Here is a 54419-nt window from a genome sequence, read left to right as displayed (position 1 = left end):
TCCAGGCAGAGCACAACATCCTGATGCACCCGTTCCACCAGCTGGGCGTGGCTGGCGTGTTTGGGGGTGCGCTGTTTAGTGCCATGCACGGGTCGCTGGTGACCTCGAGCCTGATTCGGGAGACCTCGGAAGAGGAGTCTCAGAACCTGGGGTACAAGTTTGGGCAAGAGGAAGAGACCTACAACATTGTGGCGGCGCACGGGTATTTTGGCCGGTTGATTTTCCAGTATGCGTCGTTCAACAACAGCCGGAGCCTGCACTTTTTCCTGGCGGCTTGGCCGGTGATTGGGATTTGGTTTACGGCTTTGGGCATCAGCATCATGGCGTTCAACCTGAACGGGTTCAACTTCAACCAGTCGATTGTGGACAGCAACGGTCGAGTGGTTGGGACGTGGGCTGATGTGCTGAACCGTGCCAACCTGGGGATGGAAGTGATGCACGAGCGGAATGCGCACAACTTCCCGCTGGATTTGGCGGCGGTGGAGGTAGCGCCTGCGGTGCGTGGCTGATGGCCTGACCTGACGCTTCAACAGCATTGGTGGATCCCCCAGCTTGGTCTGGGGGATTTTTTTGTTCTCTTTGCTGGGGTGATCTTTCCCAGAGCTTTTCTAGAGTTAAATTGGGGCCATTGCCTCTGTGACTTAGGGATATGGCAATCATTTCTTCTCGGGATACAGGCCAGAACGCTGAGGGCCCCAAGCGGCGGCAGCAAAAGTCTTCAGCCTGGAGAAAAGAAGGCAGAGAGTTGAGCTTTGCTGGGGAAAGGGGAGCGGATCCCTCTGCCCTGTTGCAGCCGCAAGCCCACCCTGGCGAAGCCCAGGAAGAATCCCTGCGCCCGCGCACCCTAGCGGAATATATTGGCCAGACGGAACTTAAAGAAGTGCTCTCCATTGCCATTGCGGCGGCCCGCGCTCGCCAAGAGCCTCTGGATCACCTGCTGTTCTACGGCCCGCCTGGTCTAGGCAAAACCACGGTGGCAGCAGTGCTGGCGGCAGAAATGGGATCCCAGTTCTACATGACCACCGCGCCGGCTTTGGAGAGCCCCCGCGACATTGCCGGGTATTTGGTGCGCTTGAAGCGGGGGGATGTGTTGTTTATTGACGAGATCCACCGCCTGCCCAAGGTTACAGAAGAATTGCTCTATCCGGCGATGGAGGATTTTCGTCTTGATATCACCATTGGCAAAGGTCGCTCTGCTCGCATCACCTCTCTGCCCTTGGAACGCTTTACCCTCATCGGGGCCACAACCCGCATTGGCGCCCTCACTTCTCCGCTGCGGGATCGCTTTGGCCACGTGCAACGGCTGCGCTTTTACGAGCCTCACGAGCTGGTGCAGATCGTGCTGCGCACGGCTCGCCTCTTAAATGTCTCCACCGATCCAGAAGGGGCTGCAGAGATCGCCCGCCGTTCTCGGGGCACGCCCCGCATTGCCAACCGCCTGTTCAAGCGGGTGCGAGATTACGCCCAGGTGCGAGGGGATGGCCACATTAGCCAAGAAGTGGCAGCAGCCGCTCTGGAGCTGTTCCAGGTGGATCCCATGGGTTTGGATTGGATCGATCGCAAGCTGCTGACGGTGCTGGTGGAGCAGTTCGGTGGAGGGCCAGTGGGCTTGGAGACGATGGCCGCGGTGACGGGTGAGGATCCCCAAACCATTGAAGAAGTGTATGAGCCTTATCTGCTGCAGATCGGCTACTTGCAGCGTACACCCCGTGGCCGAGTGGTCACTCCCGCTGCGCTACGGCATTTGGGCTATGAAGCCCAATCCCCCCTGCCTTTGTGGAGCTAACTCGTCTCTCCCCTCACCCCCGACCCCTCTCTCACAAGAAAGAGAGCAGTTGAGAGCCCCATCTAGCTACGGTCATTGCCCACAGGGCTGAAGCTGGGCACCACCAGCTCGCGGTTTTGCTTGGTAAGGCGACCGTACAGCTCCTGCGTGTTGGGGAAGTTGGCCGCCGGCAAGGTGGGGAAGCGGCGATAGGGCACCGTGTCCTCGCCGAAGAGATCCCGATATTCCTGGGTGTTCAGCAGGGCGCGCACAAAGGCTTTCACCCCCTGGGTGGCCAAGATCTGGTTGTACTTGCGGATCTCCTGCTGGTTGAGGGGCGCACGGCCCAGAAAGTGCTTGGTGCCCAGCTCGATCACCTTGGTGTTGGGATAGGGGGCATAGAACTCGGAGCGGTACAGCTCGGAACACCCCAGCGCCTCGATGAACTCCTTGACGGTGATCTCGCCGTTGCGCAGCTTGGACTCGGCAGAGCTGAGCTCGGCGCTGATGTTGTAGATGTCCATATCCCGCTCGAAGACCTGCCGGTAGGCGGCGCGGATGAGGTTGTTGACTTCCGCTTTGTTGGCCAGGCTGGTGAGCTTGAAGACAGGGATCTCTTGGCGTACCTTGGGCACCCCCTGCTGGGCCCGCCGCTGGATTTCCAGCTCGCCGGAAGGCATATCCCGAGGCTGACCCAACTTGACAAAGAGAGGGATGTCGTCGTCGGTGCGAATGGGCTTGGTCACTGCCATGTCGGTGGAGCCGGGGCGCATCCGCCGCAGCGCCAGGCCGCCGGGGGTGAGGTAGCGCTCATAGGGCACGATATCTTCCCCGAAGACCTGCTGGTACTCCTCGCTGTCGAGGATGGCGTCCACGACGGCGTAGAACCCTTGCTTGGAGGCGATGTCAAATAGGCGGTTCATCTCCTGGCGCCCGTAGGTGGGTCGGCCCAGTAGCTTGCGGTGGATAAACTCGATGGCTTTGCAGACATACAAGCTGGACCAGTACTTGTTGCGGAAGAGATCCGACTTGGCCAGTTGGCGAATAAACTCTTTGACAGGAATTTCCCCCGACTCCAGCTTGATCTCCCAACGGGTTAGCCGTTGGCCTTCGTAGGGCATGTAACCGTACACCTGCTGGTAGCAGGCGCGGATCACCGCCTGGGTGGATCCCTCGCTGCCGACAATGCCGGCCCGCACCCCCAGCCGTCGGCTGCGATCGCCGGGAGTCTGGGTGAGCTTGAAAACCTTCGGGCCAAGGCTGCCGGGATCCCCTGCTGCTCTGGGATTGGTGCGCTCGTTGGTGAGGGCAAAGCCGCGCCGGATGAGGATGCGCTTGACATCTTTGTTGAAGGGAGCAGGGCGGGCGCTGAGGGAACGGGTTTCCTTGGGGAAGATGGCCCCAAATTGGATCTCCAGCGGGTCATTGCCGGAGCCATAGGCATGCTGATCCGGCAGGGGCCGGTTGTAGCGGGCAAAGAGGGTAATGAACTGGGGCACCTTGCGGCGGGGGGCAGCGTAGTTGTAGAGGTCGAATTTGGCCCCCCAGTTGGCGCTGGTTTGCGCTTCTACCCCCAGCTTGCGCAGGTAGGGTACCGTCTCTTCGCCGAAGTAGTCTCCGTACTCGCGGCTATCCACCAGCGCGTCCACCAGGCCAGCCAGACCCTTGCTGGAGATGATGGAGAAGTAGGTCTGCACTTCCTCGCGGGTTTCGGGAGCCCGCCCCAGGAAGTGGCGGAAGGCCAGCTCCACGACGCGGCTGTTGATGTAAGGCTCGTAGAACTGCTTGCGATACAGCTCCGATTTGCCCAGGCGGCGAATGAACTCCTTCATGGAGATCTCGCCGTTTTTCACCTTCGACTCCAGGTCGGAAAGCTTGAGGCCGTAGGCGCGGCGGATATCCCGCTCAAACACCTGTCGATAGGCGGCCTTGATGACTTCTTCTTTCTCGGCGTTGGACAGCCCCGGCTTCATGGCAAAAACGGGAACTTTTTCGGCAGCCAAGTTGTAGATCTGGGGTAGCTGCAGCCCTTGCAGAGGGATCCCGTCGGCGGTGCTGGCATTGCGCTGCCGCAGCTTGTCGGAAGGGGCGGGGGCGATGAACTCGCTCAGCAAGACATCGAAATATTGGTTGATGATGGCAACTGCTTCGGCATCTTTGCGGAAGTAGCCAGCCGCCGCCCGTTTCATCTCTTGAATGGCGACAATGGTGGCCTCGGCGGAGCAGGCATTTTCGATGATCTCCCGCAGGCCGCGCGTGTTGACGGCGATGATACTGGGATCCCCGGCCACCAGGGCGTAGGTAACGTAGCGCAAAAACCAGCTCAGATCCCGCAGCGATTTGCGCATGTTGGCAGCCCCGTAGCGGGAGATGTTGATGGGGCGGAAGTTGGGGGGAATCTCCACGCCGCTGGCGCTGAAGATGTTGCGGATGGCCTCGATGAATCCGCCGGTGGATTCCACATAGAAGGCAGTGCCCAGCTTGAAGGCTTCCTTCTCATCTTGAGTAACTTCGGGCCGCTCCAGATAGGCCATGGGCGAGCCCCCCGTGAAGATGCGGTTGGCGGCGCGACTGACGATGATTTCGGAGTTGGCTGCAATCACCTGGGCAATGTCCAGCCGTTTCAGGCCGCTGGAGAAAAAATCCTCGAGGCGATCCAACTCGGTGCGTCCCAGATAGCGATCCTGCTGTTCCGCTTGGGAGATGGTCGATACAGGCACGGTTTGGTACAGACGGGGGCTGGAAACGACTGCGCCAGCGGATACGTTGATACCCATCGATCTCTTAAACTCCGTTTTGATCGAAAAAACTGCCGACAAAGGCCGAGGACAGTGCCATCGAAGGGGATGAAGAGGCTGACCCGCGACCGGACAAGTATCCCTCTTTGAGCTGAGAAGGATCGCTGTCCGATCCCTGAATGGGAGGCCAAGCCTAGAATACTAGGGGCATGGGCCCAGAGGGGGAGGATTGTTGCAGTTTGTAACACTGTTTCTCATCCACAAAGACATGGCTCCCAACCCAGCTCTACCCCCCCATCTGTTGTCTTCTGCTTTTCTCCTTGAGGATTGGGAGCAGGGGCATTACGAGCACGTCATTCAGGTCTTGCAGCAGCGGCTCGAGCAGGGATCCCTGTCTCCAGAGCTGTATTGGGATCTGGGATCTGCCTATCTCCTGCTGGGTCGGGAACTGGAGGGGCAGCTTGCGTGGCAAGAGGGCTTGGCAATGCTGCATGCAGAGGGCGTGGCCGAATCCGAGGCCGCTTACCACCTGCTGAGGGGCTTGCAGGCTTTGGCGGAAAGGCTGTGGGAGAAGGGCCATTGGCCGCAGGCAGCAGCTCTGTATCGGCAGCTTCTGGAGGTGGGGGATGGGCTTTCTGGGCTGGAGCCGTCTTCTGGCCAGGCTTTGGCTGCCCACCGCATTGGCCTGACCCAAGAGCGGAGCCGGCTGTGGAGCTCGGCAGCGGAGTGGTTTGAGCGGGCTTGCCAACGGGATCCGGCGGCAGCAGAGAGTTTTTGGCGCTGGGGCTTGGCCCTGATGAAGCTGGGCCGTTTGCGAGAGGCGATTTCCCCTCTGCAGGAGGCTGCGCGGCTGCGCCCTGAGTGGGGGGATCCCTGGGTACAGATGGGCCTGGCGTGGCTGGATCTGCAGGATCCAGTTCAGGCTGTGGGGTGTTTCCAGGCGGCTGAGGCGCGGGGCACCGGGACAGCGCAGCTCTACAGCTACTGGGCGGAAGCGGAAGTGCGGTTGGCTCACCCTGAGGCGGCTTGGGAGAAGGTTTGCCGAGCGGTGGCAGCGGAACGGAATTGGGTGCAGGCGTGGTGCGAGGGCAGCGGCGGAGAAAGCCCTCTGCGGTCTGGACTGGAGCAGGCATGCAGAGGGGAGGGCCCCGATTGCCTGCTGTACTCGGCTTGGCGGCAGCGTTGGGCTCCAGAAGGCGTTGCCCCTCCAGCAGACTCCTTTTCCCAGAGCACTCCCCCTACAACTGACTTCTGGCCAGTGCCAACCCAAGGCTACCTCACCACCCGACAGTGGCATCAGGCCACGGGCGAAGGGGACTACCAACTGCTGGATCCAGGGGGGGTTCTCTGTCTAAAAGCGCCCCCTGCCGCTGATCCCGACATTTTGCAAAAGTTGCGCCCGCAGCGCATCCCCTTGGCAGAGACCTTTGTCGCCCAGATCCCCCGAGGATCCGTCCACGTGGGCCACTATCCCCGCCACCTCTACGCCAGCTTTGCCAGCGGGGTGCTCACCCGCCGGGGAGAATTGCTCGCCGATCTATCCCTGAGCTTGCCGCCGCCGGAGTTCCTCGACTGGGACTACAGGCCAGATCACCTGCGACACCACCCCCTGCTGGGCTTGCCCCATCTCCCCCCACCGATCCCACTGGATGGCCCCGTTGCCCTTTTGCCCTTGGGGGCAGTTAATTACTTTCACTGGATGGTGGATATTCTGCCGGCCCTCGATATCTTGCAGCGGTCGGGCGCCCTGGAAAAGGACATCCCCATCTTGATCCACGGGTATCAAAGAAAGCCCTTTCAGGTGCAGAGCTTGGCTGCTTTGGGGATCCCAGCCGAGCGCATCCTCAGCTTTGAGCAGTTGGGGGGATCCCATCTGCAAGCCCAAAACCTGATCGTGCCCTCAGCAGGCGCTCCGGTGGGGTGCTTGACGCCTAGGGGATTGGAGGTGCTGCGGCAACTGGCCCAGCCGAGTTTCTCCATCGACCCCCTGCAGCCGCGGCGGATTTACATCAGCCGTCGGTCTGCCCGCTGGCGGCGGGTGATCAACGAAGCGGAGGTGCTGGCCTGCTTGCGCTCCTGGGGATTTGCACCGGTGCAAATGGAAACCCTTTCTCTTCAAGAGCAAATAGCCCTAATGCAAGGGGCAGAGGCGGTGATCGGGATCCACGGGGCGGGCCTGACCAACCTCGCCTTTTGTCCACCCGGCACCACCGTCATCGAGATCTTGCCCAGCAATGCAGTGCTTCCCTATTTTTGGAGTATTGCTCAGGTGGCAGGGTTAAGGTATTTCCCCTTGGTGGCGCCTGTTTGCGATCCGGCTTTGGTGGCTCTTCTTTCCAGCCCCGATTTGGATCGAGAAGATGCCTGGGTTCGGATCCCGGACTTGCTGAATGTGCTGGAACAGACAGGGATCAAGGGATGATGGGATCGGAGGGACTCGAACCCTCACGTTCTTGAGGAACAACGGATTTTAAGTCCGTAGCGTCTACCATTCCGCCACGATCCCAATCTGTCGGCAATAGCCGTACTACTCTACCAAACTGCTTGCCTTGGGGGGGCAAGTCTTTAAGTTGGTTCACCCAGCCCTGCAGTGGAGGGTATGAAGTAGGGGATTGCTGCCCCTGCTGATGGGATCCCTGCTGTGCCCGCTGGCTTGAAGCTCCTACAACTTCTCTTTCAAAAAAACGTTGGCCACCCAGATCCCCACCACCGCCAAGGCGGCCATCCCATAAAAGGTATAGCTATAGCTGCCCAGCCTATCGCGAATTTGCCCCGCGATCATCGTTCCCACCAAGGCCCCAACTCCATAGGCGGTAAACACAATGCCGTAGTTCTGGGCGTAGCGTTCGGGATCAAACAAGCGCAGGGTCAGGGCGGGAGCCATGGCCAGCCACCCCCCCAGGCAAAACCAAAGCAAGGAAAAAGTTACCCAGTAGGCCAGAAGGGATCCCTGGGGAGGCAGGAGCATCAGCCCACAGGCCAGCAGGATCAGCCCATAGGAGCCCGTAGTGACCTGATGGGGATGTAATCGATCGGCCAACCAGCCAAACAGAGGACGGCTGAGCCCGTTGAAAATGGCGAAGAGAGCCACGCTGTTGGCAGCCGCAGGGGGATCCAGGCCGATCAGCTCTTCCCCCACAGGACCAGAAATCCCAATGGCGCTTAAACCAACCAGGGTGCCGATGGCGTAGCAGATCCACAGGCCATAGAAGGAGGGGTTTCTCAGCAGAGGGAGAGAGCGCCGAGAAGTCAACGGAGAGCGATCTGGGCCATTCGTGGATTTTCTTGGAAAAGGTGAGGAAGGGATCCAATCGGGAGGAGGAAATCTCAGTTGGGTTGCGATCCCCAGGATCACTGCCGCGAAGAGGATCCCCAAAATCAGCAGCGTAGGTCGAACCCCCAGCGCCTCGATCAAGCGGTTGGCTAGAGGAGCGGTAAGCAGGGGGGATAGGCCAAAGCCGATAATGGTGGACCCCACCGCCAATCCCTTGCGATCCGGGAACCAACGGGCTGCCACGGCCATTGGCACTCCATAGGCTATTCCCACACCGCTGCCGGCAATGACTCCATAGCAGAGGGCAATCCACCCAATGGAGGGGGCGAAGCTGGCCAGCCCATAGCCCAGGCCCACCAAGCTGCCCCCCAGAGCCAGTACTCGGCGGGATCCCCAGCGGGGGATGACAAACCCTGTGATGGGCATGAGGGTAGCGTAGAACACGAGGGCAATCGTGTAGGGCAGCAGGCTCTCACTGGCCCCAATCCCCAGCTCTGTTTCCAGGGGCTTGCGGAAAATGCTCCAGGAATAGACGGTTCCCAGGCAAAGAAGAACCAGGAGCCCCAGGAGGATAAAAAGCCATCTCCCTCCATAGGCTGGTTGTCTATACAAAGTAATGGGGGATCCAACCCTTTTCATGGGTATTTGGAGCTTGTTAGAGCTGAGTTCAACCCATTCTCTCAGCCCTTTCGGGGATGAGCCGATAGGAATAGAATTGCTTGAATTGTTCAGCCAACCGTTGGCTAGAGGCGTTTGGCCTCTACCGTCTTGGGCAGAGACAAAGGCTCCGGCAGCTCCGGGATGGACAATTCCCAACCGTTGCTCAAGGTGAAAATGGTTTCCCCGGCCTCTGAACGGGTGGCCACAACCGATTCTTCCAGATCTTTTTTGGGAACGTAGACCATCAAATGCCCGTAGGCACTTTCGTGCAGGATGACTTTCATAGCCCTTTCTCCACAAGTTCCAGCTCTTGGGCACGGCACCCCACCACCAAGCCTTTGGCCAAGCAGTGGACGGCATAGACGTAAAACCGTTGTAGAAAGGTGCCAATGGAAATCACGTAACCTTCGTCGCCCGGAACGGCCAAGATTTTCCCCACCGGCTGGCCGAAGAAGGTGCCATCGTTGCGGATGACCTTACGGATGCGGACTTTGTCGCCCAGCTCAAATTGGGGAGGGCGATCCAGCTCCAGTTCGTCGCTCATGGGGTACCTCCTGTGATTTCTGCCAGCACCTGACAAAGCTCTTGGCGGGTTAGGCTGCGGCCTACTTGGCGCGCCCGTCGAGACACGGCTGCCAAAATGGCCTGAGATTTGGAAGTTTCCTTTCCGGACAAGCGGTTAGACAACATCGGGATGGCTCTCCTCTGGGATGGGTTCTGGAGTGTGTTGCGCCCATTGCGTCAGCGTTGCGCGGCAATAACGGGCCAGTTCCGCCGGTGGGATCGGATGCTTGCAGTGGGTGACGTGCTGCCGCACCTGTTCCAGGAGCTTTTCCAGTTGGCCAGGTGGGATCTGCTCGACAGGGATCCCGTGTTCCTTGAGGATTTGCAGCAGCAAATGCCGGCCGGAGTGTTTGCCCAACACCAGCCGCCGCTGGCCGCCCACGGCTTCTGGTGGGAAAGGCTCATAGGTCTGGGGATCCCGCAGCACCCCTGCAGCGTGAATGCCCGACTCGTGGGCAAAGGCGTTGTCGCCAACGATGGCCTTCCAGGGGGGGAGGGGAGCACCGCTGGCCCGCGCCACCTGTTGAGACAGCTCCCGCAAACGGCGGGTATCCACCCCAACATCGATCCCCAAGGTGCAGCGCAGAGCCATCACCACCTCTTCCAGGGGGGCGTTGCCGGCTCGTTCCCCCAGGCCGTTGACGGTGGTGTTTACCGACTGAGCGCCGGCGCGGATTCCGGCCAAGGCATTGGCAGTGGCCATGCCCAGGTCGTCGTGGGTATGCATCTCCACAGGGATATCGATGGCCCGCACCAGACGGCGAATCTGCTTGTAGGTGCTAAAAGGATCCAAAACGCCCACCGTATCGCAGTAGCGGAAGCGCCGACAGCCCCAGCTCTGGGCCATTTGGGCCAGCTCGATCACCTGCTCCAGGGAGGTGCGGCTGGCATCTTCTGCCCCCACCGAGACCCACAGCCCTTGCTCCAAGGCCATCTCCACGCATTGGCGCAACTGTCGCAGCAGCCGAGGGCGATCCCCTTGGAACTTGGCAGCGATTTGCCGATCCGAGACCGGCACGGAGATGTGGATCCGCTTGAGGCCGCAACGAATAGAGGCGAGGATATCGCTGGGCACAGCCCGGTTCCAGCCCAGCAGCTGAGCCCGCAGCCCCAGGCTGAGCATGGCGCGAATGGCTTCCGTTTCCACGGCGCCCATGGCCGGGATCCCCACCTCAATTTCGGGTACGCCAATGGCATCCAAGAGGGCGGCAATGGAGATCTTCTCGGGGATTTGGAAGGCTACCCCTGCTGCTTGCTCCCCATCGCGCAGGGTGGTGTCGTTGATGGTAACAGAGGAATTCATGGGATCCATCCTCCAAGACCTACGGCCCGCCTAGGCAATCGGTAACCGTCGATGGTGCTCCGCACCGCTAGCGGGACCCCGGTTGCGTCAGGGCAATCATGTCCAGGGTAGAAAGCTCAACCAAGTTGCCGCAGAATTCATCAGATTCCTGTAAGGCTTGGCTGTTCCTCTTAGCGGGGTGGAGTCTTTGGAGCAGGGGATCCTTGACAAAGTCCGACAAAGTCCGGCCTTTGGGATCCCGCTGCTCTGGCCATCAACGAATTAAGTCGAAGGAGATGTCGGTTTTGCCGGGGATGATGCTGCGCCGATCGGCCTCATCCAGAATGGTGTTGACCAGCCAGTTAAGGAGGTTGAGCGCCCCCACATAGCCATAGGTGGGATAGCGATGCAGATGGTGGCGGTCGAAGATGGGGTAGCCGATGCGCACCAAAGGCGTGCCCGTATCCCGCCATAGGTATTTGCCGTAGGAATTGCCGATCAGCAGATCCACCGGCTCGGTGAACATCAGAGAGCGCAGATGCCAGAGATCCTTGCCCCCCCAGACGGTTGCCCCCTGCCCATAGGGGCTAGAGGCCAGCAGTGCCCGCGCCTCGGCTTCGAACTCCTCGTTGCTGTTGGTCACCACCACATGCACCGGCTCGGCCCCCAGCTCCAGCAATACGCTCAGCAAGCCCATCACCAGATCCGGATCCCCATACAGGGCTACCCGCTTGCCGTGGATCCACGCTTGGGAGTCGGTGAAAGCATCCACCGCCCGGCCCCGCTCGATCTCCAGCTCGGGGGGAATGGGCTTGCCGGTTAGCTGAGATAGCTGCATCAAAAACTCATCCGTGCCCCGAATACCCACTGGCCGCGCCGTCAGGGTGGGCCGACCCGAGGCCTCTGCTAGAAACTCCAGGGTCTTGGGCGTGGTGTAGCGCTGGAAGGAAAAAGTAGCCTCGGCGTTGAGGCATTGGGCAGCCGCCTCCAAAGGGGTTCCTCCGGGATACATGTGGAAAGTGCCGTCGTTGGGCGAATCCAAATAGTCGGAGTTGTCCGCCAGCAGGGTCAGCGGGATCCCAAATAAGCCGAAGATGCGCTTGATCTCCCGCAAGTTGCCCACGTAGGTATCGAAGCCAGGGATGACGTTGATGTAGCCATTGCTACCCGTGCGGCCCACCGGCTCGGTGAGGGTGCTGAGAATGGCCTTGAGCATGTTGTCATAGCCGGTGATGTGGGATCCCACAAAGCTTGGCGTGTGGGCATAGGGCACCGGGAAGTTGTGGGGAATAACTCCCTCATTTCTGGCCGTGGTGATGAAGGCTCCCAGGTCATCCCCGATCACCTCCGCCATGCAGGTGGTGCACACGGCGATCATCTTGGGCTTGTAGAGGGCGTAGGCATTTTCCAGTCCCTCGATTAGGTTTTTGAGGCCGCCAAACACCGCCGCATCTTCCGTCATCGAGGTGGAGACCGCCGAAAAGGGCTCCTTAAAGTGGCGGGTGAGATGGGTGCGAAAATAGGCCACACACCCCTGGGATCCATGGACAAAGGGCAGAGTTCCCTCAAAGCCGACAGCGGCGAAGATGGCCCCTAAGGGCTGGCAAGCCTTGGCAGGGTTTATCGTCAAAGCTTCCCGCTGAAAGTTTTTCTCCCGGTATTCCCAAGATTTTGTCCATTCGGCCACCCGGGCCACTTCTTCCGGGGAAGGGAGATCTTCAAAGGTTTGCTTGCACTGCAGAAGCGCCTGATATTCCGGATCTTGAAACAGGCGGGCGTGATCTTTGATGTCTTGGATATCTTGCGGCATGGTCGGTCTCCTAATGAGGGGCAGGGGAAGGAAGGGCCGTTGGCGTCTGGGATCCCGGCGGCAAGCTAAGACTTCCAGGGGGCTTTGACCAGATCCCAGGTGGGGCTATTCAAGGCCAGATCCATATCGCGGGCGAACACGGCAAAGCCGTCGTAGCCGTGGTAGGGGCCGGAGTAGTCCCAAGAGTGCATCTGGCGGAAGGGCAAAGCCATCTTTTGAAAGACGTACTTCTCCTTGATGCCGGAGGCGATGAGATCTGGCTTCAACCTCTTGGCAAATTCTTCAAACTCGTAGCCGGACACGTCATCGTAGATGAGGGTGCCATCGTCGATGTACTGGGTGGTGCGCTTGTAGTCGTCGCCGTGGCCGAATTCGTAGCCGGTGGCAATCACCTCCATGCCCAGCTCCCGGAAGGCCGGGATGACGTGGCGGGGCCGCAGTCCGCCCACCATCAGCATCACCCGCTTGCCCTCCAGGCGGGGACGGTACTTGGCAATGATGGCCTCGCTCTGGGGCTTGTACTTGGCGATCACCTGCTCTGCCTTGGCCTGGATGGTCTCGTCAAACCGCTGGGCGATGGCCCGCAGGGATTTGGCAATTTGGGTGGGGCCAAAGAAGTTGAACTCCAGCCAGGGGATCCCGTAGGCTTCCTCCATGTGGCGGCAGATGTAGTTCATGGAGCGGTAGCAGTGGATGAGATTCAGCTTCACCCGAGGGGCAAGCAGCATCTCGTTCCAGGTGCCATCGCCGGAAAACTGGGTCACTACCCGCAGGCCCATCTCCTCCAGCAAAATCCGGGAAGACCAAGCGTCGCCGCCGATGTTGTAGTCCCCAATCAGGGCCACATCGTAGGGGCCGGGCTCAAAGTTGAGGGATCCCTCCTTCGCTTTCTTGTCAGCAATGGGCAAAACCCAGTCCCGCACCGTATCGTTGGCGATGTGGTGGCCCAGGGACTGGGAGACCCCCCGAAAGCCTTCGCAGCGCACCGGTACCACCGGCTTGCCAATTTCTTTGGAAACTCTCTTGGCCACTGCCTCGATGTCATCCCCGATCAAGCCGACGGGGCATTCGGACTGGATGGTAATGCCTTTGGCCAAGGGGAAGAGTTCGCTGGCTTCTACCAAGAGTTTGGCCAGTTTTTTGTCCCCCCCAAACACCACATCCCGCTCCTGGAAATCGGAGGTGAACTGCATGGTGCCGAAGGTGTTCACCCCGGTGATTCCCACGTAGTAATTGCGCCGTCCCGACCAGGAGTAGTAGCCGCAGCCCACGGGGCCATGGCTGAGGTGGATCATGTCTTTGACCGGCCCCCACACCACCCCCTTGGAACCGGCATAGGCACAGCCGCGAGTGGTCATGACGCCGGGGATCGACTTGATGTTGGACTTTACTCCGCAATCTGCTTTGCCCTCGTCATAGACGTTGAGGTGCTTAGCTCTCTTTTTCTGAGCTTTTTCGGGGTAGGTTTCCAGAACCTCCGTTACGATTTTCCGGGTTTCCTCTTTGAGGGTACTTTTCAGAGTAGTCATGAGAACCTCAGCTATTGGGTGTCATGGATAAAAGCCACAGTGCGAGGGGGGGGCTGAGGGAGGAAACCAGCTACCCCCAGCCCGTCTTTTCGGGGATCAGACAGGGGCCAGCTCTTTTTCGGTTTTGCCGATGAGGTGGGCGATTTTCTGGTCGTCGTCCAAAACGCCGAACTCTATCAACAACTGTTCCAGCTCATCCATAGAGATGGGGGTGGGGATCCTCAGATCCGTGTTGTTGATGATCTTTTTGGCCAAGGCCCGATACTCGTCAGCTTGGTTGCAGTCGGGGGAGTACTCGATCACCGTCATGCGGCGCAATTCTGCGTGCTGAACCACATTGTCGCGGGGGATGAAATGCAGCATTTTGGTGTTGAGCTTTTCGGCCAGAGCTTCGATCAGCTCGATCTCGCGATCCACTTTGCGGCTATTGCAGATCAAGCCACCCAAGCGCACGCCGCCAGAGTAGGCGTATTTCAGCACGCCGCGGGCGATGTTGTTGGCCGCATACATGGCCATCATTTCGCCGGAGCAAACAATGTAGATCTCTTGGGCCTTGCCCTCCCGAATGGGCATGGCAAAACCGCCGCAGACCACGTCCCCCAGCACGTCGTAGCAGACAAAGTCCAGATCCTCGTAGGCACCGTTTTCTTCCAAGAAATTGATGGCGGTGATGATGCCTCGTCCGGCACAGCCAACACCAGGCTCGGGGCCACCGGATTCCACGCAGCGCACCCCTCGGTAGCCGGTGAGAACCACTTCTTCCAGCTCCACGTCTTCTACGGATCCCCGCTCAGCCGCCAGGTGAAGGACGGTGGTCTGGGCTTTGCAGTGCAACATGAGGCGGGTGGAATCGGCCTTCGGGTCGCAGCCGACGATCATGATCCGCTGCCCCAATTCGGCCATACCGGCAACGGTATTCTGACAGGTGGTGGATTTGCCGATACCGCCTTTGCCGTAGAATGCAATTTGTCTCATGGTTCAGTTCTCCTAATGAAGACTTGAGGAAAGACTTGGGGGCGACTTAAGGGTTAGAAATCTCTTGCCAATGGGCGCAACTGGTCGCATTAGCGAGACGGGATCCTTACTGCAAAGGATTTCAGCTCGCGGGAAGGCAGCCTTGGATCCCTTGGAATCCAAAAGCAAACCGGTTGAACGGTGGGGCCCTCCCGAATTGATGCAGGAGATGGGGGAAGCGACGGGGAGTAACAGTGGGGCAGATCATAGGGCTCTCAGGCTTATCGAGAATGGGGAACTAGAGGGCATGCACGGTTAAGGTGGGCCACACCTGTTCTTGCAGGCGGGTTTCGATGAGCAACCGCAGGGTGTTTTGCTGGCTGGGGCAGGTGGTGCAGGATCCCTTGAGGCGCACCCACACCTGATCCCCTTCCAGGTCGTAAAGCTCCACATCGCCGCCATCGGCCAACAGCAGCGGGCGAACTTCCTCCTCCAGGACGGCCTGAATGCGGGCGATCTTTTGCAAGGTGGTGAGGGGAGAGGGAGCAGCGGGAGAGGGCTCTGTCTGGTTTTGGGAGTTCCCTTTTGAATTTCTTGAATCTTCTGAAGGGGTTGCGTCAGTCTCGGCCAGAACGGCGGCAATCAGGTCTTCAATCTGGGCCAGGCAGGAACCACAGCCACCACCCGCTTTGCTGTAGGCTGTTACTTCCTCAGCGGAGGTGAGGTGGTTTTCCCGGATCAAGCGGCGGATCTTCTGCTCGCTGACGCCAAAGCAGGAGCAGACCAAAGCGCTGTCATCATCCGTGTGGTCAGGCAGAGGAAGGCCGCGATAGCTGTAGATGGCTGCCTCCAGAGCCTCTTGCCCCATCACCGAGCAGTGCATCTTGGCGGGGGGCAAGCCGCCCAGGTAATCGGCGATCTGGCGGTTGTCGATCTGCAGGGCTTCATCCAGGGTGAGGCCGGTGATTAGCTCCGTCAGGGCCGAGGAAGAGGCAATGGCGCTGGTGCAGCCGAAGGTTTGGAAGCTGGCAGCCAAGATGCGCTCGCTGGCCTCGTCCACCTTTAAGTAGAGCCGCAGGGCATCGCCACAGGTGATGCTGCCCACTTCTCCCACCACCACCCGAACACCAGGCTCGGAGCTGGGATCCATTGCCCCTTGGTTTTTGGGGTGGTAGAAGAGTTCCAAAACTTTTTCGCTGTAGTCCCACATGGCTGGATCCTGAGTTGAGGATGCTAACGGTCGAGGGAAGATGAGTTTGAGGGGGGTCAGCGGCGAGCCAGTTCCCGCTCCTGCTGTTGCAGCCAGTCTTCCGCCTCGTGGCTGAAGGGGGAGATGGCCCGCAAATGCTCGATGATCCCCGGCAAAACCTCCAGCACCCGCTCCACCTCTGCCGGCTGGGTAAAGCGGGAGAGGCTGAAGCGGATCGAGCCGTGCAAAACGGTGTAGGGCAGGCGCATGGCCCGCAGCACATGGGAGGGTTCCAGGGATCCGGAAGTGCAGGCGGAGCCGGAGGAGGCGCAGATGCCGTATTTGTTCAGCCAGAAGAGGATCGCTTCCCCTTCCACGAACTTGAAGCCCAGGTTGGTGGTGTTGGGCAGCCGCTGAGTGGGGTGGCCGTTAACCTGGACATCCGGGATCCGCTGCAGCAAGCCCTGCTCCAGGCGATCCCGCAGCAGCCGCTCATGGGGATCCCCCAGGTGGGCTTGGGCCAGCTCAGCCGCTTTGCCCAGGGCGATGATGCCCGGCACATTTTCCGTCCCGGCGCGGCGGCCTCGCTCCTGATGCCCTCCCAGCAACAGAGAACGGAAGCGCAAGCCCCGCCGCACATAGAGAGCGCCGATCCCCTTGGGGGCATGCAGCTTGTGCCCGGAAAGGGTGAGGAGATCCACCGGCAGGCGCTGCAGATCGAGAGGGATCTTGCCCACCGCCTGTACTGCGTCCACATGGACAACAGCCCCATAGCTGCGAGCCAGGGATCCCACCGCCTCGATGGGGAAAAGCACGCCCGTCTCGTTGTTGGCGGCCATGCAGCTCACCAGGGCAGTATCGCCGGTCAGGGCTGCTTCCAACTCCAGCAAGTCCAGGCAGCCTTGCTCATCCACCGAGAGGTAGGTGACGCGGTAGCCTTGTTTTTCCAGGTGCTTGCAGACGTTGAGCACCGAGGCGTGCTCTACCTGCGTGGTGATGATGTGGCGCTTCTGGGGTTGGGCTGCCAAGGCTGCATAAATGGCCGTGGTGTTGCCTTCGGTGCCGCCACTGGTGAAGACGATCTCCGTCGGGTCGGCTCCCAGAAGGGCTGCCACCTGTTCGCGGGCTTGGTTGAGGGCACGCCCCACCTGGCCGCCAAAACTGTGCATCGAGGAGGGGTTGCCGTAGAAGGTCTGCAAATAGGGCAGCATCGCCTCCAGAACCAGGGGATCCACGGCGGTAGTGGCGTTGTTGTCCAGGTAGATCACAGGGTTCATACAGGCTCCGGTACAAGATAGGGGTTGGGCAAAGTTAAACGGCTTGCGGAGCGTGAGAATGGCACTGCTTTGGGCAAATGCGGGCGCAAGCCTGACAGCCGATGCAGAGGGCAGCGTTGAGGATGGTCATCACCTTACGCTCGCTTTCCTCTTCCTCTTCGTTGTCGACAAACTCGCCGTCTTCGTTGAGGGCTCTGAGGGCAAACACACCACGGCCACAGACCTTGAGGCAACGGCTACAGCCGAGGCAGCGGGTGATATCCAGGCTTTCGATAAACTGTGGGATCCAGGGCAGTCCGCCTTTGGTGAGAGCAGTTACAGTAGCCATGGCCGCGTCTCCAAAAGATGAGGTCTCAAGATCGGGAAGATTTGCTGTCCAGGGCCTGGTTGACCAACCAGGTGCGGTAAAACTTGAGGGCCACCGTTTCAATGAGGTCGTAGTCTTCCACCACTTCGATGCCGGCCTCGCGAATACGCTTCATGGGGCAATCGCCGATCTTGGAGACCAGCACGGCTCGGCAATCCCTGATGAGATCCAGGATTTGCTCTAGGTTGTTGTCCTCCCCGGATCCCCCGTGGCAGTACTGCGGGATCTTGCGGTGGCCGACAAACTGCGCCCCACGGGCGTTGACCTCGTAGATCAAAAACTCCCGTGCATGGCCGAAGTGGCGATTGACCAGGCCGCCGCCTTTGCTGGCTACGGCCACCAGGATGGAGGGGCTGTCGGGAGGCAGGTCGGCTGTCCAGTGGGTTGGGGTTGACTGCTGCTGAGCTTGCAGTTGGGCAATGCTTGCCTGGACCTGGCGGCGTTTTTCGGGGTCGTATTCGGGGGTCATCTGCATAAAGCGCTCCTTGGTGAACTCTTGGCTGCGGTCTTCCCCCAGCAGGCCCACCGCGTCCGCCCGACACTGGCGACAGTGGCGCATCATCCGCATGTTGCCGGAGCACCGATCTTGCAGGGCTTTCAATTCCTGAGGGGTGGGGCCCCGCTGGCCGATGAGGCCGAAGTAAGTGCCGTGTTCGGGCGCCGAGATCAGGGGCATGATGTTGTGCAAGAAAGCCCCTTTCTCCTGGATCACCCGGTTCACTTCCAAGAGGTGGGTGTCGTTGATGCCGGGAATGAGAACGGAGTTGACTTTGCAGAGGATGTCTGCCTCCCGCAGCAGATCCAGGCTTTCCATCTGCCGTTCGTGCAGGATGCGGGCTGCCTCCACCCCTCGAATGCGCTTGCGCCGCCAGCGGATCCAGGGGTAGATCTTGGCTCCGATCTCTGGATCCACCATGTTGATGGTCAGGGTGACGTGGTCGATGTTCAGCCGTTTGATCTCGTCGATGTAGTCCGGCAACATCAGGCCGTTGGTGGAAAGGCAAAGCTTGAGATCCGGAGCTTTCTCGGCGATGCGGGCAAAGGTCTCGAAGGTTTGCTTGGGGTTGGCCAAGGGATCCCCAGGCCCAGCAATGCCCACCACCGTCAGTTGCGGGATCTTGCCGGCAATCACCAGCACTTTGTGGGCGGCTTCCGCCGGGGTAAGCAGCTCGCTGACCACACCGGGCCGGCTCTCGTTGGCACAGTCGAACTTGCGGTTGCAGTAGTTGCACTGGATGTTGCAGGCGGGGGCTACCGCCACGTGCATGCGGGCGTAGTGATGGTGAGCCGCTTCGCTGTAGCAGGGATGGGTGGCGATGCGCTGCTGCAGATGAGGGGGGAGGGCCTGGCGGGGGCTGCTGCTGCAAGCGCAGGCCGATGGGGAAGGGGATCCCTGGCGGGGCGGAGTTGAAAGGGGCGGCATAGTGGGGTCAACCAGGGGATAGAACGTTACTGGCGGTTATATCAACCGCCCTCTGCCCGCTCCGTTGCACTCAGCCCGGTAGAACTGATCGAGTTTATTGGCTTTGTACTCAAGACCTGCAAAGCCTAATGGCAGGCCAAATCCAACTTTTTTTAGGGGTCAAGGGTCTGGTTTTTCAAGGCCGGGGATGCCGTATTTTGACCCAAAGGGGCGGGGGATCCGGCTGTGGGGAGGATCCCCGGAATCCCTGATTCGACAAGGGCTTGGGGCAATGCTTAAGAAATACTAAAAATCTGCTCAGATGCACTCAAGCGCCGCAGCCTCGGCTGCGTTTTGCATCAATTGCTACGATTTAATATCGTATCAGCCCAAAAGTGTATTGAAAATAGCCGTTTGAGTTTGAGGAAAGATCCCCCTGGGGCAAAGTCCTCGCCAAGGAAGTGAAGACTATTGCGGCGGCAGGCCGTCGGACTTTCTTGTTGTGACAGGGGGGATGTACTCGCTCAAATACCCATACCCTTCCCCAAAAATACCGGATCCCTGCGGGCAAAAGACTCAACCCCCTGCCCTCAGAAAAACTTTTTTTGCCCTCTGGGCCAAGCTTCCAGGGTTTGAGTACATCGGCAATAACTCAATCAATCCTGATCGCCCGCTGCCAAGCCTGAGCCCCTGCAGCCGCTTGCTATAAGCGGGGGATATAAGCGGGGGAACAGAACCCCAACGGTTCTGCCCCTCTGTTGAGACTCGCCCCCTGCTTCCCAACCGGTGAGCTTATGTCCCCCCTTGTTTCTCCCCCACCGAAAACGGCTGAAGTGCTGCAGGTGCCCCGTTGCGATCGCTGGCGGATTCTCTACCGTCTGCAGGAGCTGGATTTGACCTGTGGCTGTACCCCGACCGGCCAACTGTGGGTGATGATTCGCACCCCCACCGAAGCCCTCCTCGTCCACAGTGTGCTCCGCCTTTTCACCCTCAACCGCTCTGGCTGGCTGAGTTGGTTGGATCGCTGCTGGTCTCTCCAAACCTGGGATCCCCCTGAGAGATCTGCAGGAGGGGATGACCGCCCCTGAACCTCTGCCGTTTGCCTTCTTGCTTCTCCTGTTCACCTCGTTTTGGTAGCGCCAATGAGCACTCCATCCCCCTCAACTCGCTCCTTCCAACAAGTCCGAGACAACCCCGTTCACCTGGGACGGGAGATCACGGTTCCCATCTGCGAGGGCCTCAACCTAGTTTGGGCCAGTCTTCAGGGGCTGTATTTGCAGTATCTGAAGCACCATCTGGTTGTCGAAGGAGCAGAGTTCTACTCAATTCATCAATTTTTCAACGAAAGTCTACAGGAAGTTCAGAACCACGCCCATGAGGTGGGGGAGCGCCTGAACGGCCTGGGTGGGATCCCGGCCTCCAGCTTTGCCAAGCTGGCGGAGCTGTGCTGCTTCAGCCCGGAAGGGGACGATGCATTGGCCGTGCGGCCCATGCTGGAAGCGGATTTGCGGGCCGAGCAAAGCCTAATCGATCTGCTGCGTCGCCAGGCGGCTCTGGCGGAAAGTGTTGGGGATCGCGCCACCCGTCACCTCTACGAGCAGATTTTGCTGCGGACGGAAGAACGGGCCTTTCACCTGGCCCACTTTCTGGCTGCCGACAGCTTGGTTTTGGGCTTGTCCCCATCCTAGCTTGCCCATCTACGCCTACCCCTCGTTTTGGGAGACTCTGCCATGCTTACCCCCGATCGGGCGCCGCTGCTGCAGTTTTTGCAAGTTGAGCTTGGGATCCCGGAATCCGCCCTCACCTTCGCCCTGAAACGGCATGGGTGTGAACAGGGCCCTTTGCCCATGATTCTTTGGCATTACGGGCTGATTTCCTTGGAGCAACTGGAGCAGATTTTTGAATGGTGTGCTCCCCCTCCTCTTGTTACCAATTCTACCCATTCGGAGGTTTAAGCCATGACTTATCCCTACCCTTCTCTTCCCTTTCCCAGAGTCGGCAACCCTTTGGGATGGCTCGGCCTGGTTTTGAACTCAATTTTCAGATCCGCCCTGAAGTGGCCGCGCCGCTGGCTCAACAGCATTGAAATTCGGGGATCCCGGCAGGCCCGTTGGATTTGCCGTTTGATCCCGGCTTCCTGCCCCTTTGAGCGGGATATTCGGCTGGGATCCCGCACCGTCCACATTCCGGCCCTCTGTCGCATCAACCCCCTCTACGAGGAGATCATCGCCCTGCGGCTACGGGCGGCGGCTTATCTGGCCGAAGCTGCGGCTCAACCCCAGCCCCCCTCTTCTCAGGAGATCCCATCATGCCCTTGATCAGCCGGACTAAAGTGGCGGAGCTGCTCAACGAGACCGCCTGCGAGCACAACCACAAGAAAGACGGCAAAGGCAAAAACAAAGTCTGTGCCGAGCAAGCCAAGCCAGGAGGAGCGCAGGGAGGCTGTGCCTTTGACGGGGCTTCGATTGCCCTGGTGCCGATCGCCGATGCCGCCCATCTAGTACATGGGCCAATCGCCTGCAGCGGCAACTCTTGGGGGACGCGGGGCAGCCTCTCTTCTGGCCCCCAGCTTTATCGGGTGGGCTTCACCACCGATCTGAGCGAGAACGAGATCATCTTCGGGGGGGAGGAGAAGCTGTTCCAGGCCATCCTTGACTTGCAGGCCAAATACCAGCCTGCCGCCATTTTTGTCTATCTCACTTGTGTAACTGCCCTCATTGGCGACGATGTGGAGGCCGTGTGTCAGCGGGCCAGCCGCCAGCTTGGGATCCCAGTCATTCCGGTGAATGCGCCCGGCTTTGTGGGCAGCAAAAACCTAGGCAACCGTCTGGCCGGAGAAGCGCTGCTGGACTATGTGATCGGCACCGCCTCCCCGGAATACACCACCCGCCGCGACATTAACCTCATCGGCGAGTACAACATTGCCGGCGAGCTGTGGGATGTCTTGCCTCTGTTTGACGAGCTGGGGATCCGCATCTTGGCCAAGATCACCGGCGATGGCCGCTACCGCGAGATCTGTACCGCCCACCGGGCCAAGCTGAACGTCCTCATCTGCGCCAAAGCCCTGCTCAATGTGGGCCGCAAGATGCAGGAGCGCTACGGGATCCCCTACATCGAGGCTTCCTTTTACGGGCTGCAGGAGATGAACCACTGCCTAAGGGCCATTGCCCAAGGGCTGAAGGATCCGCAACTGCAGGAGCGTACCGAGGCCCTCATCGAGCGAGAAACTCGCGCCGCTGAGGCGGCTTTGGCCCCCTACCGGCAGCGGCTGGCGGGCAAACGAGTTGTCCTTTATACCGGCGGGGTGAAAAGTTGGTCGATCATCTCCGCCGCTCGAGATCTGGGGATGCAGGTAACGGCCACCAGCACCCGCAAAAGCACCGAAGAAGACAAAGCCCGCATCCGCGAGCTGCTCGGCCAAGAGGGCATTCTCCTGGACAAGGGCAGCCCCCAAGAGCTGCTCCAAGTGGTGAGGCGCACGAAGGCGGACTTGCTCATCGCCGGCGGACGCAACCAGTACACCGCCCTCAAGGCCCGCATCCCCTTTCTGGACATCAACCAGGAGCGGCACCACGCTTATGCCGGCTATCGCGGCCTGGTGAACTTGGCGCGGGAAATCGATGCTGCCCTCCACAGCCCCATCTGGGAGCAGTTGCGACGGCCTGCCCCCTGGGAGACTCCAGCCGAAGAGGAGGTGGGATGATGGCCCAGCTCATCCAAGAACGCAAGCCTCTCAGCGTCAACCCCCTCAAACTCAGCGCTCCGCTGGGAGCGGCCCTGGCCTTTCTGGGGATCAAGGGCTGTCTGCCGCTCTTCCACGGTTCCCAAGGCTGTACGGCCTTTGCCAAAGCGCTGCTGGTACGTCATTTCCGCGAGGCCATTCCCATGTCCACCACTGCCATGTCCGAAGTGGACACCATCTTGGGGGGGGAGGAGAATGTCGAAGCTGCCATCCTCACCTTGGTGGAGAAGGCCCAGCCGGAGCTGATTGGTCTTCTGACCACCGGCCTCACGGAAACCCGCGGGGACGATATGCCGCGCATCCTGCGGGAGCTGCGCCGACGCCAGCCGCAATTGCAGGATCTGCCCATCGTCTTGGCCTCCACGCCTGACTTTAAAGGATCCCTGCAGGACGGCTATGCCATCGCTGTCCACAGCTTGGTCAGCACCTTGCCAGAGCCGCCGTCGGGATCCGTCCACCCTGCTCAGGTAACGGTGCTGTGCGGGCCTGCCCTCACCCCCGCCGATGCCCAGGAGATCAAGGAAATGGTGGAAGCTTTTGGCCTGGAGCCAATCTTGGTGCCGGATCTCTCAGGCTCCCTAGATGGCCACTTGGGCACTGGCTTTAGGGCAACCCCGGACGGCGGCACCAGCCTCGAGCAACTGCGGCAGCTGGGGCGATCCGGCCTCACCTTGGCCATTGGGGAGAGCATGCGCCCTGTCGCCCAGCTCCTGGCCCAGCGTTTCGGCACCCCCTATCGGGCTTTTCCCCACCTAACCGGCCTCAAGGCTGTGGATCCCTTTTTGGCAACCTTGGCCGACTACAGCCAACAGCCGGTGCCCCTGCGCTACCGCCGCCAGCGCAGCCAAGTCCAGGATGCCCTCCTGGACTGCCACTTTTTCTTCGGCAACCAGCGGATTGCCCTGGCCCTGGAAGCCGATCTGCTCTGGGGGTGGGTGGACTGGCTGCTGGATATGGGCTGCCAGATCCAAGCGGCCATCAGCCCCACACCGGATCCCCACTTGAGCACCCTTCCCATTGAGGCAGTGCGGGTGGGGGATCTGGGGGATCTGGAGGAGCTGGCACCCGGGGCCGACCTGCTGGTGGGCAACTCCCACGCGGCGCGCCTAGGCAAGCGGCTGGGGATCCCGGTGCATCGGATGGGGATCCCTATCTTCGACCGGCTGGGGGCCAACCACATCTGTCAGGTGGGCTATCGCGGCACCCTATCCCAACTGTTTGCCGTCGGCAACCTGCTGATGGAGCAGGAGGAAGCCCGTCACCCCAGCCCACCCCAGGTTTCTAGGCAGGGATTCTAAGGGATCCAGAGCTTCGAAGGGCAGCCCAAGTGCCCCTAGCTCCCCCAAACCCTCAAGTTCACGTTTCTAAGGAGAACGCCTATGCAAGTGGCCTTTACAACCCGCGACGGCAAGCACGTCAATGCCCACTTTGGCTGGGCCAACCAGATCGACCTCTACGAAGTCACCCCCGAAGGCTACCGATTTTGTAAGACCCTCACCTTTGGGGGCAACTTGGAGGCAGATGGCAACGAGGACAAGCTGGTGCCCAAGCTGCAGGCTTTGGCCGATGTCACCCTCATCTACGTGGCTGCCATTGGCAGCAGTGCCGCCGCCCGCCTGATCAACCGCCGCATCACCCCCATCAAAGTGCAGTCGGAAGAAGAATCCATCGAGAGCTTGTTGCAGCGCCTGGTAACCACCCTGCACAATCCTCCCCCCTGGCTGCGCAAAGTGCTCTTGGCCGAGCGCGCCCGCAAAGCCGAAGCCCCAAATCCCTCTACTTCCCCTGCGGAGGTTTAGCCATGACGGTTACCCCTCTTTCCCGCTCGACCAGCCCCATCCTGCAGGAGATCGTCCGCCAGCTGCGGGCGGCGGATCCCTACGGCACCTACCGCACCTGGAGGGATGAGTTGCTGCTCAAGCCCTTTGTCGTCACCAAAGCCCAGAAGCGCCAAATATCCCTGGAAGGGGAGGTGGATCCGGCAGTGCGGAGCCGCATCCTCATCTACTACCGCGCCATTGCCGCCCTGATCGAAAAGGAGACGGGCCTCCTGGCTCAGGTGGTGCTGGATCTCAACAGTGAAGGTTTTGGTTGGGTGCTGGTCTTCTCGGGGCGGCTGTTGTTGGTGGTCAACACCCTGCGAGACGCCCATCGCTTCGGTTTCGAGTCTCTCGAACAGCTCACTGAAAAAGCTACTGCCCTTATCGACAAAGGGATCCAACTGGCCCGAACCTACCCCGAGGTGGGCCGGCTGTAGCCGCTTGTCTCCGTCCCGGCAGCCATTTTTTCTTCTTTTTCTTCAGCAATTAGGAGTGCCTTGCCCATGTTGAATGAGAGTGACGTTGAGAATGTTGTGAACGGCCTGGATTTCGAGCCCTTTGAACACCTGTCTGCCGACCAGCTCCGCAGCGAGATCAAACGACTAAACAGCAAAGCAGGCCAACTGAAAATGGATCTGCACGATCTGGCCGAGGGGCTACCCGACGGGTTCGAGCGACTCCCCGACTTGGCAGCCCGCACCTATGCCCTGTTTGCCCGGCTGCACACCCTCAGACAACGCTTGAAAACCCTGGAGACCTGCCGATGAGTTGGAACCACAACCGCCGTTGGAAAGACTTCCAAGCCCTAGTCAATGCCGAGGATTATTTCGCTTTTTTCGAGCTCCCCTACGATCCGCGGGTGGTCAACGTGAATCGCCTGCATATCTTACGCAAATTCGCTCAGTATCTAGGCCCTCTGGAGTGTTTCCAGGGCAGCGAAGAAGAGCGATTGGAGCAAGCTCGGCAAGCGCTGGAAAAAGCGTACCAAACCTTTCTCACCTCTACTCCGCAGCAGGAGAAGCTATTCCGAGTCTTTCAAGACTACGGTTGTCCAGATGCTGTCGGCGGCTGTGCCGGCTGCAGCTCTTCGGGAGAGCGGGGCGAATGCAGCCCTGGGATCCCTGCCTAAGCTCCCTTGTTTACCCCTCGTCAGCTCTCTGGAGACTCCATCATGGCTACCTACACAGTTCACTTGGTTAACCTAAAACGACAGCTTGATACCTATATCTCAGTAGATGAAGATTCGACCATCCTAGAAGCGGCTGAGGATCAAGATGTGGACTTGCCCTCTTCCTGCCGCTCCGGTAGTTGTTCCTCTTGCGTGGCCAAAGTGGTAGAAGGAGAAGTCGATCAATCGGAGCAAACCTTTCTGGATGAGGAGCAAATAGCCAAAGGATTTGTGCTGCTCTGTGTGGCCAGACCTCGCTCCAGTTGTACAATTCGTACCCACCAGGAAGCTTACTTGGTTTGATAGATCGCTGCTTTCAAGCTGCTCGCAAATGGACTCGGGCAAGGCTCAAATGGCCTCTTCTAAGATTAGGGATCCCTATATGTTGGCACCGCCCACCGTCCCTAAGATCTCAATAACCATATCTCCTCTCCAACTCATGAAGGTTGGAGAAGAAGGTCGCATCTACCAACTGCGCGGATCCGAAGCTGCTTGCGCCCAATTGCAGCAAATGGGTCTCACTCCAGGTACCTATCTCCAGGTTATCCAACGTCACCCTGAGTGGATCCTACTCCTACCCAGTGGCCAACTTTCCCTTCCTGCTCATTTAGCTAAACCCATCTGGGTTTACATGGATCCCCGTTGCGCCTTGATGTCTACCCAAGAACCGAATAAGAAAACAATCTTAAATTTGCCAAGAGCCTTCTAAAATGTAGTCTATTTATCCAATTTTTAACTTGCAATGAGAGACACTCAAGGTAAGCACATCTCTTCATAATCTATCTTGATTTGGGAGCAAAGCTATGAACACCTGTTTGCTACACCTGGGCTCCATCCTTAAAGCTGCTGAAGAGCTTAGCCTTGTGGAAAAGCCATTTCCCAAGTTGCAACACATTCAACTCTGCACAGGGCTCAGCCCAGAAGAAATCGTGCGGGCGCTGGAGCTAGAACCCAATCCCTTGGGTTGGCATCTAGAGCCAAGCCACAACCTTGCCGATGAATCGACGTATTGGGTGGGCGGACGACCTTGTGTCGGCTTGGTTATTGAGCGTTTTGCCTGACACTTGCTGCAGTTCGGATCCCTAAAAGGCTCTCAAGGGGGGAGGAGTAGCCTGCAAAGCCATCTCAAAAGTTCACTGCAAACATTAGAAGTTAAGAGAAAACAAAGCTTTCCAGAAGGTTCACCCTAGACCAAATCTCCCTGGCCTGCCGGGGATCTTTTGAGGTATCGTTCAATCCAGTTCACGAATTGAGCTTAGGAAACAGACCTTAAACTAAGGTCTCTCGCCGGGCTGCCACGGCTTTGCGAGGAAGGTCTCCATGGCCGGGTTTAGGGTTGCGCAGATGCGATAGCAGGTGTGAACCGATAGCAGGTGTGAACGAGGGAGAGCTACAGGGAAACGTTATGGAGTTTGAGGGCTATGGCTTATCAAATCTCAGGGGATTGTATCGGTTGCCACGCTTGTGTAGATAGCTGTCCTACGAAAGCTATTGTTGTTCAGGATGGGGAATACTGGATTAATCCTCTGTTGTGCAATGACTGCGAAGGTTTCTTCCCAGAACCTCAGTGCGTTAGCCTGTGTCCCGGTTCTGCCCCGCAGCCTTATGAAGCCATGAAGGGGCGCAACCGCACGGTCACGGCCCGCATTCGCAGCAGTCCACCTCTATTTTTGAACGGCCATAGCCAGGCTTTTGCTTCGTCAATTGTGGTCTGGGAAGCTTGCAATTTCCTATCTCAATTTCAATCTCTCAATCTGCAAAAGCAGGGAGATAACCAGGTTTGCTATCAGAAATCTGTTGGCCACAACCAGGGATCTCTGACCCTAACTCTATGTTTGGACGGGATCCCACAAAGTGCTCCGATCGATGTGCGAACTGCCTGTTTGCATCTTATTTTTGCTGCCTATGCCGCCGGGTTGGATAGCCCCTGGAAGGAATCCTTTGTTTTCACCGACTCACAATTGGAGTCCTATTTGGGCTGGGATAAACGTAAAGATCTGAGCAAGATGACCCGTCTCCACCTGTTCATGACCTGGATAGAGCAGCTCTGTCGGATTCAAGTCTCCATCGATTGGCCGGATCAGGGGCGGGTGAAGGGGTTTTCGGTACCGGCTGGCCCTCTGTGGAGGCTGCTCAAGATGCATCGCCACTTTCAAAAAGATGAGCAGGGCTGCAACCATCTGGTGGGCCTGACTTGGGCGATTCAGCCCGGCGAATGGACACGGTACTTTCTCAATCGACAAGGGTGCCGCCAGGGGCAAGCCTTTTATCAGTACAGCAGCCTGCCCCTATCCCTGCTGCAGGCCGTGATGAGCCATTGGCAACACCATGAAGGAGCCATGCGCCTGCTGCTGTGGCTGTTGTTCAAAGTGAGGATGGGGCGGCAACAGCGTCTGACGGTGCCCACCCTGATGCGAGTGGCCTACGGGGAAGAGCGACTGCAGGAAGCTTATCTCAATCTCCAAGAACGCAAACGGCTGGTGCGCACCTTTGAAAGCGATCTGGAGGTTCTCAACCACTACGGCCTCAAGCCGGAGTTCGATCCCCTCACCTATCCTTCTTCCATTCAACCCCTGTGGGCTCGCCTGGAAGCTGTGCCCGAGGATGCGGACGAGGCATTGAACTTTTGGATTGAAGATGCCAACAACGGTGGCTTGCTGACGGCTGCCGGGCCGCGGGGCAAGTGGGGACTCTTGATGCAGGCTCGCATTCAACGATTTCATCTGCCCTCCGACTGGCATCGTCAAGCAGTTCAAGAAGCCAGATCCCCAACCCGAGAATCGGGATCTCGGCGGCAGCGTAGGGCAAAGTCTGCGCCTGTTGCAACAGACTCGGATCTCCCTGGCCCTCCCGAAAACCCAAAAGACTTCCCCTCAAGCAAAGCTTTGCGTGGAGCGGATATCTCGGCGGCACGCCAGCAAAAGGGAATCAGCCAGCGGGAATTGGCCCAGAGGCTGGGGCGCAGCCAGAGCTGGGTGCGGGATGTAGAGAATGGGCGGCTTCAGATCAGCCTAAACGATCGCCAGCGCCTTATCAAAGCCCTGTATTTGGATCCCAGGCAACATCAAGTCTAGGCCAGTTACTCAATTCACTCATCCACTCACTCATCCACGGCAATGACCACATCCGAGGCTTTGATGGCAGCATACGCTTCTTTCCCAACTGCTATACCCAACCGTTCGGCAGAGTGCTTAGAAATAATGGCTGTTATTTCTATGCCTGGTGCAACTTCCAGAACAATTTCGGCATTGACCATGCCCACCTGGAAGCTTTTTACAGTTCCTTTAAACAAGTTGCGAGTGCTGATTTGCATGACTTCTCCTTTGTTGAACAAGCAGAGCAACAGGGGTGTTGACCGAACTGAACAAGAGAGGAGCTTGCCGGATGGCCATTCAACATTGGTTTCAATACTATCAGATGCTTATCGTTGCCTCTGGGGAGGAATGGCTGCCGATAGTCTAGGTGTGTATCTACAGATACAAATTACAACCCAATTCCGACAGTCAAAAGCACCGAACCATTGGCGGATTTTCCTGTTCTGAGAGTTGTCACGGGTCAAAGAAAAATGGCTATGAAACGAAGAACTGCAATGTTATTCCTAGGGATCCTGGCCGCCCTGGCTTTGAGGTGGGGGTCGGCTCCCGGCTTGGCGCAATCTCAGCCCATTTTGGTGGGGGCTGCGGTGAGCTTGCAACCGGCTTTAACGGAAATCGACCGGTTGTTCACCGCCCGCTATCCCGACATCAAGGTTGAGTACAACTTCGCCAATTCCGGCTCTCTCCAGCAACAGGTGGAGCAGGGGGCTCCTTTGGACGTGGTATTTTTCGCAGCCGCCTCTTTTATGGACGCCCTTGCCCAGCAAAACCTGCTGGTGGAGGGATCCCGGCGAGATCTTCTCAGCAACCGCATGGCTCTAATTGTGCCTGCCAATGCCAGAACCAAGGTTCAGGATTTTGCCGACTTGGTGGCGGAAGAGATCCGGGTTCTGTCCATTGGGGATCTGCAGGCCATGCCCGCCGGACGCTATGCCCAGGAAATTCTCACCGAGGCGGGGGTGTTTGAGACGCTGCGGCCCAAGATGGTGTTTGCCAGCACGGTGCGGGAAATCTTAACGGCGGTAGAACAGGGCAATGCTGACGCTGGGATCCTGTTTACCTCGGATGCTCAGCTTTCAAATCGGGTGCGAGTAGTGGCTACGGCGGATCCCATTACGCCAATTATCTACCCGGTGGCATTGGTGCGCGATACTCCCGCCGGACAGTCTTACTTGGAGTTTTTAACCTCAGAAGAAGCAGCAGAGGTGTTTGTGAAGTACGGCTTTATCCGCCTGTGAGGGATCCCTCTGCAATGGCGCGGATGAGTTACTCCAAATGAGCGACTACGACCTATCCCCGCTTTGGATCTCCCTACGGATTGCCGGCTTGGCCACGGGCATCACCTTTGGGGTGGGGACGCTGGCGGCTTACGGGATGTTGCACTACCGAGGTCGCTGGCGCTCTCTCATCGAGGCCCTCTTGTTGGCGCCGCTGGTGTTGCCGCCCACCATGGTGGGCTTCCTGTTGCTGCTGCTGTTTGGCCGGCGAACCCTTCTGGGACAACTTTTGGCCTCGCTGAACTTGTCGGTCATCTTCACCTGGTATGCCGGGGTGATCACGGCAGCGGTGGTGGCCCTGCCCCTGATGTACCGCACGGCTTTGGGAGCTTTCCAGCAGATCGACCCGACGCTGGTGGCGGCAGCCCGCACGCTGGGGGCAAGTAGGGCCAAGATTTTTACGCGGGTGCTGATCCCACTGGCCTTGCCGGGGATCCTAGCGGGGGTTACCCTCAGTTTTGCTCGCGCTCTGGGGGAGTTTGGCGCCACCTTGATGCTGGCAGGCAACATCCCAGGCCGCACGCAAACCCTGTCCATGGCCATCTTCTTTGCCGTTCAGGCGGGGGATATGCGGGGGGCGGCCATCAGCTCGGCCCTGGTCTTGGGGTTGTCCTTGGGGGTGATGACGGCAGTTAACCTTTGGTTTCAGCGACAGCCTCTGCAGCAGCTTCCCCCTCGCCCCCTGCGGGTTCTGGCCAGAAGGGATCTGGATTTCTCAACTCCGGCCCCCCGCCTCTGGGTGGACATTGACAAGAAGCTGCCCCAGTTTGAGCTGCAGGCGCAACTGAGCTGCGATGGGCGACCCCTGGGCTTGCTGGGGGCCTCTGGATCCGGCAAAAGCCTACTTTTGCGCTGCATTGCCGGGATCGAAACCCCGGATGGTGGGCGCATTTTGCTCAACGAGCGGGCGTTGTTTGACGCCGAACAGGGGATCCGGCTGCCCCCCGCTCAGCGACGGGTAGGGGTGATCTTCCAGAACTACGCTCTGTTTCCCCATCTCACCGTCGCCCAGAACATCGCTTTTGGGATCCCTGCGGGCTTGAGCGAAGCGGAAAAACAAGAGCGGATCCAGGCCCAGCTGCGGTTGGTCAAGCTGAAGGGCTGGGAAAACCGCTATCCCACGGAGCTCTCCGGAGGACAGCAGCAGCGGGTGGCCCTGGCGCGAGCCTTGGCTTCTGAGCCGGAGATCTTGCTGCTGGATGAGCCTTTTTCTGCTTTGGATGCCCACCTGCGCAGCCAACTGGAGCAGGAGATGGGGGAAATCCTAGCCGACTACAAGGGAGTCACGCTTTTGGTAACCCACAACATTGAGGAAGCCTTCCGCCTCTGCGGGGATCTGGCTGTAATGGAGCAGGGGCGAATCATTGCCCAGGGGGACAAGCGTCAGCTATTTGAGGCTCCCCCCTGCCTTAGTGTGGCGCAACTGACGGGTTGCAAAAACATCTCGCGGGCCAAGCTCCTGGGCCCTCAACGGGTGCTGGCCTTGGATTGGGGCTGTGAGCTGCAGGTACAGGGATCCCCAGCGGGAGAATACATCGCCATCCGCGCCCACCACCTCACCTTCAGGCCCGACGGGAAGCTGCCCAACACGTTTCCGGCTTGGCTGGTGAAGTGGAGCGAGACCCCCCACCGACTGACTCTCTTCTTTAGGCTGGGCGGTCCTCCTGCCCACCGCCAGGACTATCACCTGCAAGCTGAGGTGTGGCGGGAGCGCTGGCGCGAGGTGGAGACTTGGGGATCCCCGTGGTGGCTGCAGTTGGATCCCCGGCATCTGAGGGTGTTTTGAGTCTGGAGCCCAGGAGTCAGGTGGGCTCGCCCAAGCGGTAGCCCCGCGGGGTAATCAGCCGCTCCCCATGGCGAAAGGTCTGGGAGTTGCCGATAAAGACCAGGGTGAGCATGTCCACCTCCTCTGGATCCAGCTCCCCCAGGGTGGTAAGGCGGAGAGTTTCGCCAGGGCGGTAGAGGTTGCGGGCCAAAGCCACAGGGGTATGGGCGGGCCGGGCCTGCAAAAAGATCTGCAGAGACTTGAGGAAGGGATCCACCCGCTGCCGGGAGCGGGGGTTGTAAAGGGCCACCACAAAATCGGCAGCTGCAGCCGCCTGCAGGCGTTTTGCAATCACTGGCCAGGGGGTAAGCAGATCCGAGAGGGAAATGGCGCAGAAGTCGTGCATCAGCGGAGCCCCCAGCCGGGCAGCAGCCGCCTGGAAGGCAGAGATCCCCGGCAGCACCTCCAGAGAAGGGCGGATCCCATCCCAGCCAGAGCGGACCAAGCACTCCAGCACCAAGCCCGCCATGCCGTAAATGCCGGCATCCCCCGAAGAAATCACCGCCACCTTCAGCCCCTGCTGCGCCCAAGCAATCGCCCGTTCGGCTCGCTGCAGCTCTTGGGTAATGGGAGAGGCCTCCCGGATTTGGCCGGGGTGCAAAAGGGGATCCACCAGATCCAGATAAAGCTGGTAGCCAACAACCACATCGGCCTGAGTTAAAGCCATACGGGCAGCCAAAGTCAATTGACCCAGATCCCCAGGACCAGTGCCGATGAGCCAGAGGTGGCCGCTGCGAGGGGAATACTCCTGCGCCGCGCGGGCAATGGCCAGGGTGCAGGCCCCTTCGGTTTCTGACGTGAAGACCTGCTTGGGGCAGAGAAGAGTTGCCTTCCCCTCCGCAACGCAAGAGGGCCTCTCAAAAGCTCGGTCACCTCTTCCCCAGATCTGAGCCGCCAAAAGAGCAGCCGCCTCGGCTACGGAGGGAGTGCCCACCGCCTGCCGAACGGCCTCCGAAGGGTGGGGCACTGGGATCCCAGCCAAAGCCTCTGCCGGGAAAAACTCAATGGGCCAGCCGTGGGCCTGAGCCAGCTCCAGAAGACCCGGCTCGTCTTGCTTGAGCTCTAGGGTGGCCAGGCCGGCAATGGCCTCGAACGCCAGCCCCTGGGCCTGCAGCAGGCGGCGCAGGGATCCCTCTAGCCAAGCGCGGGTGGTGCCCCGCTCGCAGCCCACCCCCACCCACAGCACCCGCGGATGCCAGTGCACTGTCGGGATCCCCGTGGGAGGGGAGAGGTATTCCCCAATCCAGATCTGGGCAACAGAATGGGGAGGAGAGGAGGCCACTAGGGGATGATCTGCCGGCCAAGCTTGTCGCCAAAGCCGCGTGCCGCAGGTCTGGTGAACGGCCACCGGCTCTCCCCGCGTCAAGGCGGCTGCCACCCCGTTCCAATCTCCAGCGCCCCGCCGCCAGCCGTAGGGATCCCCCAGCAAATCCAAAGGCGGGATCCCCAGCCCCTCGGAAGCAGAGGTGAGAACCGGCTGGGCTCCCAAGGTAGCGGCCACCTGCCGCGCCAGGGCATCGGCCCCCCCCACATGTCCCCCGCACAGGCTAATAGCCCAGCGACCGGCTTCGTCCACCACCACCACCGCTGGATCCCGCTGCTTGTCCTGCAAGAGGGGGGCAATGAGCCGCACCACCGACCCTGCGGCCAAGATGAAGAGACAGCCCTGCACCTGGGGCCAGGTTTGGGCAACGGCTTCTGCTAGGGAGCCTGGCGCTGTGGGATCCTTGGGATCCCCGTAAGCCTGCCAGGGGGAGGGCAGCCCCTGCGGGTCAGCTTTGCTCCAGCAGCTCACCTCCTTGCCCAAGAGCGGGATCAGAGAGTTGGCCAACCGGCGGGCGCGCGGGCTGGGGGCAAACAGAGCAAGCTTCATCGAGCGTGGGCCAAGGCCAGGATTCTCCCCGGATCCTATACTGGACATAGAGCCACCCGCGAAGGGACAAGTGCCGATGGTCATCCCACCTGGACTGATGCTGCCCCTAATCCCCCTGGAGGTTTTGCTCTCCACGAAGGGGCTGATGTTTTTGCTGCTATCAGCCTATGGGGGGGCCATGTGGACATTCTTAAGCGGCGCCCCCCGCGTCCACACCATCATCGTGCCGGACTTGGAGCAGGCCAGAGGGTTTTACGAGAAGGTGTTGAAACTGCCGGAAGCGGAGCTGCCCCTGCAGTACTACTACGGCTACGAGCAAAGCATGGTCGGCTACAGCCTAGGATCCGCTTACTTTCCAGGGGATATTGGCCTCAGTCCCCGCTTCGATGCCAAAGCCCGTCCCACCTCTGGGCCCACCCAATTGGATACCCCCGGCCTTTGGTATCAGCTCTCCGACAATGTGCAATTGCACGTGATCCCCGGCTCCACGGATCCCTATGGGGGCTCTGGCCCCTACGGCAGCACCTCCAGGCCCAGCTCCTCATCTGCTTCTGCTTACGGGACTGTACCGGCAGCGGGCCGCAGCAGCGGCGTTCGCTATCGCCATGTCAGCTATGAGCGGGAGTCCCTTAAGGCCCTTCTGAAGCGAATCAACAAACAAGGGATCCGCAACAGCATTCGCTCCGAGAAGCCCTTCGTCTTTTGGGTGCGGGATCACCAGGGTCAGATTATCGAATTTGCCGAACTGAAAGGCTGACGGGATCCCCTAAGATTGTTAAAGGAAAGCCAAAAGTCGGCGGCGGGGGGATGCCAACGATGAAACGGGTGCTGCTGCTGGTGCTGTGTTTGCTGTGGCTCGGGGTGTGGGGCGGCCAGCCGGCCGTGGCTCTGTCGCGGGCCAAAGACAATCCGGTGGTGAGCGTGCAATCCCCAGCCAAGGACTTCATCACCACCGAGTCGGGATTGCAATACTACGACATCACTCAAGGCAGTGGGCCTTCCCCTCAGCCGGGGCAAACGGTGGTGGTCAACTACGTGGGCAAGCTACAGGATGGCACCATCTTCGATAGCTCCTACAAGCGCAATCAGCCTTTTATCTTCACCTACGGAGTGGGCCAAGTCATCCGCGGTTGGGAGGAAGGGCTGGCCACCATGCGAGTGGGGGGCAAGCGCTACTTGCGCATTCCGCCGGAGTTGGCCTATGGCAGCCGCGGGGCAGGCGGGGTGATCCCCCCCAACGCCACCTTGGATTTTGAAGTGGAGCTCCTGGCCATCCAGTAGATTCAGATCTTGCAGAGACCGAATATCCAAGCGGCATTGGGCTTGTGCAGGAACTCCCTTCACCGGAACTGTCTTCTTCTTGGCGGCCCAGTTCTCTGGCAGCAGATCCTGCCCTAGAAAAAGCTCGCCTGCGCCAGCACTTTCGCCAGCTACGGCAGAGGTTGGACAGATCCCTTATCAGCCAGAAGATCGTGGCTCATTTGGCCTCTTGCCCCCAACTTTTGGCCGCCAAAACCATCCTGGCCTATGTGGCCTTCGGCTCCGAGGTGGACTTGGGATCCCTGTTTGTCCTTTTCCCGGAGAAGCAGTGGGGGATCCCCCGTTGTCTGCCGCGGCGGCAAATGCAGTGGCACCGCTACCAGCCGGCTGAGCTTGTCCCCAACTGCTGGGGCTTGCTGGAGCCTTCTCCCGGCAGCACAGTTATCGACCCTGGCAAGGCGGATTTGATCCTGGTGCCCGCCCTGGCCTGCGATCGTTGGGGAAGGCGTTTGGGCTATGGCGGCGGCTATTACGACCGCTTTTTGGCCGCTTTGCCGGATCCCAGTGTGCCCAAGTGGGGCATCCTCCCCCAAGCCTGCTTGCTGGAGCAGCCCCTGCCTCAGGATCCTTGGGATCAGCGCCTGGATGGGATCCAAACCGAGGAGAGGTTCTACGAGACGGGGATCCCCTAGACTAAAGAGGGTGGGCCTTGGAGGAAAAACGATGAGCCAAGTTTGGAAGCCGGCGCAGTGGCTAACCCAAAAGCTGCGTCTTGTCTGCATGAGCTTTGGCTGTGTGGCATTGGCGGTGCTCTTGATGGGCTTTGGGGCGATCCCCCTGCAACTGAAGGATCTCCACGTCACCCCCTGTCCCGATACCCCCGAATACACCAACCTGGTGACCAGCAACGGCAACCCCATACCGGCCAGGTGCCTGTTCGTCGAAGGCACAGTGGTCAACCGCTCCAAAAATACCCTGCTGAACGCGGATGTCTTCGGTCGGCTTTACGATGCCAACGGCAACGAGGTTCTGCCGGAGCGTACCCGCCTGGGGGCCATTGCAGAAGTTCCTCCCGGCGAGAGCCCTTTTTCAATTCGCATCTCGGTGCCCATAACCAGCCCCCTGCCCCTCACCCTGGAGCAATTCAAGGCCAGCGGCTTCAGCGGTACCGTGCGCCGATGAGGTCCAAAGCTGGCGGCTGAACTCCACCTGGGTGGGGCGCTCAGGCAAATGGAGCTGGGCAACCACAGGCGGGGTTTGGGCGATCAGCCGGCCCCGGCGGAAGACATACAGGCAAGCTGGTTTCAGGCGAATGGCTTCGACGGCATCGGCGGCCTGGAGCACCACCAGATCGGCGTAGCAGCCGGGTTCCAGGCCGTAGCCTTCCAACCCCAGAATGCGGGCCGGATTCTCCGTAACCGCCAAAAAACACTGGCGCATCTGCTCATAGCCTGTCAGGTGGGCGGCGTGGATGGCCATGTGGGCCACCTCCAGCATGTTGCCGCTGCCCAAAGGGTACCAGGGATCCATCACGCAATCCTGGCCAAAGGCTACCGTCAAGCCTGCGTCCATCAGCTCGGTCACCCGGGTCAGCCCCCGCCGCTTGGGGTAGGTATCGTGGCGACCTTGGATGACCATATTGACCAGCGGGTTGGCGATCACCCCCAGCTCTGCCTCGGCCATCAGGGGGATCAGTTTGCTGACGTAGTAGTTGTCCATCGAGTGCATGGAAGTTAGATGGGATCCGGCTACCCGCCCCTGCAAGCCCAGCCGCAGCGTTTCGTATGCCAAGGTTTCCACATGGCGCGAAAGCGGATCGTCCGTCTCGTCGCAGTGCAGATCCACCCGCAGACCCCGCGCCGCAGCAATCTCGCACAGGGCCCGCACCGAAGCTGCTCCCTCGGCCATCGTCCGCTCGAAGTGGGGGATCCCGCCCACCACCTCCACCCCCAAATCCAGAGCCTTCTCCAGAAGCTGCACCGCCCCTGGCGAGCGATAGTAGCCATCCTGAGGAAAGGCCACCAGTTGCAAATCCAAGTAGGGAGCCACTTTTTGCTTGACTTCCAGCAGCGCCCGCACCGCCAACAGGTTGGGATCGCACACATCCACATGGGTGCGGATGGCCAGGATCCCACGAGCCACCGCCCAGTCGCAATAGGTCAAGGCCCGCTCCATCACCGCCTCGGGGGTCAACAGCGGCTTCAACTCCCCCCAGAGGGCGATCCCTTCCAACAGCGTCCCCGATTGGTTGACGCGCGGGATCCCATAGGTGAGGGTGGCATCCATGTGAAAGTGGGCATCCACGAAGGGGGGCGACACCAAGCGGTTGCTGACATCAATTTCTTGGGGGGCAGTGGCTTGCAAGTTGCTTTCCAGAGCCACAATGCGATCCCCCTGGATACCGATATCGATCCCCTTGCGGCCATCCGGCAAGTTGGCCCGACGCAAAATGAGATCCATATGTTGTGGCTATTTGTTTGAACTTAGGATAGAAAGAAGCAACTACAGTTGACTGAATGATAGGCCAAATCAGATAAAGATGTCTTAAATTACCTCAAAGCCCGAATTTAGGAAACCAGTTGATTGGGTTATTGCTCACTTTATAAAAGAGGTCTGCAGTCCCCAACAGCATCCGGTTGTGCAAGATATCAACCAAGTAGTCAGAGGGATAATCTATCGAGAGCTGATTTGAGAGGACTTGGCCCTTACATCCATTCCAACCGTCAGCGAAACTTCGTTGTCCATTACAAACAAGCTCCTTCTCAAAAAATTGTATTTCAGGATACATATTTTCAGGGATCTCCCCCTTAGGATAAGCCGAGCAGTAACCCGATCTCGAAGTAACCTCAACAGAAGCGACTATGGCACGTTTAGAACTCTCCCGGCGGGACTTCTGCCTGCGTTCTGGGGCTTTCGTGGCTGGCTTGATGGGGAGCCGCTGGTTGGTTCGCGATGCCACGGTGGCCCAAGGAACCAAGCTGAAAGTGGCTGGGGTTTATACGGTTCCCATTGAGCAGCAGTGGGTGAGCCGGATCCATAAAGCCTTGATGACCGCCCAGAAGCGGGGGGATATTGACTATACCTGGTCAGAGTCAGTTTCCAACACCGACTACCCACGGGTGCTGCGTCAGTATGCCGAGAGCGGCGTCCAACTGCTGGTGGGTGAGGTCTTTGGGGTGGAGCGGGAAGCGCGGGAGGTGGCCAAAGACTATCCTAAGGTCAGCTTTTTGATGGGATCCAGCCTCAAGCCGGATCCTGCCCTGAGCAATTTTGCCGTGTTTGACAACTACATCCACGAGCCTTCCTAAGCGGTGGCGACCCAGAACTTCTTGATATTCTCTGTGTCTCTTGTGATACACCTCAGCCACTACCTCACCAGAGGGAGAACCACGTTATCAATCCAAAGCACCGCTGGAAAAAAGTTGGCCACCTGCCTTGGGAGGATATCAACAGTTGGCTAGACAACCCTGAGAATCTCTGGGGCACTGGCGAGAGCAGCTATGCTGGGTGGAACAACCGGTTAAGTGTCGGGCGAGAAAGCGGAGTTTCTCTTTACCTTGTACCGGTCGAGCATTTGCGTCTGTTGGTTGGTTACAAGGCACCAGGATACCCGAATTCTAAGCGTAGAGTACGCGGCGAGTTTGTATACAAGGGAGTAAAATACTGCATGGATGTTACCGATCCTGTGATTGAACGGGATTTCCTAATGGGCGAAGACGGTCAATATGACATCCCCGATCCGGTGCTGTGTGTTAGCCTTAGCGATCCCTACTTGGGCTATTACTACAAGCTGATAGCGGCTGTTCTCTACTCAGGTCGACTCATATGAAATCAGAGATCTACACGATTGGTCACTCAAACCACGAGATTGATTTTTTCATAGACTTACTGCGCCAGTACAACATCACCGGTATTGGCGACGTTCGCTCACGTCCATATAGCCGTTACGTCCCTCAATATTCACAAGAAAAGTTGAAAAGTGCTTTAGCGGCAGCAGGTATTGCTTACGTCTTTCTGGGCAAAGAATTGGGAGGACGTAGCGAAAATCCGAGCTGCTATGATCAGGGTAGGATTCAGTATGAACGACTGGCAAATGAGCCAGCCTTCCTCGAAGGGATCGACCGTCTGATCCAAGGTTCTAGTCGGTATCGGATCGCACCGATGTGTGCTGAGAAAGACCCTATTGAATGTCATAGATCGTTGCTGGTGGCGCGTAAACTTTTTCAAAGTGGGATTCCGGTCAACCACATCTTGGCCAATGGCTCTTTGGAGACTCATGAGGCCCTAGAATCTCGTCTTCTTGCCCTTTGCAAACTTCCAGAGGGGGACTTGTTTAGAAGTCGGGAAGAGTTTATAGCCGAAGCCTATCTCATTCAAGGCAGGCGTGTCGCCTATCGAGATGAGAAAATGTCAAAAAATGATGAGCGGAGCGCGAGGCCATGAAGATATTTACGATAGGGTTTACGAAGAAAAGTGCAGAGCAATTTTTTAATCGCTTAAAACATTTAATCGCTTAAAACAGCCTGGTCTGGTTCGAGTTGTTGATACTCGACTTAATAGCACCTCGCAACTGGCGGGATTCACGAAAAAGAGGGATCTAGAGTTTTTTCTTCACGAGATCTGCAAGCTTGGATATGTTCATTTGCCGGAACTTGCACCAACTCAAGAGATTCTCGATGCTTACAAAGCCAGTGGTGAATGGTCTAACTACGAGAGACAGTTTTTGTCGTTGATGGCCGAGCGTCGCATTGAAGATCAAGTGGATAAAAGTATTCTCGATGGAGGATGTCTGCTTTGTAGTGAAGCTACAGCTGAGCACTGTCATCGTAGGCTGGTTGCTGAATATTTGCGCAGAAAATGGGGTGATGTTGAAATCGTGCATCTATAAAAACCAAGAGCTGGCACTACGGCTTTTTCCGATTTATGCAGCTACTCCGAGTTGCAGCAGGATTCCGGCAACACGGAGCGAAAGGGATCCCTGACTGCCCAACCGATTTGGAAACTCTCTCACCGACAGCAAGCTCAATACAGGGATCCCCGCTTGGGCAGATCCAACACATTGACATCTTTGGGGTTGACCTTGAGCAGATGATGGGCGAGCAGGAAGCCTGTGATCGTCTGGGTTTGGCTGCCCCATGCGTACCTCGGTTGGGTCATGGAAGTATTCCGCCTACTTTTGTTCGGGAATGACCTTGGTTTGAATGTTGCACCCGTTGCTGATGACATCGCCGTACTGTTGCCCCCGCAACACTGGGCCAGTGTTTGCCGCCGTTGCTTTTGGATCCCAAGTTCCTGCGGGCAGCTAGCGTGTATGGTAGATGAAAGCTTGTTTTTGGGTCTTTCCCCGTCCCTATGCCCAGGGCTAGCACCTCTCGCCATCAGACCGACCCCCACTTCAGCTCTGCTATCGCTCCACGACGCTTTCCCGAACAGGCCAAAGGGTTAAAGCCCCACCAACAAAAGCAACTGCAACGGCTTTACCAACTGCGCCTACCCCCCGACCGCTTGGTGACGGTGGAGTTTGCCCAACGGCTGGGATCCCTGACCCAAGAGTTGGAAGGCCGGCCCATCAGCGTTTACCTCAACCGGCGCGGCCAGGTGATCCGCGTGGGGCTGGGATCCCCTTTTGAAACCCAGATTCCCGCTTGGGAATTGCCCCGCCAGGGGGCCGAGCGCCTATCCGGGATCCGCTGCATCACCACCCAAATGGGGGAGGGGGGCCCCAGTCAAAAAGCGCTGACGGCCATGGCTTTGCAGCGTTTGGATGCCCTCATCACCCTTTCCGTGTCCAAGTCAGGAGGGCACCGACGCCGGGGAGGAGCGGCTACGGGCTTTGTTCACCGGGCCTATCTGGCCCATCTGCTGCCGGAGGGAGAGCGCCGTTGGCAGGTTTCTGAGCCTTTGCCTTTGGGGATCCTGGCAGAACAGGATCTGCAGGAGCTGGTGGCGGAGCTGGAGGATGGGTTTCGGCGCCAGTTGACCGCCCGCCAGGTGGATCTGGATCAGGATCGGGCCATCCTGGTGGGGCTGCAGGAGTCCGGGCAGAGCTACGAGGATCTCATGGATGGGTTGGCGGAGCTGAGCCGCCTGGTGGAGAGTGTCGGCGGACAGGTGCTGCAAGCCCTCTGGCAGAGGCGGGAAGGCCCCAATTCGGCCACGGTAATCGGATCCGGTAAGGTGCAAGAGCTGGCTCTGCTGGTCCAGGATCTGGGCGCTAACTTGGTGGTGTTCGACCGGGAACTCACCCCCAGCCAGGTGCGCACCTTGGAAGAGGCGGTGGGGGTGCGGGTGGTGGATCGCAGCGAGGTGATCCTGGATATTTTTGCCCAGCGGGCCAGAACCCGAGCCGGGAAGCTGCAGGTGGAGCTGGCGCAACTGCAGTATTTGCTGCCTCGCCTGGCCGGTCGCGGTCGCACCATGTCGCGGCTGGGGGGTGGGATCGGTACTCGGGGCCCGGGGGAAACCCAACTGGAAATGGAGCGGCGGGCCATCCAGCGGCGCATCAGCAAGCTGCGGCAAGAGGTGGAAGAGCTGCGCCGCCACCGCCAGCGGCTGCGCCAACGGCGCGAGGCATCCCAAATTCCCGTGGTGGCCCTGGTGGGCTACACCAACGCCGGCAAATCCACCCTCCTCAATGCCCTCACCCATGCCCAGGTCTACGTGGCCGACCAACTCTTTGCCACTTTGGATCCCACCACGCGGCGGCTGGAGCTGCCCGACCAGCAGGCGGTCCTGCTGACCGACACGGTGGGATTTCTAACCGAATTGCCAGACCAACTGGTGGATGCCTTTCAAGCCACCCTGGAAGAGGTGACGGAAGCCGATGCCCTACTACATGTGGTGGATCTCTCCCACCCCAACTGGGAGGGGCAAATCGAGGCGGTGGAAACCTTGCTGGACAAGCTGCCCTTGGCCACCGGCCCCCGGCAACTGGTGTTTAACAAAATCGACCGCCTGGATCCCGAATGGGTAGAGGATGTGCGCCTGCTCTACCCGAAGGCCCTGTTTGTTTCCGCCGCCACCGGCCAAAACCTGGATCAGTTGCGCCACACCCTGGCCCAATTTGCTGCAGTTCTAAGCCCCAACCCCTTCGATAGTCAGGAACCCAGAGATCCCTAGAAGCATTCCATAAGGATTTCGCAACTTGCAAATTGCATTTATACCCCCTGTCAACATAAACATTCGGTTACATTGAGATCAGGATTGTGACCCGACTTAAAGTTAGGGAGAGAACATGGCCACCACTGCAGTTGCACCTCAAGTCGCACCTCGCCTGGCCCAGCCCCATCTGACGCTGCAAACTCTGCCCATCGGGGCCGACACCCTTGCCATTCGCTCCCAAGATTGGGATCGGGATCGATTTGACATCGAATTTGCTCTGGAAAATGGCACCACCTACAACTCCTTCTTGATTCGCGGCGAGAAGGTGGCCCTCATCGACACCTCCCACGAGAAGTTTCGCCAGTTGTACCTGGATTGCCTGCAAGGGATCCTAGATCCTGCCCAGATCGACTACCTGGTGGTCAGCCACACCGAGCCAGATCACAGCGGCCTGGTTGGGGATCTGCTGGAGCTGGCGCCCCAGATGACGGTGGTGGCCTCCAAGGTGGCGGTGCAATTTCTGGAAGATCTGGTGCATCGGCCCTTCCAGCGGCTGGTGGTGAAACAGGGAGATCGCTTGGATCTGGGCAAGGGGCATGTCCTGGATCTGGGCAAGGGGCATGTCCTGGAATTTATCTCTGCCCCCAACTTGCACTGGCCCGACACCATCCTCACCTACGACCACGGCACCCAGATCCTTTACACCTGCGACGTGTTTGGGATGCACTACTGCGACGATTTCGCCTGGGACGAACATCCCCACCTGTTGCAGGCCGACTTCAAGCTCTACTACGACTGCCTCATGGGGCCCAACGCCCGCTCGGTGTTGTCCGCCCTGAAGCGCATGGAAGCCTTGCCTCCCATCGCTGCCATTGCTACCGGCCACGGCCCCCTACTGCGCCATCACCTGTCCGACTGGGTGGGGCAATATCGCACCTGGAGCCTCGAGCAGGCCAAAGCCGAGCGCCTGGTGGCAGTGTTCTACCTGTCCGGCTATGGCCAGGCGGAAACCTTGGCTCAAGCCATTGCCCGCGGGATCCAAAAAACCGGCATCCAGGTGGAGCTGGCAGATTTGCGGCTGGTGGATGCCCACGAGGTGCGGGAGCTGATGAGCTTGGCCGCCGGTGTGGTGATAGGCATGCCGCCCCAATCAGGGCCTGAGGCCGCCACCACTCAAGTGCTGCTGAAAACCCTGCTGGCCTCTGCCCACAGCAAGCAAGGCTTTGGTCTGTTTGAGTCGGGCGGCGAAGATGATGAGTCGGTGTACCTCTGCCGCAACACACTGCAAGAAATCGGCGCCAAAGAGGTGTTTGCCCCCATTCTGCTCAAGCAGCCTGCTGGCGAGGCCCTGCTGCAACTGGCCGAAGAAGCAGGTACCGACCTGGGGCAGTGGCTGACCCGGGATCGCAGCATTCAGCAGATGAAAGCCTTGGATGCCGACCTGGATCGCGCCCTGGGCCGCATTAGCAATGGCCTCTACATCATCACTGCCCGCAAAGGGCAAGCCACCAGCGCTATGCTCGCCTCCTGGGTAGCCCAAGCCAGCACCGATCCGCCAGGGATCAGCATTGCGGTGGCCAAGGATCGGGCCATCGAATCCTTCCTGCAGGTGGGAGATACCTTCGTGTTAAATGTGCTGCAAGAAGGCCATTACCAACCCTTGATGCGCCACTTCCTGAAGCGATTTCCACCGGGGGCCGACCGCTTTGCCGGGATCAAGACCTACCCTGCTGCCAACGGATCCCCCATCTTGGCCGATGCTTTGGCCTACCTGGAGTGCCGTGTGGTGAGCCGCCTGGAAACCAGCGATCACTGGGTGGTGTACAGCACCTTGGAAGCCGGTCGGGTCTCCAGCCCAGAGGGCCTCACCGCCATCCACCACCGCAAGGTAGGGAATCATTACTAATACTGATAGTGAGCAGTGAGAAGAGAGAAGTGAGAGATAATTTCTCACTCCCAGCCCTTCTCCCTGGGGAAGCTGGGATCCCTGTAGCGAACAGACTCACAAATTCAATAGGACTGCCGATAGACCAACCCACTGGGATGTAGGAAAAAAGGGCTGTCTTCTCCCAGGCGGATCCTGATCTGCTCCAGCTGTTCCCCTTGGCGGGTCGCAGGCCCTAAGGGCAGCCCCTCTGTTCCCTGTTGAATCCTTTGGGATCCCTGCTGGGCTGGCCGATAAGGGACGTTGTTCAAACCTGAGGAAAAGGGATCCGAGGGGGCATACCTCTGTCGCCAGCGCTGGTAGGGGCTGACCGGTTCGGGAAAATGTTGCGTAGCGATAACCTCTGCCTTGTCGAGTGCAGTAGCAGTGTGGAGCACTTTCTGGGCTGTCGAGAGAGTAGAGGCAAGTGTTGACGATTCTGACAACTGCAACTGTGAAGAGGGCGAAAGGACGACCATCGGGCATGGCTCAGCTTGTGCCCAAGCCCCCGGCGCAAAAACCCAGGCAAGCCAGCAAAAGAAGATGGCACACCGCATGGGAAGATCCCTCCATAGGCCCAACCCAGTCGTCTCTCAGGCCATTTTCTGAAGAGGCAGGACTGAGAGCGCAGCTCCCATCTTGCCCATGCCAATTTGCAGGCCGAGTGACCGGGATCCCCCCAGTTGAGTGATCTCGATCAGATCAGCAGACCTACTCTAGAAATGGGGTCTAAAGCCCTGCTCTACCGCTGCGCAGTTTGCCTTGGCTTAGCCAGCCAGTAGAGCAAGGAGCATGTCAAGAAACGGCGGATTTGCCAGGATAGTCTGCGCTGCTGACCCGTACATAGGCGTGCCAAGCCAAGTCCAGCAGGCCATCCAACACCGCTGCAGCCACTGCCGGGCCTCCTTTGCGTCCCTCAGTGCGGATGTGGGGCACCATGGAATCGGCTAGCTCCTGCTTGGCTTGCACCACGTTCACAAACCCAGCCGGCGTGGCGATGACCAGAGCAGGGGCCACCTCCTTCTTTCTAATCAGCTGCACCAAGGTGGAGAGGGCAGTCTGGGATTGGCCAATCACAAAGATCGCCTCAGGGTAGCGTTGGGCCAGGGTTTCCAAGCCCCAAGCGGAGCGGGTCTTGTCCCTTTGGGGGCGGGTAATGGCTTCGCTGCTGCAATAGATGGGGTTGGAAAAGGTGTTCTGAACAGCCCAGGCAATGCCCACCTGCACCATCGGCTCATCGACCACAATGGTGGTACGCGCTGCCAGAGCCGCCGCTCCGGCCTGTAAGGCTTCGTTGCCAAAACGGATGAGGTGCAAGTACTCGAAGTCAGCAGTAGCATAAATAACCCGACGAACCACCTCATACTCAGCAGGAGAAAGCTCGTGCTTGCCCACCTCCTGGTCGATGATCATCAAACTCTCTGCATCGGTTACGTGCCACTCCATCGGTTCCAGACCCCACCCGCTGTTCACCTCGGTAATGACAGGATTGTACCTGCAGAGGCTTCAGTTGGTGGGAAAAGCCATTGCTTAGCCCGGAGGCCAGCCCATCCCCCGACCGCCCAGAACGTGAATGTGGAGATGAAAGACGGTTTGCCCGCCGTCTTCTCCTTCGTTGATCACCAATCGGTAGCCTTTATTTAAACCTGCCTCGGCAGCCACCCGCTGAGCGGTCAGCAGGAGATGTCCCAGCAATGCCTCATGTTCGGGCTTGGCCTGGGAAATGCCGGGGATGGGCTCTTTGGGCACCACCAAAATGTGGACAGGGGCTTGGGGGGCAATATCTTTGAAGGCCAGGGCTCTATCGTCTTCGTAAACGATTTGTGCAGGGATCTCCCTGCGAATAATCTTGCCGAAAACTGTGTCGCTCATGGGTGCTCACAAATTAGTTCTGCCCTTAGCCTACCTGCTAACCGCACATTCTCCCACCCAGGTGGCGAGAGTGGCGCTCGGCACCTACTGCTTCAGCAGCCATTCAAATTCCTGCCGCAGTGATTGAATATGCCCCACTCGCGAGACCAACAGCGCATCTCGCCCGGCATCGCGAAAACGAGAGCGCCACAAACTCACCAAATCGGGGTTGCTGCACCAAAAGCGGATAACAGCGTCGACCAACTGATCCAAGTCCCAGCCGCGCCGGGCCGGCACTTCCTCCACGGATCCCAGCAACGCATCGAGGGTGCAGGAGCTGGTGCCCAGGTATTCCACCCCACAGGGCCGCTGGGCCAGCTTCTGTTGCTGATGAAAGAACTCCAGAGCAGGGGCAATGCCGATGATCTCGAAGGTGTAAACCATGTTGCTCCGCAACGCTGACGCGACTGGGCTCAGTCCTACAGAGTTTTTTGCGAAAGATTCTAAAAAGGGGACTAGCAGTCTCAAAACCAAATCAAGGTTGGGATCCCTTCCCAACTATCCTCGATCTGATCCTGGATGTTAGGTATTGATTATACTCAACTTGGGCAAAATGCCAAGGCAAAGGACAGGCAGATCCCTGCGTGGCGAAATACTTTTGCGCCACAGAGGAAGGCTTTGCCTGATGGGCACTCCCTCGTTCAGCTCTGTGTAAATAATCTGTGCAGAAATCTGTGCAGATAAGAGGTAAAGCTGCTAGCAAACACAAGTGAGGACTGCTAGCATCCAATGGGATCTTTTGCTAATTGGCTTTAGCTACACAACTACAGCCCACTAAGGGACCACGGGATACGGTTGTATGGTCATTCTAGGCTAATTGAGACACTCCCCAAGCGTTCCGCGCCGCTGCCGCGACCACCCCCAGCCCCTTTCCCAGAGGGAGTCATCCCTCACCCCCAGCCCCTCTCCCAAAGGGAGAGGGGAGTTAGGAAGCAATACAACAGAAATCTTTCAGTTCCGTTTAAAATGACTATAAACCTGCTTGTTTTAAACCTCGTTGGGTCAAGCCTCGGAAACACGATTTTTGTATCCCCCAGTTTGTGAACAGGCTGTATTGTCACCTGCCTTTTCTGCAGACATTGAAGCAGACATTGAAGATTGTGACTTGAGGCAAGCAAAAGCACAGGCATCAAAAAACTGGCGTGGCCGCATTCTCCGACCGCGCCACCAGCTCAAGCCCTCTCCTCTACCCAAGTCGGTATTGCGTCTTGGGCCTTTTCTTGAGTGGGGGGGAGTTGAAACTGAATGCGCGGCTGCCCTACCCCATACGTGAGGGTGTAGCTCCACTGCAGGCAGCGCAGCCACAGGCGGGGGTAACGCGCTTCTAGCCAGGGCTGCAGGCGACGCAGCAGATTTGGAAGCCAGCCCCTGAGCAAAGCAGAGGTCAAGGCCAGGCCGGTATAGCTGAGGTAGGTGGGTAGCCACTGGGCAAAGCCTTTGGCCCCTACGGCCTCCCAGATCCACAGCAGCAGCCGTGGGTTTTGCAGGGCAGCTTTGATGGCCATGCGGTTAAAGGCCAGCCAGCCAGCCCGGTCTTTGATGAAATCGTCCACCACCTCCGGCGGCTCGGTGGCGAGAATGCCGAAAAAGCTGTTGAGAGTGGCATTGATGCGCTCGGGGGGCAGCACCTTGCCGGTGGGCACCATCATCCCCCGCGAGAAGAGCCAGGTGACGGCCGAGTTGCCCTGGTAGGCCCGGATCTGGGCTAAGTCCGCCGCCCTGAGCAGGTCGTGGCGCAGCGCCGTATCCAGCAGATCGCACAGGCGGGGGCAATTGCGCACCAAGGATCCAAAGCCGGTAAAGCTAAGGGGCGATTGCATGGCTGCCGCATCCCCTATGAGCAGTATCCGGTCAAAGGGTTCCGAAGACTCCGCCCCGCTGCCGCGAACAGGGTGCCCGGGCTGGCCAAATCGTCCGGGGATATAGCCGAAGGTCGCTTTTTTCCACTGCAAGCGCTCTGGGTCGCAGCGGCGGTATTCCGGCAGAATAGTGAAAAAATCTTCGTACAGTTCCAGCAGGGATCCGGGGTTTTCCGGATGCACCTGGTGGTAGTGGAACAGATAAAAGGTAAGATCTTCGCCTGGGCCGGGGAACAGCTCCCAAATGAGTTGCCGACCGCGGCTGATGTCCCCGTGGCTGGCCAGAATGTCCCCAAACTGGGGATCCCATACCCCCGGCTCGAACCCCCCCGCAATGGTAGCCCCCACCGTGGGGCAGACGCTATCAAAAGCCCGATGGCGGTAAAGCTGCTGGGCAATGGGAGAGACTGTTCCCATAGCATCCACCACAAGGCGGGATCCCAGCCGAAACTCCTCGCCGGTGGGCAAATCCTTCAAAACCAGCGTGACGCCTTGTTCGCCAACATAGGCCCGCTGAAACTCGGTGCGCTCGTAGATAGCTCCCCCGCAGGAAGTGAGAATTTGGCCACAGAGCTGCAATAGCTTTTCCGCGTCAATGGCCAGATTGAGTACCGTCGGCGTGTGCAAAACGGGAGCGCGAACCGGGCTATTGCCGTCAAAAAACTTGTTGAACCCATCCGTGTATTCCCGCAGGATCAAGCTCTCCATCTGCTCGGCGCTCAAAAGGCCCAAATCCACCAGGGTTTGCAGCTCCCGCCGGGAGATGTTCCACTCGCGGTTCATGCGGCCAAAAGGGAGTCGCTCCACCAAGGCCACGCGGTAGCCCAAGCGAGCCATGGCCGCTCCATAGATGGCTCCCAGCGCTCCTCCCACGATGGCCAGATCCCACTCCACCGGGGCCGGCTCAGGGCCAGGCTGGCGAAACAAGACCGGCTGAGCAGGGCGGTGGGCTGCGTGGCAATGTTGCACTTCTTCCCGCCAGCGCTTTTCCCACCAGTACACCCGCTGTAGGTCAAATTCTCCATTGGGGATCCGGCGAAAATACTTCACCGTTTGCGGGTAGAAAGGCTCAAGCTGATCGAAGATGGATCCCCGGTTCAGGTCGATCTGGGGCAACTGCGGGTAGCGGTGGGGAAATTGGCTTTGGATGGCCTGTTCCAGCTCTCCCAGCCAGCGAGCTTGGCGGGGGAAGGGCTGTTCCGACCACTGGAACACCTTGAGATAGGTAGTGTTCAGCCCCGACCACAAGAAAAGGGCCAGCTCAGCGCCGGATCTCTGTAGGCGCAGGCCCGTGGGGGTAAGAACCTTCTGGCTGCCTTGGGGCAGGGGGATACACTCCTGTAGCCAGCGCAGCACTTGAGCACTATCGGGGCAAGGGATCTCGCGGTAGTAAAGGGAAGTAAGCACGGCGCCGAGATAAGAAACCGAGCAAATCTTTACCCATTGTGACATGAGGGGATCCCTCCCTTTGCCGATCCCAGGGATCACCCCCTACCCAGGTTTCCCCCCAGCTGCAGATCTGCAGGGGTGTTGCAATTGGTGAGCATCCTCTCAAGGGACTCCGTCCCGCTGTCGGGAACGGTCAGGGGCAGGATGGCTGTTGGCACCTGGGACAACCAGCCCTGAAAGGATCTTCCTCCTGCCTGCAAGAAACTCTCCAGAGAACCTAGCTGCGCCAGGCGATAGAAGCCACACAGGGGCTCCCAGCCCCGCTGACTTTTGGGCAGGGCGGCCACCGTCTGAGGGGGCAGGGTGGCAAGGCGCTGTCGCCAATCCCCAAGAACCTGCTCCTGCAAGCAGGGCAGATCGCAGGCCAGCAGCAGGATCCACTCCGGGGGAGCAGCCAAGGTTTGTAGCCGCCGGATCCCCTCTTGAAAGGCCAGCAGCGGGCCTCGGTGTTGCTCTGCAACGCTGTCGCGGCTGTGAACGTTTTCCCGCCAGAGGTGCCAACCGGGATCCACCACCGGCGCATAGCGCTCCGGCCAGGGGGTGAGGATGTAAACCGCGTCGGCGCAGGCTGCTGCCACCTGAGCCACCCGTCGCAGCAGGGGGATCCCATCCCAAAGCACCAGGGCTTTGTCGGATCCCATGCGGCGGCTGTTGCCCCCGGCCAAGATCAGAGCCACGACCGCAGGCGGGGAATCTTCAGGCATTTTGGACATCCAGTTTTCCACAACGAGCAGCAGGTATTTGTGGAGGAATAGGATAGGGATCCCATCCTCTCCTCACTTTGGCCGCCATGTCTGAGCCCTCTGGTCGTCTGGTTTGGAACCACTCTACCCATATCTCAGGGTTGATCCCTGTTTTGGAACGCCTGACCCGGCAGGCGGGCATTAAAACCGTGACGCCGGGCGCTCTGTCCTGCAGCCGTGGGCGGATCCCCCAGTTGCAGTTGCGGGTTTCGGTGCCGATCCGGGGCGGGTACAAGCTGGTGGCCCGCAAGGGAAGCAGCGTGCAAGAGGTGTTTGTGGTAACGGATCTCAGCCAAACCGAGCTAGAGGCGGCTATTCTCCGCTGTTTGTAGTCAACTGTTTGTAGTCAACCGAGCCTCGTTATTGCTCCGCAACGCTGTCCCGACCCAGAACTTCGTCTTGCTGGGGCAAATGGCACATCAGTTGAGGATGAGTTAGCTATGTCTCGTGCTAGTCTCAAGCCCGCCCGTATCAGCGCTGTTTTACCCGGATCCCTGGCAGCAGAAGTGGGCATCCAACCTGGAGAGGCCCTGGTCAGCATCAACGGCGAGCGCCCCCGCGATCTCATCGACTACCGCTTCCTGATCGCTGAGGAGTGTGTAAGCCTGGAGATCTTGAATAGCCAAGGGATCCCGCGCACAGTTGAGCTGGAGAAGGGAATCGACGAGGATCTGGGGCTAGAGTTTGAGACAGCCCTGTTCGATGGCCTGATCCAGTGCGCCAACGCTTGCCCCTTTTGCTTCATCGACCAACAACCTCCGGAAATGCGGGCAACGCTGCACCTCAAGGACGACGACTACCGCCTCAGCTTTCTCTACGGCAGCTACCTCACCCTCACCAACTTGCCTGCTGCCGAATGGGAGCGCATCGCTCGCCTGCGCCTTTCTCCCCTCTACGTGTCAGTGCATGCTACCGACCCGGAGCTGCGCAGCCGCTTGCTCAAAAACCCGCGGGCTGGCCTGATTTTGGAGCAGTTGGCCTGGTTTCGCCAGCATCGCTTGCAACTGCACGCACAGGTGGTGGTCTGCCCAGGCTGGAACGATGGGGATCACCTCACCCGCACACTCCTCGATTTGGCCGCCTTTCGCCGGCCAGCAGACGGGATCCCCACCGTCCTCTCGGCAGCAGTGGTGCCGGTGGGGTTGACGCGCTTTCGCCCCCCTGGTGATGAGCTGGTTCCTGTCGATGCGGCCAAGGCCCGAGAAGTGATCCAGCAGGTGGAAACTTTGCAGGTCGGGTTTCGGCAAACATTGGGATCCACCTTTGCCTGGCTGGCCGATGAGTGGTATCTGCTGGCCGGGCGGGAACTGCCACCGGCAGAGCACTATGAAGATTACCCGCAGCTGGGGAACGGGGTAGGCTCCCTGCGGCTTTTCCTCAGCCAGTTCGAGCAGCTCAAACTGCCGCCTGAGCTCCCTTCTCCCCTCAAGGTTCTGTGGGTGGTGGGCAATGCCGTAGAGCAAGCCTTCCAGCCTGTGGTGGAGCAGATGAACCGCATCCGCGGGCTGCAGTTGGATCTTTTGCCTATTGCCAGCCAATTTTGGGGACAAACCCTGACGGTGACCGGGCTGCTGACGGGGCAGGATATCTTGGATGCCCTGAAGTCTGTGGAAAACTTGGCGGACTATGATGGGCTATTGCTACCCCAGATCGCCCTCAAGGACGGGGAGCGCTTTTTGGACGATCTGACCTGGCAGGATCTGCAGGCCCAGGTGGGGATCCCGGTGGTGCGGGTGGACGGCGGGCCGGCAGGCTTGGTGCAGGCGGTGCAAGAGCTAGAACAGGGGTATGCCTACAGCACCCTAGGGTGTTCCGCGACGCTCAAGCGAACGGAAACTGCACCGCTGACGCGATCGAGAACAGCTTTAGGCCGAGGATCCTGAGGCGATGCAGAGGTTGCGGCGCGGATTGCTTCTGCTGCTTTGGGTGGGGCTGGGGATCCTGGCCATCACGGGCTTGGCGGCTTTCTACGTAGATCTGGCTTGGTTTGCCGAGCTGCATGCCCTGCCGGTACTGTGGACGCGGGTAATTGCCCGCTGGGGGCTGGGCCTGGGCGCTTTCCTCTTTGCCCTGGCGGTGACGGGATCCAACATCTGCTCCTGCTGGCGGGGGGCAACCTTGGCTGGGGCCTGGGTGATCGCCATAGGTTTGAGTGGCTTCTTTGCTGGGTCTCTTTCCAATCACTGGTTTACGCTGCTGCTCTGGCTCAACCAAGGGCCCGTCGGGGAGTCGGATCCCATTTTCAACCGCGATCTCGGCTTTTTTCTCTTCAGCCTGCCTTTCTGGGAGACGGTGCAGCATTGGTGCTTCAACCTGGTGCTGCTCACCTTGGTTACCGTTGTCCTCATCTACTTGGTAGAGCTGGGGCTTTCCGAGCAACGGCTGACCTTGGCCCTCTCTCTCTATGCCCAGCGGCACCTGCTGATCTTGGGGGGATCCCTGTTTCTCATTCGCGCCTGGGGCCATTGGCTGGAGCGCTACGAGCTGCTCTATTCCACCCGCGGCGTTGTGTTTGGGGCCGGTTTTGCCGATGTGCATGCAACTCTGCCGGCCACGACCTTGATGAGCGGGGTGGCAGGCCTGACGGCGGTGGGATTCTGGGCTTTGGCCCGCCAGGGGATCCGCCTCAACCTTCCTTTCCTCAAGTCCTGGTGCCCTTCCTGGGCCAGCTCTCTCCTGGCGCCGGCCATCCTCTGGGGGGCCTACCTGGGGTTTGGGCTGCTAACCACCCAACTTTATCCCCAACTGGTGCAGACCTTCTTGGTCACCCCCAACGAGCTGGAGCTGGAGCGCCCCTACATCGAGGACAACATCCGTTTTACCCGTGCTGGCTTTGGCCTGGCCGATGTCGAAGTCCAACCCTTCCCGGAAGGGGGAGCCCTCACCTGGGAGATCCTGCAGCAGAATCAATCCACCCTGAGCAACGTGCGCCTCTGGGATGCGGATCCCCTATTGGCCACCTACCGCCAACTGCAAGAAATCCGCCCCTACTATCAATTCCCCTATGTGAATGTGGATCGCTACCGCATTGGGGGAGAATTGCGCCAAGTTATGCATGCCGCCCGCGAGCTGGACTTTGCCCAGGTACCCCCCGCCGCCCAAACCTGGGTTAACCGGCGGTTTTTCTACACCCACGGCTATGGCCTCACCCTCAGCCCGGTGAATGTGGTGACCCCTGAAGGCCTGCCGGATTTTTTCCTATCGGATATCCCGCCGCGGGTTTCTCCCCGCTACCCTGAGGTGGCCTCCGTCTTGCGGGTGGAGCAGCCGGCCCTCTACTATGGCGAGCTGACCACCACCGATGTTTTCGTGGGCGCTGAGGCGCGGGAGTTGGACTACCCTGCAGCAGAGCGCTATGTGTACAGCAGCTACCGGGGCAGCGGTGGCGTGCCCATTCCCCACCTCTGGCAGCGGTTTCTCTACGCCTGGCATTTTGGCGATCTGCGCATCCTTCTCAGCCGCGAGCTATCTTCTGCCACCCGCTTTCTCTATCGCCGCCAAATCCGCGAGCGCATCCGTCGGGTGATGCCCTTTTTGCTCTACGACCGGGATCCCTACCTGGTCATTCAAGGCGGCAAGCTCTACTGGTTTTTCGATGCCTATACCACCAGCAGCCGCTACCCCTACTCGGAGCACCTGCCCGGCTTTCCCTTCAACTACATCCGCAACTCGGTCAAGGCGGTGATGGACGCCTACAACGGCAGCATCGATTGGTACATTGCCGACCCTCGGGATCCCCTCATCCAAGCCTACGCCCGCATCTACCCCACCCTCTTCAAGCCTCTGGAGGCAATGCCGGAGCCGCTGCGGCAACACATCCGCTATCCCCAAGACCTCTTCCGCCTGCAAGCGCAGCAGTTTGCCACCTACCACATGACGGATCCCCGCCTCTTCTACAACCGCGAGGATCAATGGCAGATCCCCGGCCAGTTCCGCAATCGACGGCGCATTCCCATGCAGCCGCAGTATCTCATTCTCACCTTGCCGAGGGATCCCCAAGGGGTTGCAAACCACACTCCTGAGTTCGTCCTCCTCTCCCCCTATGCCCCTGTTAACAAGCAGAACATGGTGGCTTGGATAGCGGCCCGCTGCGACGGGGAAAACTACGGCAAGCTCCTGGTGTACGAGTTTTCCAAGCAACGGCTCATCTATGGCCCGGAACAGGTGGAAGCACGGGTCAATCAGGATCCCTTAATCTCCGAGCAAATTTCCCTCTGGAACCAGCATGGGTCGCGGGTGAACCTGGGCACGCTGCTGGTCATCCCCATCGAGACTTCTTTGCTCTATGTTCAGCCCCTTTACATCGAAGCAGAACAGGGCCGCTTGCCTCAGCTCACCCGGGTGATCGCTGCCTACGAAGACCGGGTGGTGATGGAACCGACTCTCGGCCAGGCCTTAGAAGCCCTCTTTCTGCCGAGGGGCAGCCGATAGAGAAAGGGATCCCCTCCTCATTTTTGAGGCAGGTAGTTGACGAAACTTAACGGATGTTTTAAGTTTAGGTTGTCAATCTTCGCGCTTCCTTAGGGAAGTTTGTCCTCATGACTACTGTTATCCAACGTCG

Annotated in this window: 52 protein-coding genes, 1 tRNA gene and 3 pseudogenes; 32 read left to right on the top strand and 24 right to left on the bottom strand. The window is 59.1% G+C overall.

Translation table 11 applies throughout. The features are described from left to right. Nucleotides 1–509, top strand: a pseudogene (locus tag ACVWZG_RS10895) (photosystem II q(b) protein); the annotation flags it as partial. Between the two features lie 140 nt (nucleotides 510–649). Beyond that, the gene (gene ruvB / locus ACVWZG_RS10890; protein ID WP_011430641.1) at nucleotides 650–1786 is read left to right on the top strand and encodes a Holliday junction branch migration DNA helicase RuvB; all 1137 of its coding nucleotides are present in this window, start codon (nucleotides 650–652) and stop codon (nucleotides 1784–1786) included. Nucleotides 1787–1848: 62 nt separating this feature from the next. Here the strand turns inward: ruvB and ACVWZG_RS10885 are convergent, their stop codons facing one another. Further along, entirely contained in the window at nucleotides 1849–4542 is a 2694-nt protein-coding gene (locus ACVWZG_RS10885; protein WP_457406978.1) for a phycobilisome rod-core linker polypeptide, read from the bottom strand. Between the two features lie 193 nt (nucleotides 4543–4735). On the opposite strand from ACVWZG_RS10885, the gene ACVWZG_RS10880 reads away from it, so the two are divergent. After that, entirely contained in the window at nucleotides 4736–6925 is a 2190-nt protein-coding gene (locus ACVWZG_RS10880) for a glycosyltransferase 61 family protein (protein ID WP_457406981.1), read from the top strand. Here the strand turns inward: ACVWZG_RS10880 and ACVWZG_RS10875 are convergent. The 13 genes from ACVWZG_RS10875 to nifB all read right to left on the bottom strand — a co-directional run bounded on the left by ACVWZG_RS10875 (nucleotide 6926) and on the right by nifB (nucleotide 18832). Beyond that, nucleotides 6926–7009 (bottom strand) — tRNA-Leu (locus ACVWZG_RS10875). It abuts the gene before it with no gap. Between the two features lie 156 nt (nucleotides 7010–7165). Next, nucleotides 7166–8422, bottom strand: coding sequence for an L-lactate MFS transporter (locus ACVWZG_RS10870; RefSeq protein ID WP_457407028.1), 1257 nt, complete (start codon nucleotides 8420–8422; stop codon nucleotides 7166–7168). 98 nt (nucleotides 8423–8520) lie between these two features. Next, nucleotides 8521–8721 (bottom strand): putative nitrogen fixation protein NifT, encoded by a 201-nt coding sequence (gene nifT, locus ACVWZG_RS10865; protein WP_011430645.1) that lies wholly within the window; start codon nucleotides 8719–8721, stop codon nucleotides 8521–8523. Further along, on the bottom strand, nucleotides 8718–8981 hold the full coding sequence (locus tag ACVWZG_RS10860; RefSeq protein WP_011430646.1) for a nitrogen fixation protein NifZ: 264 nt from the start codon (nucleotides 8979–8981) through the stop codon (nucleotides 8718–8720). Before ACVWZG_RS10860 ends, nifT begins: the two co-directional genes overlap by 4 nt. Beyond that, a complete protein-coding gene (locus tag ACVWZG_RS10855; protein ID WP_011432085.1) occupies nucleotides 8978–9127 on the bottom strand; it encodes a hypothetical protein in 150 nt (49 codons plus the stop codon). Before ACVWZG_RS10855 ends, ACVWZG_RS10860 begins: the two co-directional genes overlap by 4 nt. Beyond that, nucleotides 9117–10304, bottom strand: coding sequence for a homocitrate synthase (gene nifV / locus ACVWZG_RS10850; RefSeq protein ID WP_457406983.1), 1188 nt, complete (start codon nucleotides 10302–10304; stop codon nucleotides 9117–9119). The genes ACVWZG_RS10855 and nifV overlap by 11 nt, the downstream gene beginning before the upstream one ends. A gap of 253 nt (nucleotides 10305–10557) precedes the next feature. Next, nucleotides 10558–12093 (bottom strand): nitrogenase molybdenum-iron protein subunit beta, encoded by a 1536-nt coding sequence (gene nifK, locus ACVWZG_RS10845; protein WP_457406986.1) that lies wholly within the window; start codon nucleotides 12091–12093, stop codon nucleotides 10558–10560. 65 nt (nucleotides 12094–12158) lie between these two features. Further along, nucleotides 12159–13622, bottom strand: coding sequence for a nitrogenase molybdenum-iron protein alpha chain (nifD, locus tag ACVWZG_RS10840; protein WP_011432082.1), 1464 nt, complete (start codon nucleotides 13620–13622; stop codon nucleotides 12159–12161). A 96-nt stretch (nucleotides 13623–13718) separates the two neighbouring features. Continuing rightward, entirely contained in the window at nucleotides 13719–14597 is an 879-nt protein-coding gene (gene nifH, locus ACVWZG_RS10835) for a nitrogenase iron protein (protein WP_011430651.1), read from the bottom strand. 277 nt (nucleotides 14598–14874) lie between these two features. Next, nucleotides 14875–15786 carry a Fe-S cluster assembly protein NifU gene (gene nifU, locus ACVWZG_RS10830; RefSeq protein ID WP_457406989.1) on the bottom strand — a complete coding sequence of 304 codons (912 nt, stop codon included), beginning with the start codon at nucleotides 15784–15786 and terminating at the stop codon, nucleotides 14875–14877. Between the two features lie 56 nt (nucleotides 15787–15842). After that, on the bottom strand, nucleotides 15843–17042 hold the full coding sequence (gene nifS / locus ACVWZG_RS10825) for a cysteine desulfurase NifS (RefSeq protein WP_457406992.1): 1200 nt from the start codon (nucleotides 17040–17042) through the stop codon (nucleotides 15843–15845). A gap of 34 nt (nucleotides 17043–17076) precedes the next feature. After that, the gene (gene fdxB / locus ACVWZG_RS10820) at nucleotides 17077–17370 is read right to left on the bottom strand and encodes a ferredoxin III, nif-specific (RefSeq protein WP_414332069.1); all 294 of its coding nucleotides are present in this window, start codon (nucleotides 17368–17370) and stop codon (nucleotides 17077–17079) included. A gap of 25 nt (nucleotides 17371–17395) precedes the next feature. Continuing rightward, entirely contained in the window at nucleotides 17396–18832 is a 1437-nt protein-coding gene (gene nifB / locus ACVWZG_RS10815; protein WP_414417548.1) for a nitrogenase cofactor biosynthesis protein NifB, read from the bottom strand. 773 nt (nucleotides 18833–19605) lie between these two features. On the opposite strand from nifB, the gene ACVWZG_RS10810 reads away from it, so the two are divergent. From ACVWZG_RS10810 to ACVWZG_RS10745, 14 genes are all read left to right on the top strand, one after another. Continuing rightward, complete coding sequence (locus ACVWZG_RS10810) at nucleotides 19606–19899, top strand: Asr1405/Asl0597 family protein (protein WP_457395340.1); 294 nt, start codon at nucleotides 19606–19608, stop codon at nucleotides 19897–19899. Nucleotides 19900–19953: 54 nt separating this feature from the next. Further along, on the top strand, nucleotides 19954–20499 hold the full coding sequence (locus ACVWZG_RS10805) for a ferritin-like domain-containing protein (protein WP_011430658.1): 546 nt from the start codon (nucleotides 19954–19956) through the stop codon (nucleotides 20497–20499). Nucleotides 20500–20541: 42 nt separating this feature from the next. Continuing rightward, on the top strand, nucleotides 20542–20766 hold the full coding sequence (locus tag ACVWZG_RS10800) for a DUF2949 domain-containing protein (RefSeq protein ID WP_011430659.1): 225 nt from the start codon (nucleotides 20542–20544) through the stop codon (nucleotides 20764–20766). A gap of 3 nt (nucleotides 20767–20769) precedes the next feature. Next, a complete protein-coding gene (locus ACVWZG_RS10795; protein WP_011430660.1) occupies nucleotides 20770–21129 on the top strand; it encodes a Mo-dependent nitrogenase C-terminal domain-containing protein in 360 nt (119 codons plus the stop codon). Then, the gene (nifE, locus tag ACVWZG_RS10790; RefSeq protein WP_457406995.1) at nucleotides 21120–22514 is read left to right on the top strand and encodes a nitrogenase iron-molybdenum cofactor biosynthesis protein NifE; all 1395 of its coding nucleotides are present in this window, start codon (nucleotides 21120–21122) and stop codon (nucleotides 22512–22514) included. Before ACVWZG_RS10795 ends, nifE begins: the two co-directional genes overlap by 10 nt. Continuing rightward, nucleotides 22514–23851 carry a nitrogenase iron-molybdenum cofactor biosynthesis protein NifN gene (gene nifN, locus ACVWZG_RS10785; protein ID WP_414419363.1) on the top strand — a complete coding sequence of 446 codons (1338 nt, stop codon included), beginning with the start codon at nucleotides 22514–22516 and terminating at the stop codon, nucleotides 23849–23851. Before nifE ends, nifN begins: the two co-directional genes overlap by 1 nt. An 81-nt stretch (nucleotides 23852–23932) precedes the next feature. Next, nucleotides 23933–24352, top strand: a complete 420-nt coding sequence (gene nifX / locus ACVWZG_RS10780) for a nitrogen fixation protein NifX (RefSeq protein ID WP_414342057.1) — start codon at nucleotides 23933–23935, stop codon at nucleotides 24350–24352. 2 nt (nucleotides 24353–24354) lie between these two features. After that, nucleotides 24355–24810, top strand: a complete 456-nt coding sequence (locus tag ACVWZG_RS10775) for a NifX-associated nitrogen fixation protein (RefSeq protein WP_457395332.1) — start codon at nucleotides 24355–24357, stop codon at nucleotides 24808–24810. A 66-nt stretch (nucleotides 24811–24876) separates the two neighbouring features. Further along, nucleotides 24877–25140 (top strand): CCE_0567 family metalloprotein, encoded by a 264-nt coding sequence (locus tag ACVWZG_RS10770; RefSeq protein WP_011430665.1) that lies wholly within the window; start codon nucleotides 24877–24879, stop codon nucleotides 25138–25140. Next, nucleotides 25137–25502: a nitrogenase-stabilizing/protective protein NifW gene (gene nifW, locus ACVWZG_RS10765; protein ID WP_457395329.1), complete on the top strand. Its 366-nt coding sequence runs from the start codon at nucleotides 25137–25139 to the stop codon at nucleotides 25500–25502. The genes ACVWZG_RS10770 and nifW overlap by 4 nt, the downstream gene beginning before the upstream one ends. 42 nt (nucleotides 25503–25544) lie before the next feature. After that, the gene (locus tag ACVWZG_RS10760; RefSeq protein WP_457403724.1) at nucleotides 25545–25844 is read left to right on the top strand and encodes a 2Fe-2S iron-sulfur cluster-binding protein; all 300 of its coding nucleotides are present in this window, start codon (nucleotides 25545–25547) and stop codon (nucleotides 25842–25844) included. 28 nt (nucleotides 25845–25872) lie between these two features. Next, nucleotides 25873–26250, top strand: a complete 378-nt coding sequence (locus ACVWZG_RS10755) for a ferrous iron transport protein A (protein ID WP_011432067.1) — start codon at nucleotides 25873–25875, stop codon at nucleotides 26248–26250. A gap of 94 nt (nucleotides 26251–26344) precedes the next feature. After that, nucleotides 26345–26602 carry a hypothetical protein gene (locus tag ACVWZG_RS10750; protein ID WP_011432066.1) on the top strand — a complete coding sequence of 86 codons (258 nt, stop codon included), beginning with the start codon at nucleotides 26345–26347 and terminating at the stop codon, nucleotides 26600–26602. A 360-nt stretch (nucleotides 26603–26962) separates the two neighbouring features. Next, entirely contained in the window at nucleotides 26963–28615 is a 1653-nt protein-coding gene (locus tag ACVWZG_RS10745; protein WP_457406997.1) for a helix-turn-helix domain-containing protein, read from the top strand. A gap of 26 nt (nucleotides 28616–28641) precedes the next feature. Here ACVWZG_RS10745 and ACVWZG_RS10740 read toward each other — a convergent pair whose 3' ends face one another. Further along, on the bottom strand, nucleotides 28642–28854 hold the full coding sequence (locus ACVWZG_RS10740; protein ID WP_457395323.1) for a TOBE domain-containing protein: 213 nt from the start codon (nucleotides 28852–28854) through the stop codon (nucleotides 28642–28644). Nucleotides 28855–29112: 258 nt separating this feature from the next. On the opposite strand from ACVWZG_RS10740, the gene modA reads away from it, so the two are divergent. Then, entirely contained in the window at nucleotides 29113–29874 is a 762-nt protein-coding gene (gene modA, locus ACVWZG_RS10735) for a molybdate ABC transporter substrate-binding protein (protein ID WP_414407055.1), read from the top strand. Between the two features lie 37 nt (nucleotides 29875–29911). Next, nucleotides 29912–31699, top strand: a complete 1788-nt coding sequence (gene modB, locus ACVWZG_RS10730) for a molybdate ABC transporter permease subunit (protein ID WP_457406999.1) — start codon at nucleotides 29912–29914, stop codon at nucleotides 31697–31699. Nucleotides 31700–31715: 16 nt separating this feature from the next. Here modB and cobJ read toward each other — a convergent pair whose 3' ends face one another. Further along, the gene (cobJ, locus tag ACVWZG_RS10725; protein ID WP_457407001.1) at nucleotides 31716–33611 is read right to left on the bottom strand and encodes a precorrin-3B C(17)-methyltransferase; all 1896 of its coding nucleotides are present in this window, start codon (nucleotides 33609–33611) and stop codon (nucleotides 31716–31718) included. A 97-nt stretch (nucleotides 33612–33708) separates the two neighbouring features. Between cobJ and ACVWZG_RS10720 the strand changes: the two genes are divergently transcribed. The 4 genes from ACVWZG_RS10720 to ACVWZG_RS10705 are packed head-to-tail and all read left to right on the top strand — an operon-like array spanning nucleotide 33709 to nucleotide 36053. Next, nucleotides 33709–34368: a hypothetical protein gene (locus tag ACVWZG_RS10720; RefSeq protein WP_457384469.1), complete on the top strand. Its 660-nt coding sequence runs from the start codon at nucleotides 33709–33711 to the stop codon at nucleotides 34366–34368. A gap of 59 nt (nucleotides 34369–34427) precedes the next feature. Further along, nucleotides 34428–34892, top strand: coding sequence for an FKBP-type peptidyl-prolyl cis-trans isomerase (locus tag ACVWZG_RS10715; RefSeq protein WP_414342074.1), 465 nt, complete (start codon nucleotides 34428–34430; stop codon nucleotides 34890–34892). Between the two features lie 44 nt (nucleotides 34893–34936). Next, nucleotides 34937–35563, top strand: coding sequence for a 5-formyltetrahydrofolate cyclo-ligase (locus ACVWZG_RS10710; protein ID WP_457407004.1), 627 nt, complete (start codon nucleotides 34937–34939; stop codon nucleotides 35561–35563). Between the two features lie 31 nt (nucleotides 35564–35594). After that, nucleotides 35595–36053 carry an FxLYD domain-containing protein gene (locus ACVWZG_RS10705; RefSeq protein ID WP_414332474.1) on the top strand — a complete coding sequence of 153 codons (459 nt, stop codon included), beginning with the start codon at nucleotides 35595–35597 and terminating at the stop codon, nucleotides 36051–36053. Here the strand turns inward: ACVWZG_RS10705 and ACVWZG_RS10700 are convergent. Continuing rightward, nucleotides 35961–37331, bottom strand: a complete 1371-nt coding sequence (locus ACVWZG_RS10700; protein ID WP_457407006.1) for an amidohydrolase family protein — start codon at nucleotides 37329–37331, stop codon at nucleotides 35961–35963. The genes ACVWZG_RS10705 and ACVWZG_RS10700 overlap by 93 nt on opposite strands. A gap of 401 nt (nucleotides 37332–37732) precedes the next feature. On the opposite strand from ACVWZG_RS10700, the pseudogene ACVWZG_RS10695 reads away from it, so the two are divergent. From ACVWZG_RS10695 to ACVWZG_RS10680, 4 genes and pseudogenes are all read left to right on the top strand, one after another. Continuing rightward, nucleotides 37733–38176: pseudogene (locus ACVWZG_RS10695) on the top strand (BMP family ABC transporter substrate-binding protein); the annotation flags it as partial. A 29-nt stretch (nucleotides 38177–38205) separates the two neighbouring features. Then, a complete protein-coding gene (locus ACVWZG_RS10690) occupies nucleotides 38206–38700 on the top strand; it encodes a dual OB domain-containing protein (protein ID WP_414342098.1) in 495 nt (164 codons plus the stop codon). Next, nucleotides 38697–39314, top strand: coding sequence for a DUF488 domain-containing protein (locus tag ACVWZG_RS10685; RefSeq protein ID WP_457407008.1), 618 nt, complete (start codon nucleotides 38697–38699; stop codon nucleotides 39312–39314). The genes ACVWZG_RS10690 and ACVWZG_RS10685 overlap by 4 nt, the downstream gene beginning before the upstream one ends. After that, nucleotides 39311–39759 (top strand): annotated as a pseudogene (locus ACVWZG_RS10680) (DUF488 domain-containing protein). Before ACVWZG_RS10685 ends, ACVWZG_RS10680 begins: the two are co-directional and overlap by 4 nt. A 134-nt stretch (nucleotides 39760–39893) precedes the next feature. Here the strand turns inward: ACVWZG_RS10680 and ACVWZG_RS10675 are convergent. Continuing rightward, nucleotides 39894–40028: a hypothetical protein gene (locus tag ACVWZG_RS10675; protein ID WP_414342083.1), complete on the bottom strand. Its 135-nt coding sequence runs from the start codon at nucleotides 40026–40028 to the stop codon at nucleotides 39894–39896. Nucleotides 40029–40223: 195 nt separating this feature from the next. Between ACVWZG_RS10675 and hflX the strand changes: the two genes are divergently transcribed. Both hflX and ACVWZG_RS10665 read left to right on the top strand, forming a co-directional pair. Continuing rightward, nucleotides 40224–41990, top strand: a complete 1767-nt coding sequence (gene hflX / locus ACVWZG_RS10670) for a GTPase HflX (protein WP_457407010.1) — start codon at nucleotides 40224–40226, stop codon at nucleotides 41988–41990. Nucleotides 41991–42105: 115 nt separating this feature from the next. After that, on the top strand, nucleotides 42106–43878 hold the full coding sequence (locus ACVWZG_RS10665) for a diflavin flavoprotein (protein WP_457407012.1): 1773 nt from the start codon (nucleotides 42106–42108) through the stop codon (nucleotides 43876–43878). A 104-nt stretch (nucleotides 43879–43982) separates the two neighbouring features. Here the strand turns inward: ACVWZG_RS10665 and ACVWZG_RS10660 are convergent, their stop codons facing one another. The 6 genes from ACVWZG_RS10660 to ACVWZG_RS10635 form a co-directional block, all read right to left on the bottom strand. Next, nucleotides 43983–44375 carry a hypothetical protein gene (locus ACVWZG_RS10660; RefSeq protein WP_457407015.1) on the bottom strand — a complete coding sequence of 131 codons (393 nt, stop codon included), beginning with the start codon at nucleotides 44373–44375 and terminating at the stop codon, nucleotides 43983–43985. A gap of 316 nt (nucleotides 44376–44691) precedes the next feature. Further along, nucleotides 44692–45342: a precorrin-8X methylmutase gene (locus ACVWZG_RS10655; RefSeq protein WP_414352119.1), complete on the bottom strand. Its 651-nt coding sequence runs from the start codon at nucleotides 45340–45342 to the stop codon at nucleotides 44692–44694. An 84-nt stretch (nucleotides 45343–45426) separates the two neighbouring features. After that, nucleotides 45427–45768, bottom strand: coding sequence for a histidine triad nucleotide-binding protein (locus tag ACVWZG_RS10650; RefSeq protein ID WP_011432043.1), 342 nt, complete (start codon nucleotides 45766–45768; stop codon nucleotides 45427–45429). Between the two features lie 84 nt (nucleotides 45769–45852). Further along, complete coding sequence (locus ACVWZG_RS10645) at nucleotides 45853–46191, bottom strand: hypothetical protein (RefSeq protein ID WP_457407018.1); 339 nt, start codon at nucleotides 46189–46191, stop codon at nucleotides 45853–45855. Nucleotides 46192–46979: 788 nt separating this feature from the next. Beyond that, nucleotides 46980–49118, bottom strand: coding sequence for an FAD-dependent oxidoreductase (locus tag ACVWZG_RS10640; protein ID WP_457415373.1), 2139 nt, complete (start codon nucleotides 49116–49118; stop codon nucleotides 46980–46982). A gap of 32 nt (nucleotides 49119–49150) precedes the next feature. Further along, entirely contained in the window at nucleotides 49151–49828 is a 678-nt protein-coding gene (locus ACVWZG_RS10635) for a molybdenum cofactor guanylyltransferase (protein WP_202943706.1), read from the bottom strand. Nucleotides 49829–49905: 77 nt separating this feature from the next. Here ACVWZG_RS10635 and ACVWZG_RS10630 point away from each other — a divergent pair, with 77 nt between their 5' ends. From ACVWZG_RS10630 to ACVWZG_RS10620, 3 genes are all read left to right on the top strand, one after another. Beyond that, nucleotides 49906–50190, top strand: a complete 285-nt coding sequence (locus ACVWZG_RS10630; RefSeq protein ID WP_011432039.1) for a DUF2103 domain-containing protein — start codon at nucleotides 49906–49908, stop codon at nucleotides 50188–50190. Nucleotides 50191–50298: 108 nt separating this feature from the next. Further along, the gene (locus ACVWZG_RS10625; protein ID WP_457407023.1) at nucleotides 50299–51741 is read left to right on the top strand and encodes a TIGR03279 family radical SAM protein; all 1443 of its coding nucleotides are present in this window, start codon (nucleotides 50299–50301) and stop codon (nucleotides 51739–51741) included. Between the two features lie 4 nt (nucleotides 51742–51745). Continuing rightward, nucleotides 51746–54289 carry a UPF0182 family membrane protein gene (locus ACVWZG_RS10620; RefSeq protein ID WP_457407026.1) on the top strand — a complete coding sequence of 848 codons (2544 nt, stop codon included), beginning with the start codon at nucleotides 51746–51748 and terminating at the stop codon, nucleotides 54287–54289. Nucleotides 54290–54419: the final 130 nt, after the last annotated feature.

It is taken from the genome of Thermostichus sp. OS-CIW-33, from assembly GCF_054059615.1.
Note: the sequence above shows the minus strand (reverse complement) of the source record. Positions and strands in the feature narration are given on the sequence as shown.

What these genes read in the sequence shown, in the direction of transcription:
- ACVWZG_RS10685 (WP_457407008.1), top strand. Translation starts at nt 38,697, where the DNA reads ATGAAATCAGAGATCTACACGATTGGTCACTCAAACCACGAGATTGAT.
- ACVWZG_RS10775 (WP_457395332.1), top strand. Translation starts at nt 24,355, where the DNA reads ATGACGGTTACCCCTCTTTCCCGCTCGACCAGCCCCATCCTGCAGGAG.
- ACVWZG_RS10635 (WP_202943706.1), bottom strand. Translation starts at nt 49,828, where the DNA reads ATGTCCAAAATGCCTGAAGATTCCCCGCCTGCGGTCGTGGCTCTGATC.
- ACVWZG_RS10885 (WP_457406978.1), bottom strand. Translation starts at nt 4,542, where the DNA reads ATGGGTATCAACGTATCCGCTGGCGCAGTCGTTTCCAGCCCCCGTCTG.
- ACVWZG_RS10625 (WP_457407023.1), top strand. Translation starts at nt 50,299, where the DNA reads ATGTCTCGTGCTAGTCTCAAGCCCGCCCGTATCAGCGCTGTTTTACCC.
- modA (WP_414407055.1), top strand. Translation starts at nt 29,113, where the DNA reads ATGAAACGAAGAACTGCAATGTTATTCCTAGGGATCCTGGCCGCCCTG.
- nifW (WP_457395329.1), top strand. Translation starts at nt 25,137, where the DNA reads ATGAGTTGGAACCACAACCGCCGTTGGAAAGACTTCCAAGCCCTAGTC.
- nifU (WP_457406989.1), bottom strand. Translation starts at nt 15,786, where the DNA reads ATGTGGGACTACAGCGAAAAAGTTTTGGAACTCTTCTACCACCCCAAA.
- ACVWZG_RS10755 (WP_011432067.1), top strand. Translation starts at nt 25,873, where the DNA reads ATGGACTCGGGCAAGGCTCAAATGGCCTCTTCTAAGATTAGGGATCCC.
- fdxB (WP_414332069.1), bottom strand. Translation starts at nt 17,370, where the DNA reads ATGGCTACTGTAACTGCTCTCACCAAAGGCGGACTGCCCTGGATCCCA.
- ACVWZG_RS10645 (WP_457407018.1), bottom strand. Translation starts at nt 46,191, where the DNA reads ATGGTTTACACCTTCGAGATCATCGGCATTGCCCCTGCTCTGGAGTTC.
- ACVWZG_RS10640 (WP_457415373.1), bottom strand. Translation starts at nt 49,118, where the DNA reads ATGTCACAATGGGTAAAGATTTGCTCGGTTTCTTATCTCGGCGCCGTG.
- nifD (WP_011432082.1), bottom strand. Translation starts at nt 13,622, where the DNA reads ATGACTACTCTGAAAAGTACCCTCAAAGAGGAAACCCGGAAAATCGTA.
- ACVWZG_RS10705 (WP_414332474.1), top strand. Translation starts at nt 35,595, where the DNA reads ATGAGCCAAGTTTGGAAGCCGGCGCAGTGGCTAACCCAAAAGCTGCGT.
- ACVWZG_RS10655 (WP_414352119.1), bottom strand. Translation starts at nt 45,342, where the DNA reads ATGGAGTGGCACGTAACCGATGCAGAGAGTTTGATGATCATCGACCAG.
- nifV (WP_457406983.1), bottom strand. Translation starts at nt 10,304, where the DNA reads ATGAATTCCTCTGTTACCATCAACGACACCACCCTGCGCGATGGGGAG.
- nifK (WP_457406986.1), bottom strand. Translation starts at nt 12,093, where the DNA reads ATGCCGCAAGATATCCAAGACATCAAAGATCACGCCCGCCTGTTTCAA.
- nifB (WP_414417548.1), bottom strand. Translation starts at nt 18,832, where the DNA reads ATGCCGCCCCTTTCAACTCCGCCCCGCCAGGGATCCCCTTCCCCATCG.
- ACVWZG_RS10630 (WP_011432039.1), top strand. Translation starts at nt 49,906, where the DNA reads ATGTCTGAGCCCTCTGGTCGTCTGGTTTGGAACCACTCTACCCATATC.
- ACVWZG_RS10800 (WP_011430659.1), top strand. Translation starts at nt 20,542, where the DNA reads ATGCTTACCCCCGATCGGGCGCCGCTGCTGCAGTTTTTGCAAGTTGAG.
- ACVWZG_RS10855 (WP_011432085.1), bottom strand. Translation starts at nt 9,127, where the DNA reads ATGTTGTCTAACCGCTTGTCCGGAAAGGAAACTTCCAAATCTCAGGCC.
- ACVWZG_RS10740 (WP_457395323.1), bottom strand. Translation starts at nt 28,854, where the DNA reads ATGCAAATCAGCACTCGCAACTTGTTTAAAGGAACTGTAAAAAGCTTC.
- ACVWZG_RS10700 (WP_457407006.1), bottom strand. Translation starts at nt 37,331, where the DNA reads ATGGATCTCATTTTGCGTCGGGCCAACTTGCCGGATGGCCGCAAGGGG.
- nifX (WP_414342057.1), top strand. Translation starts at nt 23,933, where the DNA reads ATGCAAGTGGCCTTTACAACCCGCGACGGCAAGCACGTCAATGCCCAC.
- modB (WP_457406999.1), top strand. Translation starts at nt 29,912, where the DNA reads ATGAGCGACTACGACCTATCCCCGCTTTGGATCTCCCTACGGATTGCC.
- ACVWZG_RS10650 (WP_011432043.1), bottom strand. Translation starts at nt 45,768, where the DNA reads ATGAGCGACACAGTTTTCGGCAAGATTATTCGCAGGGAGATCCCTGCA.
- hflX (WP_457407010.1), top strand. Translation starts at nt 40,224, where the DNA reads ATGCCCAGGGCTAGCACCTCTCGCCATCAGACCGACCCCCACTTCAGC.
- nifE (WP_457406995.1), top strand. Translation starts at nt 21,120, where the DNA reads ATGCCCTTGATCAGCCGGACTAAAGTGGCGGAGCTGCTCAACGAGACC.
- ACVWZG_RS10745 (WP_457406997.1), top strand. Translation starts at nt 26,963, where the DNA reads ATGGCTTATCAAATCTCAGGGGATTGTATCGGTTGCCACGCTTGTGTA.
- ACVWZG_RS10620 (WP_457407026.1), top strand. Translation starts at nt 51,746, where the DNA reads ATGCAGAGGTTGCGGCGCGGATTGCTTCTGCTGCTTTGGGTGGGGCTG.
- cobJ (WP_457407001.1), bottom strand. Translation starts at nt 33,611, where the DNA reads ATGAAGCTTGCTCTGTTTGCCCCCAGCCCGCGCGCCCGCCGGTTGGCC.
- ACVWZG_RS10720 (WP_457384469.1), top strand. Translation starts at nt 33,709, where the DNA reads ATGCTGCCCCTAATCCCCCTGGAGGTTTTGCTCTCCACGAAGGGGCTG.
- ACVWZG_RS10805 (WP_011430658.1), top strand. Translation starts at nt 19,954, where the DNA reads ATGAGCACTCCATCCCCCTCAACTCGCTCCTTCCAACAAGTCCGAGAC.
- ACVWZG_RS10660 (WP_457407015.1), bottom strand. Translation starts at nt 44,375, where the DNA reads ATGGTCGTCCTTTCGCCCTCTTCACAGTTGCAGTTGTCAGAATCGTCA.
- ACVWZG_RS10860 (WP_011430646.1), bottom strand. Translation starts at nt 8,981, where the DNA reads ATGAGCGACGAACTGGAGCTGGATCGCCCTCCCCAATTTGAGCTGGGC.
- ACVWZG_RS10750 (WP_011432066.1), top strand. Translation starts at nt 26,345, where the DNA reads ATGAACACCTGTTTGCTACACCTGGGCTCCATCCTTAAAGCTGCTGAA.
- ACVWZG_RS10665 (WP_457407012.1), top strand. Translation starts at nt 42,106, where the DNA reads ATGGCCACCACTGCAGTTGCACCTCAAGTCGCACCTCGCCTGGCCCAG.
- ACVWZG_RS10810 (WP_457395340.1), top strand. Translation starts at nt 19,606, where the DNA reads ATGTCCCCCCTTGTTTCTCCCCCACCGAAAACGGCTGAAGTGCTGCAG.
- ACVWZG_RS10760 (WP_457403724.1), top strand. Translation starts at nt 25,545, where the DNA reads ATGGCTACCTACACAGTTCACTTGGTTAACCTAAAACGACAGCTTGAT.
- nifT (WP_011430645.1), bottom strand. Translation starts at nt 8,721, where the DNA reads ATGAAAGTCATCCTGCACGAAAGTGCCTACGGGCATTTGATGGTCTAC.
- nifN (WP_414419363.1), top strand. Translation starts at nt 22,514, where the DNA reads ATGGCCCAGCTCATCCAAGAACGCAAGCCTCTCAGCGTCAACCCCCTC.
- ACVWZG_RS10795 (WP_011430660.1), top strand. Translation starts at nt 20,770, where the DNA reads ATGACTTATCCCTACCCTTCTCTTCCCTTTCCCAGAGTCGGCAACCCT.
- nifH (WP_011430651.1), bottom strand. Translation starts at nt 14,597, where the DNA reads ATGAGACAAATTGCATTCTACGGCAAAGGCGGTATCGGCAAATCCACC.
- ACVWZG_RS10675 (WP_414342083.1), bottom strand. Translation starts at nt 40,028, where the DNA reads ATGACCCAACCGAGGTACGCATGGGGCAGCCAAACCCAGACGATCACA.
- ACVWZG_RS10715 (WP_414342074.1), top strand. Translation starts at nt 34,428, where the DNA reads ATGAAACGGGTGCTGCTGCTGGTGCTGTGTTTGCTGTGGCTCGGGGTG.
- ruvB (WP_011430641.1), top strand. Translation starts at nt 650, where the DNA reads ATGGCAATCATTTCTTCTCGGGATACAGGCCAGAACGCTGAGGGCCCC.
- ACVWZG_RS10770 (WP_011430665.1), top strand. Translation starts at nt 24,877, where the DNA reads ATGTTGAATGAGAGTGACGTTGAGAATGTTGTGAACGGCCTGGATTTC.
- nifS (WP_457406992.1), bottom strand. Translation starts at nt 17,042, where the DNA reads ATGAACCCTGTGATCTACCTGGACAACAACGCCACTACCGCCGTGGAT.